The sequence below is a fragment of the Mesorhizobium japonicum MAFF 303099 genome, assembly GCF_000009625.1.
GTDB lineage: Bacteria > Pseudomonadota > Alphaproteobacteria > Rhizobiales > Rhizobiaceae > Mesorhizobium > Mesorhizobium japonicum.
This window is the reverse complement of record NC_002679.1, coordinates 57672-113963: the sequence shown is the minus strand read 5'-3', so window position 1 is coordinate 113963 and position 56292 is coordinate 57672. Positions and strand designations below refer to the sequence as shown.

Sequence of the window (56292 nt, the reverse complement as noted above, 5' to 3'; positions counted from 1 at the left end):
GGTTGACAGACATCGCGCTTGCCATCCCGCCGCTGGTCATGGCGTTGGCCGTTGCCGCAGTACTGTCGCCTGATCTCATCAACTCAATGCTGGCGATCGCCGGTCTCTGGTGGACTTGGCACACCCGGCTGATCTATTCGATCGCACGGCAATTGCGCAGCCAGGAATTTGTCGAAGCGGCGGAAACGCTGGGTGCCTCGAAATTCCACATTCTCTTCCGCGAAATCCTGCCGAACTGCGTCTCGGCGCTCGCGGTCAAGACCTCACTCGATTGCGGCTTCGTCATCCTTGTTGGCGCATCGCTCTCCTTCCTCGGTCTTGGCATCCAGCCGCCGACGCCCGATCTCGGTACCATGGTGTCCCAGGGCTCAGCCTTCCTGCCGGATTACTGGTGGGAATCGGTGTTGCCCGGCTTCGCCATCCTGTTCATAGCCCTCGGCTTCAACCTGCTTGGCGATGGCCTGCGCGACCTCTTCGATGTTCAGGAGGTCAAATGAGCGGGGCTTTGCTTTCCGTCCGGGATATCTCCGTCGAGTTCACGACCTATGGCCGTACGAATCGGGTGCTCAACAACGTCTCGCTCGACGTGCCGGCCCATTCGCAAGTGGCTTTGGTGGGCGAGAGCGGTTCCGGCAAAACAGTGACGATGAAAGCGATCATGGGCCTGCTGCGCGAGCCGCCGGCCCGCATCACCTCCGGCCGTATCCTCTATGGTGGCACCGACTTGATGACCATGCCGGTCAGCGAACGGCTGAAGCTGCGCGGCACGGAGATGTCGATGGTGTTCCAGGACCCTATGAGTTCGCTCAATCCGGTCTTCACCGTCGGCGACCAGATGGGCACGATCCTCAAATATGCCGACAAACGTCTTGGCCGCTCGCGCGGCAACCGCGAGCGTATGGCGCGGGTGCACGACGTGCTCGAACAGGTCAGGATGCGCGATCCGGAGCGTATGACCCGCTCCTATCCCATCCAGCTTTCCGGCGGTATGCGCCAGCGCATCCTGATCGCCATGGCCCTGCTCAGCGAACCCAAGCTCTTGATCGCCGACGAGCCGGGCACGGCCCTGGATGTGACCACGCAGGCTCAGATATTGAAGCTCCTGAAAGATCTTGTCGAGGCGCGCGGGCTGGCTCTCCTCATGATCACCCACAATCTGGGCGTCGTGCGCGAAACCTCCCATCATGTCTATGTCATGAACAAGGGCGTGGTGGTCGAGGAAGGTCCTACTGCCGCGATCTTCGAAGCACCGAAAAGCGATTACACCAGGAGCCTGATCGCCGCCGTGCCTAGGCTGACCGGCGGCATGCGGTTCGGATCGGCCGAGGTTGGAACATGACTGGGCCGATGCTCGAGATCCGCAACCTGTCGCGGTGCTTCCCGATCCACAACGCGCTTGGCCGTCAAACCGGCGAAGTGCGCGCGGTCGACGACGTCAGTTTCTATATCGAGCGCGGCGCCGTCTATGGCCTCGCCGGCGAAAGCGGTTCGGGCAAGTCGACAATCGCACGGCTGATCATGGGGCTGGAGAAGCCAAGTTGTGGCGAAATCCGGATCGACGGCGAGATGATCGCGGCCGGTGCGCATTCGCGCGCCCATGGCAAGAAAGTCCAGATGGTGTTCCAGAACCCGGGCTCATCGCTGAACCCGCGGCGAACAGTGGGCCAGTCGGTCGCTGTCCCGCTCGACGCCCATGGCTTCCCGTCGCTGCAGCGCGCGAAACGGATTTCGGAATTGCTGGAAATGGTGCAATTGCCGGCCAATTTCGCCGAGCGTTTTCCGCATGAGCTTTCCGGCGGTCAGAAACAGCGCGTCGCCATTGCCCGCGCACTCGCTGTGGCGCCGAAACTGCTGGTGCTGGACGAGCCGACTTCGGCGCTCGACGTATCGGTACAGGCCAAGGTCATTGACCTGCTGGTCGATCTCGGCCGGCGGCTCGACCTGACCTATCTTTTCATCTCGCACGATCTCAGCCTGATGCGCAATTTCGCCAGCCGTGTCGGCATCCTCTATCGGGGCAAGCTCGTCGAGACCGGGAAGACCGACGAGGTCTTCTACCGTCCCCAGCATGCCTACACGCAACTGCTTCTCGCCTCGGTGCCGGTGATTTCGGCCGAGGAGGTTGCGATGCGCCCCAAGATTCCGCTGATCGACGGTGAGATTCCGACGGCCGAGAAACTCATCGAACTCAGGGGAGCCTCCGCCGCCGCTCAGGCGTCGAATGCAAACAAGACTCCAATGAGGAACAACCAGGATGATTAGAATTGGGATCGATGTCGGTGGCACCAATACCGATGCCGTCGTGATGGATGGCACGCAAGTGGTGGCCGGCGTCAAGTCCGCAACCACGGCCGATGTCATGAGCGGCGTCGTCAATGCGCTCAAGGATGTGCTGGCCGCATCCAGAATGGCAGCAAGTGCCGTCGATGTGGTGATGATCGGCACCACGCATTTCACCAATGCCGTCGTACAGCGGCGCGATTTGGCGCCGACGGCTGCGGTTCGCCTCGGCCTGCCAGCGACCGCCTCGCTGCCGCCGATGGTCGATTGGCCCGAGGACCTGAAGACGGCGATTGGCAACCATGCCTGGCTTGCCCATGGCGGCAATGAATTCGATGGTCGGGTGATCTCCCCGCTCAACGAAGAAGAGCTCTTGGGCATCGCCGCGGAGATCAAGGTGAGAGGCATCAATTCGATCGCTATCACCTCGGTCCTATCGCCGGTTTCCAACGAATTCGAGAAGCGCGCCGCCGAGATTTTCGCCAAGGCGCTGCCGGGTGCGCATATCACCCTTTCCTCCGATATCGGCCGCATCGGCCTGCTCGAGCGCGAGAATGCCGCGATCATGAATGCTTGCCTGCGCGATCTCTCTGCGCACGTAATCGAAGCCTTCCGCAAGGCCATTGCCGAGACCGGCATCAGGGGCCGCTTCTTCCTGACGCAGAATGACGGCACGCTTATGGACGCGGCCTTTGCCGAGAAATTCCCGGTGCTGACCTTCGCCTCAGGGCCGACCAATTCCATGCGTGGCGCCGCTTTCCTGTCGGGTGTCGATGACGCTATCGTTGTCGATATCGGCGGCACGACGTCGGACGTCGGTTCGCTGCAGAACGGCTTTCCGCGCCAGGCGACAGTCGCCGTCGAAGTGGGTGGGGTGCGCACCAATTTCCGCATGCCGGATGTGTTTTCGATTGGCCTCGGCGGCGGCTCGCTGGTGGTGGACGGCGAACATGGCGTCAAGGTCGGCCCGACCTCGGTCGGTTATCGCATCAACACCGAGGCGCTGATTTTTGGCGGCGAGACGCTGACCACGACCGACATCACCGTTGCTGCCGGCAATGCCGAGCTTGGCGACAAGGCCAGGGTGGCGCAATTGCCGAAAGACCTGCTCGACCGCACCCAGGCGAAAATCCTTTCCATGCTGGAGGATTGCGTGGAGCGCTCGCGCCTTTCGCCGGACCCCCTTCCCGTCATCGTCGTCGGCGGCGGTTCGATCCTGGTCAATGGTCCGATCGGCGGCCTTGAGGTCATCAAGCCCAACTATTTCGGTGTCGCCAATGCGGTCGGGGCTGCGATCGCCCAGGTCTCCGGCGAGATCGATCGTGTCTACGCGCTGGCCGAAATCGGCCGCGATCAGGCGCTCGACGATGCCAAGGCGCGTGCCATCGATGCCGCCGTCGCCGCGGGCGCGTCACGCGACAGCGTCGAGATCGTCGATGTAGAGGATGTGCCGCTCGCCTATCTGCCAGGCAATGCCACGCGCGTGCGCGTCAAAGCCGTGGGTGAATTGCATGTCGCGTGATCTTGGAAGACTCGAGGGAGCAGATCTCGTGCCGCTGGCGCTAGCGCTGCGCTCCTCGGCACCAACGACGGCAATCCATATATCGGCATGCTCCGGACCCGTGAATTGCTGCGGGGGTGCGAAGATCGATGCCCGGGTGGGCAAAGTCGCCGGCATCGGCGCGCTGGTCGCCGATGTCGGCAAGCGTGCCGCCAGCATCGACCTGGCAGTGCACGCCCGATGATGCCGCCGCGGGCGCTGGAAATCGTCGGGCCGAAAGCCTCCGGCTATCCCGAACTCACCTTTTAACAGTTTTGACAGGATCAGGATCATGAAGACACTACGCACCGTCTATGCCGAGGATATGGACGACATCGCCGTCGGCGGCGCGATCTTGGGTACCGGCGGTGGCGGCGATCCCTATGTCGGCAAACTGATGGCGCAGCAGGCGATCCGCAAGCATGGGCCGGTGAAGATCATCGATGTGGACGAACTCCCAGACGAAGCCTTGGTCGTGCCTGTTTGCATGATGGGCGCGCCGACGGTGATGACCGAAAAGCTGCCGCAGGGCGATGAGCTGATGAACGCCTTCCGGCAGCTCGAACAGCGGATGGGCCGCAAGATCGATGCGGTCCTCTGCATCGAAGCAGGGGGCATCAACTCGACGATACCGTTCGTAGTCGCGGCCGCTAGCGGTCTGCCGCTGCTCGATGGCGACGGCATGGGCCGCGCCTATCCCGAACTGCAGATGGTGACTTTCACCATGCACGGCGTCTCGGCGACACCGATGGTGCTTTGCGACGACAAGGGCAACTCGATCGTGCTCGAAACCGTCAGCAACGCCTGGACCGAACGACTAGCGCGCGCGGCCACGATCGAAATGGGCGGCTCGGCGCTGCTTGCCTTCTATCCGATGAGCGGAGCAGTGGCGAAAAGGGCGGTGGTGCGCGGCACGGTGACGCTCTGCGCCAATCTCGGCCTGACGCTGCGCGAAACCCGCGCCGCGCATAAAGACCCGGTTGCGGCCATCGTCGACATGCTCGACGCCAAGATCGTCTTCCATGGAAGACTCAAGGACATCGACCGGCGCACGGTCGGTGGTTTTGCCCGCGGCACGGCCCGTTTCGACGGGCTCGAAGAATGGCGCGGCCACACCTTCAAGCTCGACTTCCAGAACGAATTCCTGATGGCCGAGCGCGATGGTGAAGTTCTGATCACCACACCGGAATTGATCACTCTGCTCGAACCCGACAGCGGCAACCCTGTGACAACAGATTCGCTGAAATACGGGCTGCGGTTGGTGGCCCTGGCCATCCCCTGCAATCCGCAATGGCGGACGCCGGAGGGTATCGCCCTCGTCGGACCTCGCTACTTCGGCTACGACAGGGATTACAAGCCGTTCGATTTCGCATCGTAGGGCATCGGATGGGGGCGGCTTGAAATCTTACAGTAAGTCCGTAAGTCCGCTCGCTTGCATCGCGCCTAAAGGAGACAACAAGTTCCACTTGAAAATGTCGTTCGCGGAGGATCGGTGAGATGAGTTCGCTATCGCCGAGTACTGAATGCATATCATTATTACGATACCGTCTGACCATTGCAACGGTCGGGCGCGTAGCGTGCGTCGGCAGCCGTCTACGCCAACCAGTAGTCGATAATAGACGAGCTACGCCGCGCATCTGATTGCAAGGGTAAGCTGGCTCTGCTCCGGTATGACGCCATAGCTTCTGCAGCAAAAGGCACAAGCCAAACGACCCGTCGCGGAAACCCCCGCGCAATCCATGCCATCCAGCGGACAGGATCCCTGATCCATAGCCTAACCGATCGGATGCGGCGGAGGAGGTGATTTGCCTGCCGCGACATCGTCGCTCCAGGCGTGCGGAATTCGACAATCGGATCGAACAATATCACCGGTATGTCAAGCGCCGCATCCGATCGATGCTAGGCCTCAAGTCGCTAGCGAACGCCGTGGTTATCCTCTCTCCGGCATCGACATGACCCACATGATGCGCAAGCGACAGCCGACGTATGCCTACAAGTCCCAGCCCGCCGACCGCCGAGCAGTGCCGTATCCTCGCTGCCTGACGGACAGGGCTGAAATGGCCGTTGACTACCCCATTTCCAAGTGTGCGGCAGAGCGGGTCTGAGTGGCACGAATTCTGAGTTGCCGAGTATGAAGCAGAGGAAGCTGCTGAATGGCTTCCTGCCGTATCAGATGCAACGGATGAAATGAAGGAACGTAGCCAGCTGTCGTGTTGCCTCACGTAATTTTGTTACCGGCTGCCTCACCAAGGATGTTACCCGCTCGCCAGACGTGCGGAATCTGAAGCGACATACGGCGCTAGGCGGCTGACCTCGCCGATGAGCCGCTGCACGGCTTGTTGTCGCCACGCCCTTACTCGCTTCTGCAACGTGTGAAGCTGGTGCAAGCTGTATCGTCCAGGATAACGGACCTGGAACTCGACGAGAAGTTCAAGTGCGGTCTGATCCGGACGCTCTTCAAGGCATCGTGCCATCTCTTCCCAATGGTCCTTGAAGATGTCGGGACGTCGGCCGCGCGGTTTGTCGTTGAGCCGACGATAAGTCTTTGGCCCAACGACAACACCGCGGGCGCGAGCCGCTTGGCGCCAGAGATTGACCCGTCGAACGAGTGTTTTGTACTGCTTGCGGGTAAATCGACCTGGAAACTGGACACACAGCTCCTCGAAGAGCTGCGTGGCGTTGATGTTGGGGAATTCCTCCAATCGGCGACAAACGATCGGCCACACCATGCGGAGCGCCTGGACGCGGGCTTGGCCAGGCTCGGCGTAGACCGGCTTCGGCTTCTCCTGCATCTTCGCGGCTGTCACGGGAGGAGTGGGTGGGATCACCGGTTTGAGCGTGGCGGTGGGACTCGCAATAAGGGTTTGTGTCGAGACCTTTTGTAGACTTCGCAGGTAACGCGGTTTGGCCTCAATGGAGAAGGTCGGACGTATCTCGCCCGCATGCCAGGCGCTCGATAGGCTGGCTACGAACGCGGCCAGGTTGGGCGGTTCCGATGTCGCCGGTGGCGGTGTTTCGCCGTCAGCCAGCGCCGCCAGATAAGCCTGGACAGCTCGCATCTCCTCCAGCAGCTTCAGCGGATCGAGGTCGCCGGCGATCTCGCGCAGCTTGTTCTTGGCGGTCATCGGGATAGCCTCCGCCTGCAGGAGACGCTCGCAGGGCGTCTGCGGCGGATGATAGCGCTTGGCCACCTTCGCACCGTCACGCTGTTTGGCAGCCAGCTTGAACGAGGGCTGGAAGAAGTTCACGAACAGTCGGGATGCCGCGTAGAGGCGCGTGATCGCTCTGGCCGCCGCCAAGCCCTCGAAGCGCCGATACCCCAGGAGCTTCCGTACCACGGCGCCATTTTTCTGCTCTATCCACGCTTGGTCATTCTTACGGTAAGGCCGCGAGCGAGTGAGTTCGATGCCGTGACCGAGGCAATATTCGATCAGCCTGTTGTTGACGAACTCGCTGCCATTATCCACATCCAGCGCTCTCAGGGCAAAGGGCAAGCCCGTGCGGATCCGGTCGAGTGTCTCGACCACGAGGGTACCTTCTCGGACCACGATGGGCGCGGCCTCCGTCCATCCGCTCGCGATGTCGGTCATAACCAGGCTGTGAACGTAGCTACCGCGGTTGACCTCTCCGCAATGAGCAACCAGGTCCATTTCCATGCTGCCTGGAAGCGGCTCGTTCCAGTCAGCGAAGGTGCGCATTTTGATGCGCCGCCGGGGCTCTGGCACAACCCTTGGCTTCTTTTTCGTACGCATGGTGCGCCTTGGCATCTGGAGCAAGCGGTCGATCGTCGCGGCGCTCATCGACAGGACCTTGTGGCGTATCTCCTCCTCGAGCTTCAAATGCCCATTGCGTTCCAGCGCCGGCAATAGAATGGGCAGCAGTGCCTTAAGGCGCTTGCCGCAAACTCGATCGGAAGTTTCCCACAGCACGATCAAGGCGCCCCGCGCGGCCTCGTCATAGAGCGACAGGCGTTGACGGATCTGGCGATGCTTCGGCTTCGGGTGGCTGTTCAGGACACGGATTGCGGACTTTTCGTGATACCCCGTCGCCGCAATGAACTCCTCCAAGATCCGGCGCTTGTCCTTGGTCGTCGCGGCCGCATAGCGATCCCTGACTGCATTGGCCAGTTCCATACGCATGGCATGTGTCATCTTCGTCTTCATGTTGCCTCCCTGGTGGTGAAGGCACCATGGCGACATGCGCCTTCACGGGTAACATTTTAGATGAGGCAACGAACCCGCGCGGTAACATTTTCCTTGAGGCAATGCGACAGCCAGCATGACAGATCTAATAGGGTTCGGTACGAGCATAGTTCTCGCCTCAACGTTGGCTGGCTTGCAGAGCGAGAGCTCAATCATGGTCGACAGTGCCTCCACATCGACGCCTCCGGCTACGGGAAGGATCTCTTCCTGACCGCAACCGAAACCAAAACCCGCGGCATCGATCCACATCGGAGGCAGGTACTGCCTCACCGCGGCCTTTTCGATAACTCCATGCGCATTCTCGAAAACACCATTTCAGCCGCCGACAACGCGCTCAAGTACGGGTTCCATGGGCGTCAGCGTTACCCCGGACTGGTGAAATAGAAAAGGCGATAGCCACTCTTGATGCGCAATACCGTAACAGACTCGATATAAATACCCGAGGTGTTTCGCGAACGTTGCACGCTAAAATCCGTCGACGTACTCAATAAGAAGGTTTATGTCGTCGGATACTTCCAAAGTTACGTTCCAATGATGTTGGCTAGCGTTATAATGGTTGCTTTCGGCCTCTTTTGCCGATAGAGAAAATCCTGTAAGTCACGCTCACGTGTCGGTCAGAGGCAGATCCGAGAAGTACGGAGGTGAGATCGTTTGCCATGAGAATTTCTGAGAAGAGATCGTCGCGTGCATCGCTGGCCAAGCCTAGGAGGATACTGCCCGCTTCCGTCAGAAAGTCTGGGCCCTCAGAAAGAAAGCGGCGAAGCAATTTATAACCTGGATTGATGGCCCCTCGTTCGAGGCTGTCCCTATACTCGTAGTCTCTTGGCGCAAAGATCGACGGGCAATTCCAAAATATAAAATCAAATTTTTGATCTGACGGGATATTACTGAAGATGTCGCTTTCGATTACTTTTACATTTCGGATGCCGTTTCTTGCGGCGTTTTCTAACGTATTAGCGACGGCCTTGGGGTCAATGTCACAAGCAACCATGGATGTTGCGCCGAGCCTTGCGAGGTACAGTCCTGGGAGACCGAAGCCGCAGCCAATTTCCAGAACGCTTTTGCCAGCGACAGAAGGAAAGTTCTCAGCATACCAGCGCCAACTGTGAAAATCGCGTGGGGAGAAAACGCCCTCGTTTACAACCAAGTCCATTCCAAACGCCTGCATGTGCAGCGGAAAGGTGTGCTGTTGGCTGAGTGCAAGCCTCTGCCTGACCCGATCAAGATCTGACATATCGTTCCTTCTCAAATAGGTTCAAAGCATGAGCCTTTTCAAGTGATTGAATGGATTTGGTGACTTGTGCAGTCGAGCCATTTATAAGTGACGTTCCGTTGCGGCCGCCACGCAGTACCCTTTGGCGAGCCGCCCCATAAGATCTGCTATCCACGCATGGTAGGGGCTCTCAATCGTATCGACGCCGAACGATGGATCCGCGGTTCCGCTGAAAGGATCGATCGCTCCGTGGGCCAACGTTGCTGCGATCCCAGCTTCATCCAAACTACCGGGAAAAGCCGCTGTGGGCGTAGCGGACAATCCTGCAAGCGCGGCACACAATGCAAAGGCTGCGCTATTGGCAGAGCTTCCCACAAGAAGGTTAGCAAAGTCGTTTCTCATGGGTGGATGCTTAACACCAGCGTCGTGAAGACGGCTGGTCCCAACCTCATTGGGATTGTCGACACACGAACCACAAATTAGGCCCTCGGCCATGGCCTGGTCGAATAATGGATGTGTGAGCGCTGTCCCTGGTTCTACAACGTTACCGGTCCCATGATACGGCTTGCCCTCAGCCGAAAAGCCGTAATGCTCAATCGCAATGACCGTCTTCGGTTTGACGTTCTGCAACAGTTCAGCAAAATAGTTCGACAGGTCGCAATCAACATCTAGCCCGACGATCGCAACGCCAAAGAGCCTTTCGTTCCCCTTTGAAAGCCTTTCGAACGCGTCAAAATCGATGATCGTCGCGCCTGCCGATCTAAATGCCGCCGCAACTTGTGCAGCCAAAGGCGCAGGCGCCATCGCAAGGGAGACTGCGCCGGTCGTCATGTGAAGAGCTCGCGCAATGGCCGCTGCCCCAATCGGCCCATCAGCCTCGCCGATTGAAACGTCAATCGAAGACCTAACCGGCCACCCGGTCACGAGAATTGAGACATCCTTTGAGGCGAGAGAGTCCAAGAGAAGTTGTGCAAAAGCGGTTGAACTCGCTTCCCCTGACCCATTCCGTTCCCGCGAATAGAGATACGACGGTCGCCCAGTTAGATTTAAGTCAAGCGTCATTAACTTATCCAGCTCAAGCCCAAACCGTTGGATAAGTTCCTCTCGGGACGGTTGCAGACCTAAGTAGGAGAAGTAGTCGGTCACGGTTCGTCTCCAGTCGATATTGATCGTTGCCGAATTTAGTTGATAGAGATTCGGACGCTCCGTCCTAGGCGAGGTAGATACTCGCCCACGTCGCAAGCGCGACGACGTTCCAGGCGGCTTTGAAGCTCTCTTCCGTAAGTTCGAGATTACGAGGCGGGAGGATTGCTGCCCCTTCGAGCTCTCCGAGGGAATGCGTCCGGAGAAGGGAGCTCGAGCAAATCCACTCAATCCGCTCGGCCAGCCACGAGCACATGCTGTCGTCATAGAGGAGGTGTTGAATCCGCTTGGGACGCATGGTGATTTCGTCAGGCAGAATTTGACGGGCCGCCTCACGAAAGATAATCTTATCATTCTCAGGGCTGAGTTTCTGAAAATCGGGGATTTCAAGCGCCAAGTCTATGAGAATTCGTTCCGCATAGGGCATCCTAAAATTGAGACCATGTCTACCAGCCAAGAGTTCCTGTGCAGCGAGGCGCTCGTCGCGAACAGTTAGATCGTTGCATAGCCGCCGATAGATTGCGTCATCGGTCGAAAGCAAATCCCGATGATACGGCATGCCTGCAAATAACGTGTCAGCGGCATTGCCAGAGAATATGATGTCCACGAATTGTCGCGCTTCCTGATGCAGGGCATAAAGGCATGGGAACTCTTCGTAACCGCCAGGATTGTCCACAGCGACAATAGTGTCGGTCAGTAGCGCTGTGAGGGCGTCGGGCCGAACTATGATTTCATGATGCTGTGTCCCAAGGACGCTCGCTGTCGCGCTCGCACCGATAATCTCCGGGTCGTCGTAACCATAGCCGACAGTGAATGTGTGAATCTCAGAATCCCTGCGAATTCGCCTCAGGGTCGCCGCTATTACTGCGGAGTCGACGCCGCTACTAAGCATCACCCCATATCTCGGTGAAAAATCATTCGCCTGCCAACCGATCGTCTCTCGAACCGTCATTTCTACGTGACGAACTGAAATCGGTCTGAACGGTGGGCGTGTCTTGCACAAATCTTGACGCAGGTGAATCGTCTCAAGATTTCCATTCTGCCATATGAGGATTGATCCCGGCAGCACCATGGAAATGTGCCGCAGAAAGGTTCGCCCCGCTGGCGCCCAGCCGTCGTCAACGAAGCCGCGGGCGGCATCGTGGTCAAGGTTTCGTTCGACCCACGGCAGTGACAACAGTGCCTTATACTCCGTCGAAAAGGCAAAATTTTCATTCGACGACGCCCACGAAAGGCTCTGCACGCCGAACGCATCGCGAACAAGGATCAGCCGGTGACGAGTGTAGCAGTAGACTGCGATTGCGTAGTGACCGCATAGAACCCGGAAGAAATCGGCGCCGAATCTGAGGAATTCCGTCCTGATATCTTCTGCTGAAAGATAACGCGGCGTCCGTGTCTCTTCATCAACGACAAATGGGAAACCGGAATAGACAACGGCGATATCGTCATCGACAGAGATAGGCCAGATCTCAGCGGAGTGACGGGCGCCAAAGGAGAATGTTGGTCCCTCCTCCATGGCCATGTAGCAACCGCGGTGTGTCAGCGCCGCACCCATCTCCACGGTGCCGTGTGTCTTGGCGCCGACGATCCCCCACAGCGCCCCGATTGGGGAAAGCGCAATACCTGTCATAGGTGTGCTCCAACGAGTGACATGGAGGCCGTCGCACTGAAAACAATGATGGCAACGTACATCAGCTCACTTTGATACGACACGGAACACTGGCATGGTAAAGAGATGAACTATAAAGCATCGCCATAATAGCCACAAACTGCTTAGTGGACGAAATATAACACTGCGATCACAGGCACGTCACGAGAAACCGAGCGCTACGACACGTTGTTATATTTCAGCAGCTCGAACATGCGAAAAGATCTGCGTCTCAACGCACCTTTGGCAAAAATGAGTTCCCAGTAAGAAGCGCGCGTGTGGAAACATTGCAAGTCATGATGATGCCTGAACATTAGAATGATCCTACCCATGTATGTCTCACCTCCACTATCTCTTTTGGCAAAACGTCTGTAATGGCTGCCACGGATAGCCGTGTCTTGACAAACCGCTCAGGGTTGCCATTGCCATCTACGTCTAAGATCCGTCGAGCAAGTTGCATGCCGGATTGGGTTACTGGTTGCCTTGCACGACTTTTTCTCCGGCCGCAGCCCGGATTGGGTCGCCATTTTGTCGGACTGCCGACATTCGCGTTCGGCTTCGAACGCAAGAGGCTAGGTTCGGACATCGCTCGTGAAAAGAACTGCCAACTGAAGCGATTTTCTTCGCTGCGCCGCGATGGTGTTGCCTGGTTCCCCTCGATGCTCTGGTGACCATGGCCGACGCCACCCCCTTTTGGCTCATTGATTGGTCTGCAGAGCATTTCTGGCCTGCTCCTTCCAGAATTGGCACGAGTTTTGATGCTCCATGGTCGCGACGGCGGCAGAAGCTGCCCCCGAATATTTCTGTCGCGGGTTGCGTCGCGAAGGCCGAAGCGAAGGAAGGAGAGCAAAATATCAGAGGTCTGCTCGAGAACCTGCATATCGAGGGAGGGCCATTACCCCTCGCGGTCCAAATGCCCTCAATCGGTATGGGGTGGCGATACCCACAATCGCCCAGCACCACCCAGCGAACGTCGTCGGCTTGAACGTGTCAAAGGTAAGTCGTTCGAAACGCCGAGCGACCTCAGTTCTTGTGATAGGGCAGACAACACACGCCCGAGAAGTAAGTCACCCCAAATCACTGTGCGCCTTTGAAGGAGGACGTTATGCTTACAGACCAAATGGTATTAGGTGTCTTTCTGCGCCCCGGCGGCCATCATGAGGCTGGATGGCGTCATATGAACGCGCATTCCGATGCGGGCGCTAATATCGAGCGGTATAAATCCTATACAACAAAAGCGGAGGCTGCCGCACTACATTTTGTATTCGTAGCTGACACAGCCGGTGTGCGCGAGTCGACGGTTGAAGCGATGTCGCGATCCGGACGAGTTGTTGGGTTCGAGCCGACGACCTTGCTGGCAGCCCTGGCCATGACTACCAAAAAAATCGGTTTGGTGGCTACCGCATCTACCACATTCAATGAGCCATATAATCTTGCGCGGGTATTTGCATCGCTCGACCATCTGAGCTGTGGCCGGGTCGGCTGGAACGTTGTTACCTCGGCTAATCCGTTTGAAGCACAAAATTTCAACCTGCGGGAGCTACCACCCCACGACGAACGATACGAGCGCGCAGCCGAATTTGCCGAGGTCGTAGAAGGATTGTGGGACAGTTGGGCAGATGATGCATTCGTCAAACAGCGTGACGATGGAATATTCTTTGATCCGCATAAGGTAAACTTCTTGAACCACGTCGGAAAATATTTTGCAACTCGTGGCCCTTTAAATATTTCTCGCTCGCCTCAAGGATATCCAGTCATTGCTCAGGCAGGTAGCTCGCCCACCGGTACCTGGTTCGCAGGCCGATATGGCGAACTGATTTTTACGGCGCAGCAAAGCATCGAAGATGCGAAAGAGTTTTATAAATCGGTCAAGGGGTTCGCACGGGACTTTGGTCGATGGGATGCCGACCTTCTTGTGATGCCGGGGATTGTTCCAATCGTGGCACCAACGACGCAAGAAGCGGAGGAAAAGCGACAAGCACTCCAATCGCTAATCCACGAAGATATTGCTGTTGAACTGGCCAAGCGACTCCTTGGTTATGTAATGGATGTCGATAAGCTTTCTCTTGATGAGCCGGTTCCCGATGACTTGGGTGAAACAAACAATATGCAGAGTCGTCAAAAGCTGCTGCTCGATACTGCGAGGGAGAAGCGATTAACAGTTCGGCAACTCGCAGCTAGCCTCGCCATCGGAAGAGGACATTTGGTCTGCGTTGGCTCGCCGTCCGAAATCGTCGACCAGATGGAGCAGTTTCATACGGAGGGCGCTGCCGATGGCTTTATTATAATGCCTCCAACGTTTCCTGACGGTCTGGATGACTTCGTTCAACTTATTATTCCCGAGCTTCGGCGAAGGAAGTTATTCCGCTCTGAATATAATGGAGCCACGCTGCGTGAAAATCTTGGATTAAGGCGACCCGGGAATAAACGGACGGACCAGATGGGAAATGAACCTATTGCACCCGTGGTGTAACCGTCGCCATCAATCATTAGACGAGGTGGGTGTAGCGTGACGGCACGCGCACCCTTGACAGTGTCAACCCATCGCCGCTGAGCGAGGACAGTTGCACCCGCGTGGCATCGAGGATGCTGTCGGCATCGGCCGACGCTGGCGCGCGGGCGGCCGGCGACGGCGACCATTTGCGCGAACAGGCCCGGCGGCCGCCTGGCGTTGGCATCGCCCAGCGTAGTCCCGCCAGTGCGTGCCCACCCAAATGATAAAGCCGCTCGGAGTGGCTCATCGGCCCCGGCTCGATCTCGCGCAGGCTCGCTTTCAACAGCGCTAGGAATTGGCTCTTACTGGTCGGCCGCCGCACGCTGCGCCTTGCCTAAAAGCCGGCGAACACCTCCACGGACCGTGCCACATGAAAAAGCGCAATGTAATGCCGCATGCCATGGACATCCTGCTCGTGCCTGGGCCCTTCTGATGGGAGGCTGTCACTTTTTGGTCTTGAGGCTGTTCAATGTTTAGGCAGACCCTCTGCAGGCTCTGCTCGAGCTGGCTCGCTGACCTCGCCAGTTCCCGCGAGAGCGAAGACATCGCCGCCAGATATCCAGGTCTCGTAGCATTCGCTAAAATGCGAGTTTTCACCCGGTTAGCGAAACGCCAGCAGGGCGGATGAGAGGACGCAGTACGCCGTCACCACCCCGTACATTGCTCCCCTTGTCGGTGGCACTCGTAGAGGGCTGACATGGAAAAGGGCGACGGTGAGCAGACTGATCCCCAGTGCATGAACAAAAAGGCTGCCGGGGAACCATGGCTTGAGCATGAAAATCGCTGCAACAACTGGCAGCACATAGGTCGTGGGAACACCTATGAAATTGCCGCCCTGAAGGCCGACCGAACCGAAATAGCTGAGGCGGAGCGCACTTGCCAAGCCTAGCACGCCGGCGATGACAATTGCCCATGGCGCGCGGTCACTAAGAGTGGTCAGGAGGATGCCTGGAAAAATCCCGGCGCTAACGAGGTCCGCTAACGAATCTAGGCTCTTTCCCACATTCTTCGTCGTGTCGCTGCGGTTAGCGGTCCATTTGGCCACGACGCCGTCGAGATGATCCGCTAGGAGAGCCCAAAGAGCAGTCGCGACCGCCAAATCTGAACGTCCCTCGATCGCCAAATTGATGCTAAGAACGGAAATTAGCAGACCGGCGACCGTAACTCCATTGGCCGGGTCTTTCAGCTCTTTCAGCATGCTATCTCCCCCTCTGGTGTCCGATAGAGATGCCCGACCCCACCGCAGCAGCCGGAGTGAATATCTCTTCAGCGATCCGCAAGTCAGCCACACAGTCGATTTCGTACCACCGAACGTGATCACATCGTGCTGCGGCGAGCTTCATTCCCCGCTTCGTGATCAAGTACGCAAGGAGTTGTTCCGTGTAGATCGTCGTATTGCCAGCTTCGATCAGTTCATTCAGCGTCGGAACGAGGGTCTTCGACAGAGTGCCAATCGAGAAACGAAACAGATTCATCGTCTTGAAAAGCTGTCCTCCAGCCGAATGGAGATCGCCACCGGTCTGCCGCATCCGGACCTCTACTATGTCGTCGTCATCATTCAATAGGGCTGCCGAACCCTCCATTGCTTCCGTGAATGGTGCGACTGCGGCTACATCCGGGCGCCTGGCCATGGTCAATGATCTGATGGCCTCAAGGTCAAAGAAGACGTCGCCCTCCAATAGGTAAACGTCTCCGCTCAGGAGCGCGTCACGGGCGAGCCATAATGAATATGCGCTTCCAGTGCGATCAAAGACGGTGGATTCAACATAGGTGATGTCGATGCCAGCGAACTGCTCGCCGCAAGCATACTCAATTGCGTCTTTACGATATCCCACGACAATCGTGACGGAGCCGACGCCAACGGAGCTAAGGTTCGCCAAAGCGTTGTGAATTATCGGAATGCCGTGGATCTCGACAAGGGGCTTCGGCCGCGTATTGGTAAAGGGACGAAGCCGAGACCCCATGCCGGCCGCGAGTATGATTGCCGATTGAGGTAAGTCCGAGTTCAGCATCGTACTCTCTCCTCAGACTTTGCGCTCTCAGTTCCAGGAATTGAGAAGCCTCGTGAGGCGGGCGAGTCCGCTCACCAATTGGTCGGTTGGGATGCCATAGGACAGACGAAGGCCCGCTGGGTCGCCGAAAACGGATCCCGAGACCACCCCCACACCAGCGTCCGTAAGCAATGCGCTCACGATCTCGTCGGGTGCGCGGGTGACGTTCTCCCGCCGCGCGGACCAAACAAGCTTGGATATGTCGAGATAGAAATAAAATCCGCCTTGTGCCCTTGGGATCGGAACCTGTGTGAGCGAGGAAAGCATACTGAGGCCTACCTGCCTTGCGCTTGCAAGTTGTGCTCGAAGCCCAGCTTCGTAGGAGCCGTCACTGCGTTGCAGATGCGCAAGCACGGCGTGCTGGGCTACGACGTTCGGGTTTGACGTCGTGTGCGACTGCAACGCCTTCACGGCGTCGATGACTTCTTTGGGGCCTGCCAGATAACCGATCCGCCATCCCGTGAGCGCCAGAGACTTACTGAATGCGTTGACGATGAGGGTGCGCGACCGAACTTCCGGTACGAGGAAGACGATCGGCCGATGCGCTTCATCTCCATGAACGAAATCGGCGTAGCACTCATCGAAAATGATCCAGAGATCCCGTGCTATTGCGAGCTGGGCAATCCCTGTCAGCGTCTGGGTGTCATAGACCGAGCCCGTCGGATTATTCGGAGTGTTGATTACGATCGCTCGCGATCGCTCGGTGATGGCGGCTTCGATGTCTTCGATGCGCGGCACGTAGCCATTGGAGCGGGTATCGACGAAAATCGGTTTGCCGCCGGCGATCAGCACCTGGGCCGGAAATGTTGTCCAATACGGCACCGGGATGATGACTTCGTCGCCTGGGTCAAGAAGCACCATTGCGGCATTGAACAAAGCCTGCTTCGCTCCGCAAGTAACGGCAATTTCCTCAGCCTTCCAGATTTGCCGCGTTTCGAGGGAGACCTTCCGCGCCAGCGCCTCGCGAAGCTCCGTCGTGCCAACAGGGTCGGTGTAGCGGTTTACGCCCTTGTTGATCGCCTCAATAGCGCCCTGACGAATCATTCGAGCAAGCTCGCTCCAGATTTCGCCGGCCGTGAGGTCAACGATCTCCATCCCGGCATCGGCCGCAGCCTTCGCCGCGGCGCGGGCCGCCGCAGTCCCCGACGATTTCAACAAGGTTGTCCGTTGCGCCAACATGCGCATCTCCATCTACCTTCTTTCGAACGAACCACCTGCCACAGCTTATCCTGGGCCATCCACTGCCCGCGGAAAGCTCGCCGCAGTGCCCTAGTTCGAATAATAGCTCCTGGAGCATCGCGACCTCGCTCTCGATCCCGGCAATGCTCTCTTCCCGGATGATCCGATCGCAAACCCGGGGCATGGCCGATATCGTCGCGCATGCGCCCAGATCACTGTGGAGATTCGAGCCTTGCGACACTCGGAGAAGAGCGTACGGGTTGACTTCTTTAGGAGCGTACCATGCGTTGTCATCTCTCCGTCACAATAGCAATAGAGGTATTTTCGGGTTCGGCGTCAATACGGAGAACCTATAGGTAGCGTTATTTCGCAGTATAGTAACCATTTCGACGCAGACCTGTAACATTTCTTTAACAGACGGGAGCCTTGCGATGGCCATGTACATCTCGTAATGCTAGGTGTTTTGGCTAGCGGTGGCCCTAAAAAGGATGACGAGAGCTCGACGGTGATCCCTTATTTTCGGGTGCAAGCTCTTTAGTGATGTTTTTTCCTTTACTTATCCACCGAGACCATGCGCATTCGTCGCGTCGGCTGGCGATCTCTGCGGCCCCTGATTCCATCGCCGTATCTCCTTCGGCAAATAGGGAATCACGACCTCCAAACGCCTCCGGGTCTGTCTTCCGATGCTCCGACCCGCGCCTTGTGGGAAGAGGTGACCAGAAGCCACGGCTCGTAGCGAATCGACCAAGGCACCTCTCTCTTTTCTAGCTTGTGGCCTGCCGGATATCTGTCTCACTCACGCCCATTTCACGCGCGGTGTTCACTATTGCGGCCCAGGTATCATCGAGCAACGGGATGCCATCCTTGGTTCGTTCGGCGCGGATCCTGCGTTCTGGATCGCCCGGGAGCTGCACCTGCTCGATGCCGGGGACCGGCTTCGTGGCGCGGATGAAATCGGTATAGCGGGTGACTTCACCGTCGAAAAAATTGGCGGGATCGACCACCTTTGGATCGATATAGAACGCCAGCATGCCGTTGGCGAACCGTTGATTAGCGGCGGTCGCACCCGTACCCGTCAGCGCTCCGCCCATCAGCTCGCAGATCAGGGCAAGGCCAGAGCCCTTGTGCTCGCCAAAGGCGCGGATGGCTCCTATACCCTGGGTATGATCGCGCGTGCTATCGGAGGTGTATGGACCGTAGAGCAACCGCGGATCGTCGCTAAGGGTGCCGTCGGAATCGATCAGCGCGCCCTTGGGCAATTTCTTGCCGCCCAGGCTTGCGACCAGGCACTTACCCTCCGCGACAACAGAGGTTGCGAAATCGAGCACGATTGGATCATGGCCTTGCCGCGGGATTCCCACGCAATAGGGCGCGGTCGACATGCGCCTCTCGACACCGCCGAAAGGTGCGACCAAAAGCGAATCGGTGGCATTGACAAAGTGCACGGAGACGAGGCCATCGGCCGCCGCCATCTCCGCCCAGTCGCCGATGCGGCCAATATGGCCGGCATTGCGCAGCGCCACCGCCGCCAAGCCCGCCTTCTTGCACTTCTCGATGCCGAGCTTCACTGCAACTGGCGCCACCGTCTGACCGTAGCCGAACTTGCCGTCGAGCACTGCGAGCGAGGGCGTGTCGACCAAGACCTCGACCGTCTGGTTTGGCACCACCGAACCTATTTTTTTCCAGCGAATATAGCCCGGCACCCGGATCACGCCATGACTGTCATGGCCGGTGAGATTGGCTGTCGTCAGATAGGTTGCTATGCGACGTGCCTCTTCCGGCGAGGAGTCGGCGTGACCGAAGACTTCTGCGATGAAATCGATGAGATTTTCAACCTTGATGATAACCATGGTCGCTTGTCCTCTCTCCGCTTGAGCGTGACCGTCGAAGCACCGATGCTCACTTTTCCGGATCATGCGCCTTGGTCACCCGACCTTTTGAAGGCTGCCTAGTCTTCAGGCTGTTTAGGGTCTCGACGACGCGTTTCAGTCCCAGCTCCAGCAAGTCTTGTGGAACGCCGAAGGAAAGACGCAATCCATTCATGTCGCCAAAAAACCCGCCGGCAACGGTTGCCACATCAGTTTCGTCCAGGAGTAATCGTGCAATATCGTCCGCGGATCGAACGGGACCTTCAGCCGATAGCTCGGAAATAAGCCGCTTCAGATCGAGATAGAAGAAGAATGTGCCATCGGCGCGGGGCACCGTGACGCCCTCCAAACCAGCCAGGATGCGAAGACCCGTGTGGCGGGCCTTCGATAGCCGCTGATGCATCTTTCGTTCAAAGCTGCAGTCTCCGACCTCCAGGTGATGCAAAACCGCATGCTGCGCGATCACATTAGCATTCGAGGTCATATCGCTCTGCAGCTTCTTCGCTGCGGCAACGATCTCAGGGGGGCCTGCGAGATAGCCCAGCCGCCACCCGGTAATCGCCAGTTCCTTGGAGAAAGTGTTGACCAGGATCGTGCGTGAACGGACGCCCGGATGCGCGGTGACGATCGACTCATGGCGCCCAGCGAATACAAAGCAGGAATAACATTCGTCGGAAACAATCCAGAGGTGGTGGTCGATTGCGAGATCGCCGATAGCTCGCAACGTAGTTGGATCATAGATAATTCCCGTCGGATTGTTGGGCGAGTTGACGATAATGGCTTTTGTGCGCTGTGTAAGAGCGTCGCGGACCGCGCCAATGTTGGGAATATACGTCGACGGGCGAGAATCAACGAACACGGGCTTTGCGCCAGCCAGAAGAATCTGGGACGCGAAAGTCGGCCAGCTGGGGCGAATGATGATTACCTCGTCACCCGGATCGAGCACGGCTAGGGCAGCATTGAGCAGTGCTTGCTTTGCACCAGCAGTGATAACGATGTCTTCCAAATTCCAGCCGACGTGCGTTTGCGCCGCCAGCTTTTCGGCGACCGCCTTGCGAAGCAAGGTCAAACCGATGGCGTCGGTATAGCGGTTCGTTCCGGCATTGATCGCGGCAATCGCTCCCTCGCGCACCGACAATGGTGTCTCAATGATGATTTCGCCGGCTGCAAGGTCGATGATCTGACGGCCGGCTGCGGCAGCCAGCTGAGCTAGCTCAGCTGGCTCTTGGGCGGCGACAGTGCCCGGACCTGAAAGCAAAGACATCCGTTGCGACAGCATGCATGGCCCCCTGAAATAGTTGTCAGCTTTTTTGAAACTGGTCCAAGGCGCCCGGACGCCGCTCTGCTGACTGCTTCGGTAGATAACGTTCTTCCGCTTCAGCTAGTTCGTCGTAGCCCATCAGTCTGAACAGCTCGTCGAGACCGGCAACCTGGTCCTCGATCCCGGCGATGCTTTCTTCCGACCGAATTCGGCCGCAGACGTCACGCATGCCAGCGATCGCCGCCCGCATCGAATGGTTGGCCCAGATGACGGTCGAAATGCCGGCATCACGATAGACCGAAGCCGGCGTTTTGTAGTATTTGGTGGGGACGATGACGACCGGCAGCTTGTTGTTCCATTCCTTGGTGAAGGTCAGGATCTCGTCTGCGACGGCCTCGCGGGAGTGGATGAGGATTGCGTCGGCGCCGGTCTCTGAATAAGCGTCGGCCCGGCATAGCGCCTCATCGAGACTGTGACCGGCGATCAGCGCCTCGATGCGCGCGACGACCACGAAATCCGGTCCCGTCGTGTCTTTCACGGCCTTGAGACGGCCGCAGAACTCGTCAATGTCAGGGAGCAGATGCCGATCGCCGACGAAGGAGTTCATTTTCGGGAAGCTCTTGTCTTCAAGGCAGATGCCGCTGGCGCCGCGTTGCTCAAGCTTGCGCGCGACCAAGCGAGCATTGTTGAAATTTCCGAAGCCGCTGTCACCGTCGACAAGAACAGGAATGTTCGTCGCATCGACCATGCGCTCGACGACGTCGACGACTTGCGTCCAACTCGCTTCGTTGGCGTCCCGATAGCCAAGCGCCGAGGCGATGGAAAGACCAGAGGCCCAAAGTCCGCGAAAGCCGGCACGCTCGGCAATTGCGGCCGAAAGCCCATCATGCGCTTCCATCAAGAATGTTAGGTCGTTGGAAAGAATGAGCTCGCGCAGGGTCGTCGATGACGCCGTCGCTGGCAAGAGTTCCGCCCCGAACGAAATCGCCTTGTTCATTGTATGACCTCCTCCACAATCTCAGGTCCAATGAACTCGGTGAAACAGGACGACTACTCAACGTCGCCCTGACCTGGCTGTAGAAGAGTCCTTTGGCCTACATGCGCAATGATCGTGAGATCCGCTGGAAACGGCTCAGAGCCGAAGCGCACGTTACAGTTCAAGCAGCAAGCGCCATGCCAGCTAAAAAGCTGTTGTTATTGCAATTGGTTGGCTTTGCGCGGCTGGTTCCGTTTGTTAGCCGCGATACAAATCTGTCGGGATCGCGACAGTGGGCAAGCCATATCGCGGTGCGAGGTTGGCAGGTCGCCACCTATTCGCGATGTCCTTGGCCACGCTAGAGTGCGTCGTGTTGAATCCGATTCATATCTGCAGTCTTGAGGTAGTTTTGCGCACTCGGCGGAGTGAATTAGTCGAGGACCGAGGCGACGGCGTCCCACGGGGCCCTGATGGTCCGCTCTGCTTTGGCGCGCAGTAGCGCCTTGAGCTTGAGGTTCCGTCGCAGTTGGTCGAGGTGGGCGATTGTTTGTGACAGTCTTATGACGCAATGTCCGGTGGTTCCTCCGATTACCTGAAGCGGTGCCGCGCCGAGGACATCATGCAGGAAACGGAACTGAAGCTCGAGCTTTCGCAATCGGGTGCTGGATCGCTCCTGAGGAAAAATCCGTTCGGATCCTCGCCCACCATTCTTCAGCAGAGATCCATCTATTTCGACACCCCCGGATGGGATTTGTCCAAGCGCAGCCTGTCGCTTCGCATTCGGCAATCGGGAAATGAAAAGATCCAAACCCTCAAAGCCGCCGATGGCACGGCGGCCGGATCGTTCACACGCCAGGAATGGGAGCGACCGGTCGCCGGCGATACACCGATAGTTGACGATCCGCAGATCCGAGACCTGCGTGCAGGAGCTGGCCCAGAGCTCGCGCCCTTGTTCGAGGTTCATGTCAAACGGCATCGTTGGAATGTTGTGGATGGCGACGCCACACTCGAAGTCACTTTGGATCTTGGCAAGGTCGTTGCAGCCGATCGCGAGGCGCCGCTGTGCGAGATCGAGTTGGAAAAGAAGGCTGGCTCACCGACGGCGCTGTTTGCACTCGCCCGGAAAGTCGACCTGATCACGCCGGCGCATCTCGGGGTGCTGAGCAAAGCGGAACGGGGCTATCGTCTGCTTGGCTCGGCGCCCGGTGCTGCGAAGACGGCTTCGATCCCGCTCACGTGCGAGATGAGCGCGGCAACGGCCTTCGTGCGCATCGCCACGGCGTGTCTCAGACAGTTTCGCCTCAATGAAATGGTGCTGAGTTGGTCCCGCGATGCCGAGGCCCTGCACCAGGCTCGCGTGTCGCTGCGACGGCTACGCTCGCTATGCTCGATCTGCAAGTCGTTGTTCGACGACAGCCGTTTCGACCACATGCGCGAAGAATTGACATGGCTCGCCTCGGAATTTGGCGATGCGCGCAATATCGACGTGATGATCGACCGCGCTTCAAGCGAGGCTCTTTCAAGCCGTCTTCAAGACGCGCGCGAGGACGCCTATGCCGCGGTCGAAGCATCGCTCTCCTCGGCGCGCGCCCGCGCGCTGATGATCGATGCCGCTGAGTGGATTTCCATCAGGAGTTGGCGAGCCGACCAGGCGGACGAAACGCTTCACGAGCACTCGTCACGGGGTTTCGCCTCCGGTGTATTTGATAAACTTTGGAAAAAGGTGGCGAAGGGCGGCAGCGATCTCATCGACGCCGATGACGAGACCCGCCACGAAGTGCGCATCGTCGCAAAGAAACTGCGCTATGCGGCGGAGTTCTTCCAGCCGCTTTACAAGAGCAAGGCCGAAGCCAAACGCCATCGACGGTTCATTAGGGCGATGGAGGACCTGCAGGATAACCTCGGCCGCCTCAACGATCTCGCCACCGCCCCTGGTATGCTGGCGGCGCTGGAGCTTTCGGACATGGCTGGCGCGAAGGATCTCTTCAGCGCCGAAGACAAGTCCAAGCTTCTTGAGGACGCCGCGGAGGCGCACGACGCTTTGGTCAACACGAGGCGCTTCTGGCGATGAGCACCCAGTGCTCGAGACCGAGCGAGCCGGCACGGTCACGACACCCATTTCATCCAAGCGCGCTCGATGACCGAGCATGGCTACCAGGGGCGCACTCCATTGTTTCCGAATGTTTGACCTCAGGGAAAACGCGTTCCAGACGGCGCTGAACAAGAAGCCCCTCGAACAAAAAAGGCCGGGCTCGAACACGGCCCGGCCAAAAGAAGGGTCAAAACCTTCAGAGGGGAACACCGTTCGACGCAATGGGAGGAAACCGCCGAACGATTTTGCCTGTTTGATCTTATTTCGACCCCTTGGCGACGAATGACATTCCAAAGAAAGCGCGAAACGGCAAAATTCGTGCTCCCTATTGCCGTAAGCCTCACGGGCGCGCTGCTCCGGACTCAAGAAGATTGGCATTGTAGCGGCATGCCACGTCGGGATGTGAATGCAGTCGGCATTTCAGGACATTGGTGCCGATATCGCGCAATAACGGGTTGTCGGGATCGCTTGCCGGCCCGCGTGGCTCGGCGGCCAATGCCTCAGGCAAATTCAGCAGCGTTGTTCGTCGCATCCAGCCGTGCGCTGAAGAAGAGAACGGAAATCCGCTCATAAGCGGAACTGCCCTCCTTCGGCCAACTCATATTTCATCACCGGATGGGTGGGGACTTCTCCCCACCCTGTCACCCGAGACGCGCACTCAGTACAAAGCGCGGGGTGAAGATGCGGGCTGGTAGTAAAGAAATGGTTAGCCTCATCGCACCTTGCTGCTACCCCCACGCCGGCTCCGCAATCGCGGAGCGGCTTAGTCGAAAATATCTCATCTTACGGCACCGCCACAACGTCTCGCCCGACAGGGTCGAGAATGAAGTTGTTGCGATATTTTGCAAACAAACTCTCAACTTGATCGACCCGGAAATAGCGCTCGGCAGCCGTCTTGCTGGTTGGTTTATCCCTACGCGCGAGGGCGTCGGAAACGTCTCTCGGGATCAGGTAAATTGCCCTGCCATTTGTTACGTCCGGCAGCAGGATAACGATTGCAAGCCAATCGAACTGATCGAAGTCGTCGTAGGTGACGTAGGATGGCCCTTGTTTGAACGTTCGAGATTTTACAGACACCCTTTGCGGGGAATGCCCGACTGGCTGAGCGATGACATCGTAGCCAGGCCAGTTGTCAGGAACTTTGAGAGCCGGCACTCCGGCAAGGGTCAGTTCAGCGGCGACCACCATCTCGCAAGCGTCACCCATCTGCTTTGACGTGTACAGTCTCGTTTGCAAGATGATGGGGCCTTCAATCTGAGAGATGTTCCGGATTTCCGGTCGCCCAACCCAACCGAAGGCGTCGGCCACTTTTCAAAACGATGATGATTGGTTGGTCTGGTCGAGCCGACATGCCGAAAAGGCTGGCAAACCGCTCGAAGTCAGTGAACCACATCCGGGAGACGGAGAAGGAATGTACGATCATCGCCGCTTCGTCCGTCTTGAACCGCTTCGCCTCCAACAATGCTGATGAGGTTCGATGCAGCAGTTGGTAGCGCACATCCGATGGGGGTACGGCGTCTAAACCCAGCAGATCGCGGATTTGAAGCATGCGAAGTCGCTTGCCAACTGAGGGTTCTGCAAACCACTCGCCGACTGTTGGCCCGAATGGTTCCTTGACCTTGCCTTCAATGGTAGCCGCGCATGTCTCGTCGCCAAATCGGATCAAAGCGAAGACATCGCTTTGGCTATCACGGCCCCCACCGGCCAATGGCACCTTGTGCTCGGGAAACGCACCCAACAGTTCAGCTGGTTTGTCGAACATTGCGGCGATTTCGGACGGCAGCCCCTTCGCTTTTTCCCAGCTGTGCGCGAGAGTTCGAGCCGAATAGCCCATTCGCCAATGCTTGGCGGGATCAGCCAAGAACGCCTGCCAGCTATCCGGCCCTGAGCTGGGAACATAAATTTGCGACATGCCGACAAGCCTCTCGAACCATGCGAGCCATGGCTATCATAATCAGATCATAACTCAGTTCATGTGATTGTCAGAATTGGAAGGTTTGCCTGCAAGAAGACGAAGGTTGGAACAATCAAGCTCTTGCGAGCCTGCGGGTGAGCAGGCGAATGCGAGAGCCATATCAATGGCGTGCTGACCTTCTGCCTGAAGGCGTAGTCGGTGGCGGTGACGACGAGCTGGTTGATCAATGTAGGATCCGTCGACATTCATAGATTGACCACTTGTCAGCAACCAACACAAGCATTGGCGCGCGCCCTATAGATTCGCGAAATGATGATCGCTCGTCGGCCTCGGCCTCGGCGTCAAGTACAGCATGTGCGGGTACGAACGGAACCATTCACCTTGCGAAACAGCAGCAGTTGGGCAATGCTCGCCACCAGAGCATACCGTGGGGGCAGTAGATGGGCGAAGGGGCTTACCCAGGCGAAGGCGCCGACACAGCGCAGATCATTCGGCTGGCAAGTGAATATCGGGAGGCGGCGCACAGTCTCCTCGCCCGTAAACTGAATGGGCTATCCCTGGCGCCGTGCCGGCTTGTCGCTGTTCATGCCATTGAACTCTATTTAAACGTTTTTCTTCGGGAAGCCGGCGTTCATGCTGCCGAAATACGTGGCTTCCAGCACGACCTTTCCAAGCGGGTGGAACGTGCGAAGAAGTCCGGTCTGGTTCTGCGCAAGCGCACGCAACAGCATCTCGAGCAGATGACATCCGCACGGGAGTATGTAGTCACCCGGTACGGTCCGGAGATGACGAACACGTTGTCCCAAGTCAATCGTCTGATGGCGACTTTGGATGAACTGGACAAGAGGATTTCGTCCCTTGTCAGGTCAAAACCCGGCGATGGCTCGACCTCGAAGAATTAGCAGCGTTCGCCCGCGCCTTATGCCTGGATCTTTGTCGGTGCCTTGGCGGACGCGGGGATTGGAAATTGCTTATGGCAGAAGCTCATCCGATCTGGTGATCGCGGTAAGCGCAATCGGCTCATCCGCCGGCTGCAACATCAAGAGCAACATCAAATGGCATCGCGACCGGTCATGATCTGGTGCCTGCCAGCATTCTGCCAGTTCCTTTAGCGATTACTAATATGCTATATGCAAAAATGTGAGGGGTTAATTCGATGGGGCAGCCGCAAAGGCATATTGCACTGGTGTGGCTCATCCTGGCGGGCGATGCGGAGGCCCACGATTGGTACACAGGCAAGACTGATCCCGTTCTTCATTATAACTGCTGCGGCAACAAAGACTGTCACCCCATCGATTCCAGCGACGTCAGGGCGACCAAAGACGGCTATTACGTCAGGCTAACTCGTCCCACCTACATGAATGAGCCACAAGGAGGGGAGTGGTTTATCCCCAGAGAGCGCGTCCAGGCGGCGCCGGATGATCGATACCATATCTGCGAGCGTTTGATGACGTTCTATCGGACGGTCACTCCACATATGAAGTACGAGACCTTTCACAGGTTCAGATGGACGTGCTTCTTCGCACCAATGGGCACAAGTTCGATCGACGGGATGTAACCGAGCCTACATCGCGTTTGCAGGTGCGAAGAAGCAGTTTTCGTGCTCCTCGGTCGGATGCAGGCAGATGTGGAAATTGTCGTCGCCGGACGGAATGACCACGTCGTATGGCACGAAGTAGCGATTCTGATGAGTGACTTTCCGATGGTCGCCTGGTCGCAAGATGATCTCATAGCCATCGGGTCGCGGTGTTACTGTTTTGCTGGGAATTTTACCGCACTCTCCGCTCACCCGGTCGCCGTGACAGCAGGCCGGTGGATAGGTCCAGCTATCAGCGCTATGCGCAAATGCAGAGACATCCTTGAGCGCTGCAGCCGCGACGATCACGCCTGCCAAGCCCGCTATGCGTCGTGTTCCGACCGCGTCCACCAATGGTCCCCTAAGCGGCGACTAAGGTCTTCACAGCCTTTATACATCATAAGTCGGCGCTAATGTAGGCCGGAAGCGTCTATGACAAGACCGGCAAGGACCGGGTGCGTGACACTCAAATGCCAAGCCAACGGCATAGTTCACATTACTGGGAAAAATCCAAATGCGAAGCCGCTGGACCATTCTTGCTGCTTTGTCTGTCGCTCGTACCGCCTTCGCCCTTTCAGTTTGAGAGCATAGCGGCCGTTGCGCCACAGCCTAGCCAAAGTCTCGGTGCGAGCTTGGCCGATATCGGCATCTTAATCGGGCTCAATTTTTACCAGGCGAGGCGAATGCTCCGGACTTCCAAGCCCTTCTTGCCTTGCCCGCATGCGACAAACACCTTCTGTCCCTCCACCAGCGCACTGAGCCCTGAACGGGTTAGGGTGCTGGCATGAACGAAGACGTCCTTCTCACCGTTGTCAGGAGCTATGAAGCCGAAGCCCTTTTCGGGTTTGTACCACTTGACCGTGCCCCCGCTCTCTGGCTGCGCGCCCGTCTCGACGCTCGTCTCTCCAGCGACGCGCGTATGCGAGGGAGTTTTCGCGATCGGATCGCCGATCTCCAGCACCTGGGCGACTTGATGACCTTTCGGACTTTTTTCGACCGTGACCTTGAGAGGCGTTCCCTCGGCAACCTCCCGGCATCCGGCCGCCTCTAGCACCCGGACGTGCAGATAGGCCTCCCTGCCGTCCGACAGTTTGACGAAGCCAAATCCCTTGTTGCCTGTGAACCACAATACTTCGGCGTCGACAGGGTGTGCGGTCACCGTCGCCGGGCGCTGAAAGTAGCTTGGCTCGGAGGTCCGTTCCGAAAAGGAAACGGGGTCGTCGTCATGGCGATGCCCGCGTGGCTCGCGATGGTCTCGATATTTGCCCATGATCATCTCGACTGGCATGGATGGCGAACGACGCTACCGTCAAGACAATCTCGATCGGGCGACGCGTTTATGTCAATGGCCGTGATGGCCGCAGCTGTGCTCGGCCTGTCGGTCGAACCCTTAGAAACCAGATTCATTTCACCCGAAACAATAGGGCCGGCGAGTCGATTTGTTGACTCGTACAGGTTGTGCTCGAGTGCATTGATGGCGGCGCGGGCGAACTGGTGAAGAATGTCGCAATGTCGATCGACGAGCTTTGCAATCGGCGTGGCATGGGCGGTCAGCAGACGAGCGTCGTCCCACCTTTTCGAACGTACATCCGGCGATGTGATCGCCTTGGAGTTGGCAACCTGCACGCGAGGACGCCCCTTCCCCAACGTTACCACCCCTGGCTGTCGCATTTGGCCCATTTTTGTGGTGGTATTAAGAGCTAAACCGCCACCGCGCTTGGCGTTGACCCGCCGACCGTAAGCAGAGAAAACCAGATCAAATCGGTTCAGCCGCCTACGCGGCAGACCTCCGCCCAACCACTTCGGGGGACCATGGACGATCGCGCAAAAAGCGTCAGGAAAGGCAAGGCCGCGGTCAAGGCCAACGACGTCAAAGCCGACCTGATCGCCGTCGTTGTGGCAATGAACGGTGGTGGACCTTGCGTTCTCACCGTTGGACAGGAAGCCGCGCTGCCCTCGGGGCCATTCGAGCTTGCTCATCGTTCGCTGCAGTCGGGTCTCAGGGGATGGGTGGAACAACAGACCGGCCAGCCGCTCGGCTATATCGAACAGCTCTACACCTTCGCCGATCGCGACCGGATCGGCGGTGAACAGCGCGTGATTTCGATCAGCTACCTCGCGCTCACCCATCCAGACAAAGCTGGCGGCTCGGCCGGGCGCCACTGGGGAAGCTGGTACGACTACTTTCCATGGGAGGATCACCGTTCCGGCACGCCGGCGGCAGTGCTGGAAGATTTGCGGCCGCGCCTGCGGGAATGGGTGGATAGCGCTGACGACACCGCCATCCGGCTCGATCGCCGACGGCGTGCGGCTGTCGCCTTCGGCTTCGACGACCGATCATGGAACGAAGAGTTCGCGCTGCAGCGCTATGAACTTCTCTACGAAGCAGCCCTGGTGGACGAAGCCGTACGCGGCGGACATTTGGCCGCGCCCACGTCGGTGCCGGGCAAATCCATGATCGCCGATCATCGCCGCATCCTCGCAACGGCCATGGCGCGGCTGCGCTCCAAAATAAAATACCGGCCGGTCGTGTTCGAACTGATGCCGCGGCTCTTTACACTTCTGCAGCTGCAGCGAACCGTGGAAGCGCTCTCCGGCAGGCTCATCAACAAGCCAAACTTCCGCCGGCTCATCGAGCAGCAGGACCTCGTTGAGAAGACCGGGGAGGCAACCGTCGAAACCCGCGGTCGGCCCGCGCAGCTCTACCGCTTTCGCCACGACATTCTCGACGAGAGGCCGGTGGCTGGGACAAAATTGCCGCTGACGCGGGGTTGACATCTCTTATAGTCACAAAGATTATAAAGCCATTATAATCGTATAGACTATAATTGGAGGCTCGATGAGCACCATCCAGCCTTCGGCCGCTTTCCTGTATGACCGCGTCCAGCGCCTGATCCCGCCGATCGAATGGCCAGCCTTCGCCGGCGACATCGATGCCATCCTTGATCTGAAGCGGCAGCGCAACGCCGTCATCCTGGCGCACAACTACCAGACACCGGAGATTTTTCACTGTGTCGCCGATATCGTCGGCGACAGCCTGGCGCTGGCCCGCAAGGCGATGTCGACCGAAGCCGACGTCATTGTGCTGGCCGGCGTCCACTTCATGGCCGAGACGGCAAAGCTGCTCAATCCGCAAAAGACGGTGCTCATTCCCGATCTGCGCGCAGGCTGTTCGCTGGCCGACTCGATTACTGCCGAGGACATTCGCCTGCTGCGACAACGCTATCCCGGCGTACCTGTCGTGACCTACGTCAACACGTCGGCCGAGGTCAAAGCCGAGTCTGACATCTGCTGTACCTCCGGCAATGCCAAAGCCATCGTCGAATCCCTTGGCGTCCCCAGGGTGATCATGCTGCCGGATGAGTATCTGGCTGAGAATATCGCCGCCCAGACCGACGTCGAGATCATCGCCTGGAAAGGGCATTGCGAGGTGCATGAGCGCTTTACGCCGGCCGACATCCGCCAGCTGCGCGAGAACCATCCCGGTGTGATCGTGCTCGCGCATCCCGAATGTCCGCCCGACGTGGTCGCGGAGGCCGATTTTTCCGGTTCGACCGCGGCAATGTCGGACTATGTCGAAAGGCAAAAGCCGCCACGCGTCGTGCTGCTGACGGAATGCTCGATGAGCGACAATGTCGCGCTCCAGCATCCCGAGCTCGAGTTCATCCGGCCCTGCAATTTGTGCCCGCACATGAAGCGGATAACGCTCGCCAACATCCGTTCGGCCCTGGAGCAGAACCGCCACGTCGTGACCATCGAGCCCGGGATCGCCGGGCGCGCGCGACTTGCCGTCGAGCGGATGCTCGCCGTATGAGCGCCGATGTCCGCAGCTTTTTTGGTCGACCCATCATCATTGGCGGTGGCATTGCCGGATTGTTGACCGCGCTTCATCTGGCGCCAGAACCCGTGCTTGTTTTGTCCAGGACGCCACTCGGATCTGAAGCATCGAGCGCGTGGGCACAGGGCGGGCTGGCTGCCAGTCTTGGCATTGACGATAATCCGGCGCTGCACCTCGCCGATACGCTCGCCGCCGGCGATGGCCTGTGCGACGCAGACATCGCCAGCCGTATCCTCCATGCGGCCCCTAACGCGATTGAGGCCCTGGCAAACCTTGGGGTCTGCTTCGATCGGACGCCAGAAGGAGCCCTGCGGCTTGGCTTGGAGGCCGCGCATGGCCGCCGGCGCATCGTTCATGCCGGCGGCGACGGCAGCGGACAGGAAATCATGCGCGCGCTTGTCGAAACCGTGCGTTCCACGCCGTCGATTGTGGTCGTCGAGGGTGTGGAGGCGCGGCGGCTGGCAGTGGAGGACAATACGGTCCGCGGCGTCTGGGCAAGCTGTTCGATGAGCCCTGTGTTCCTGGGTACGGGACGGGTGATCCTTGCCACCGGCGGCATTGGCGGACTGTTCTTCGACAGCACCAACCCTTCGGGGAGTTGCGGACAGGGCCTGGGGCTTGCGGCCCGTGCCGGTGCTGTCCTTGCTGATCTCGAATTCGTCCAGTTCCACCCGACCGCGCTTGATGGGCCGGCTCGCCCGATGCCGCTGATCAGCGAAGCGGTTCGCGGCGAAGGTGCTGTGATCGTCGACGAGACAGGCCGACGTTTTCTCGAAGGCCTGGATGGGGCGGAACTCGCGCCGCGCGACGTGGTGGCGGGCGCCATCTGGACCCATCTTGCAAACGGCCACCTCGTCTTTCTCGATGGCCGAGAAAAGCCCGGTCCGACATTCGCGCGGCAGTTTCCGACGATTGCATCAGCCTGCAGGCGCGCAGGTATCGACCCCGCGCGCGATCTCATCCCCGTCCGGCCGGCCCAGCACTATCACATGGGCGGCGTCGCGGTGGACCAGGATGGACGGACTTCCGTTGCCGGACTGTGGGCTTGCGGCGAAGTTGCCTCCACCGGACTGCACGGCGCCAACAGGCTCGCCAGCAACTCGCTGACCGAGGCTGTGGTGTGCGCGCGCTGGGTCGCCGAAAGCGTGGCGGGATCTGCTATCGGCGTCAGGACACGATCGACGGCACGCGAAATTCCGGCGCCCGATCCAGTTTCCTTGCGCCCTCTCTTGACACGCACCCTTGGCGTGAGCCGTGATGGCGCGATGTTGCGCGAGGCCATTCGGACATTGCTGCCGCTGGCCAAACGCCCCGATGCCACGTCCGATCCCGCAGCAGTGGGACTGATGATCGCGGTTGCCGCCTTGCTGCGCCAGGAAAGCCGCGGCGCTCACTACCGCACGGACTTTCCCGATCGTGCTGCCATCGCCCGCCGCTCCAGGCTCAGGCTTGATGAAGCCTTAGCGGCAGCCGACGAACTGGCATGTTCGCCAACGCTTGAAGAGGTCGAGCCATGAACCTCGCGCCCCTGCCCGCAATCATGCTCGAGCCCCTGGTCCGGGCAGCCCTTCTGGAAGATCTCGGCCGGGCGGGTGATCTGACCACCGACGCCATCGTGCCGAAGGACCTTCGGGCAACGACCGTGCTTTCGGCGCGGCAGACTGGGGTTGTCGCCGGGCTCGATCTGGCGATACTCGCTTTCAGGCTGATCGATGAGAGGATCGAGACTACGCCGGTGTGCCCGGACGGCAGCGAGGTGACGCCAGGACAGACCATAGCGTTGGTGAGCGGGCCAGCCCGAGCCATTCTCACCGCCGAACGCACCGCGCTTAATTTTCTCAGCCATCTGAGCGGCATCGCCACGGCGACGGCATCGATCGTCAATGCAATCCGCGACCACAAGGCGAAGATCGTCTGCACGCGCAAGACGACACCCGGCTTGCGGGCCGTCGAAAAATACGCCGTGCGCGCCGGTGGCGGCGGCAATCACCGTTTCGGCCTCGACGATGCCATCCTGATCAAGGACAACCATATCGCCATGGCCGGCGGAATCCGCCCGGCCATCGAGCGAACGCGTGCGAGTGTAGGCCATCTCATCAAAATCGAAGTCGAGGTCGATACGCTGGCCCAGCTGGAAGAGGCCCTGGCTCTCGCCCCGGACGCCGTGCTGCTCGACAACATGTCGCTCGACGAATTGCGCCATGCGGTATCGATGGTCGCCGGTCGATGCATCACCGAAGCATCGGGCAGGATCACCACCTCAACAGTGCCGGCGGTCGCCGCGACCGGCGTCGATCTGATCTCCATCGGCTGGCTGACCCACAGCGCGCCGATCCTCGATATTGGCCTTGATTATCGGGACACATGATCGCCTGACGAACGCACGGCAGCGCGTCGACACCTTTCCAGTCGCCGTGAACCCGCTAGAAAAGAAGCCGTAACGCCGGAACCCCAGGGAACAGGACAGGGATGCACGTATCGAATTCGACGAAGACAATGCCACAGGCGCAATGCGACGATGGTGTGATGTGGACCCTGGATAAGGCTCAGGCGCTTCACGACGCTCCCTTCAACAATCTGCTGTTCCTGGCGCACACCGTGCACCGCCAGAATTTCGATCCCAACAAGGTCCAGCTCAGCCGGCTCTTGAGCATCAAGACAGGCGGATGTCCGGAGGATTGCGGCTATTGCAGCCAGTCGGCGCATCACGAAACCGGCCTGAAGGCGTCGAAGCTGATGGAGGTCAGGCGCGTCATCGCCGAGGCAACCAAGGCGCGCGATGCCGGCGCCACCCGCTATTGCATGGGTGCTGCCTGGCGAAATCCCAAGCCGCGCGACATGGATGCGGTCGTGGCGATGGTCGAAGGCGTCAAGGCGCTGGGCATGGAAACCTGCATGACACTCGGCATGCTCGATCTCGGCCAGGCGCAGCAACTGAAACAGGCTGGTCTCGATTATTACAACCACAACATCGATACGTCGGAACGCTACTATAGCGAGATCATCAGCACGCGCAGCTTTGCCGACCGGCTCGATACGCTCGAACAGGTTCGCCAATCCGGCATCAAGGTCTGTTGCGGCGGCATTGTCGGCATGGGCGAAGAGCCGGTGGACCGGATCGACATGCTGGTGACACTGGCCAATCTGCCGGAGCATCCGCAAAGCGTTCCGATCAACATGCTGATCCCGATCGAAGGCACCCCGCTTGCCGAAACCAGGCCGATCGAGCCGATCGAATTCGTGCGCGTGATCGCGCTGGCACGCATCATGATGCCGAAATCGCATGTGCGCCTTTCGGCCGGCCGCACCGCCATGACCGACGAGATGCAGGCGCTGTGCTTCTTTGCCGGCGCCAACTCGATCTTCGTCGGCGACACGCTGCTGACGGCGGACAATCCCGGCGAGGACGAAGATACCGCGCTGTTCCGGCGTCTCGGCATCCAGCGCATGGAACGTGAAACATAATGAGCGCAAGGCCCCTCGCCCGCTATGACGCGACCTTGCGCGGACTGGCGCGCAACGACCGGCTGCGGACGCTGTCGCCGCGCGCCGGCCTCGACTTCTCGTCGAACGACTATCTCGGGCTTGCCAGATCACAGAGGCTAGCCAATGCCATCAGCGCAGCGCTTGCTCGTGGCACGCCAGTCGGAGCAAGCGGTTCGCGACTGCTCCGAGGCAATGCGCCCGAACATGAGGCGCTTGAGGCAAACGCAGCGGCGTTCTTCCGTGCCGAGCGCGCCCTGTTTTTCGGCGGCGGTTATATCGCCAATTTCGCTCTTCTCACAACACTGCCGCAGAAAGGCGATCTTCTCGTCCTCGACGAACTTGTGCATGCCAGCGCCCATGAAGGCGCCCGTGCTGGCCGGGCGCAAATTGCCGTCGCGGCTCACAATGATGCGGACGCTTTTGCAAGCGTCATCGAGGAGTGGCGCCAATCCGGCGGTGTTGGGCACGTGTGGATCGGTGTCGAAAGCCTGTACAGTATGGATGGCGACCGCGCACCGCTCAAAGACCTCATGGTGCTGGCCGATCGCCATGACGGGTTCTTGCTCATCGATGAAGCGCATGCCACCGGCGTCTACGGGCCGAATGGGCGCGGCCTTGCCGCCGCGTTCGAGGGACGCGAGAATGTGGTGACGCTGCATACATGCGGCAAGGCTCTTGGAGCGTCCGGCGCGCTCGTAACCGGACCGCGAACGCTGTGCGACTATCTTGTCAACCGATGCCGGCCATTTATCTATGCAACGGCGCCATCGCCGTTAATGGCCGTCGCGGCCCAGGAAGCGCTCGCTGTCCTGCAGGAGGAGCCTGATCGCCGCGACCGTCTGGCCGACCTGGTGAGCTTTGCCGCCCAGGAACTGATGAAACGCTGCGGCGTTGCGGCCAGCGGTTCGCAGATTCTCCCGGTCATCGTTGGCGACAACAGGCGCACCATGGCGCTGGCGGCCGCACTGCAGGCGCGCGGCTTCGACATACGCGGCATTCGTCCGCCGACCGTGCCGGAAGGCTCCTCGCGCCTGCGCATCTCGCTGACGCTCAACGTCGACGAAGCCGCCATTTCGGCCATGATCGAGGCGCTCGTCGAAGTGTTGGCCCAAACATGACCGGAGGCGACATGACCAAGCGCGTTGTCGTCGCCGGAACCGATACCGGCATCGGCAAAACGGTGTTTTCGGCGGGATTGGCCGGCCTGCTCGACGGCTTCTACTGGAAGCCGGTGCAATCGGGCCTCGACGAGGAAACCGACAGCGAGGTCGTTGCCCGGCTTTCCGGCTTGCCCGCCGGGCGCGTGCTGCCGGAAGCCTACCGCTTGCAGAGCCCGCTTTCGCCGCATCGTTCGGCCGAGATCGACGGTGTTGCGATCAAAGCTGCCGATCTTTCTTTTCCCCTCCTGCCAACACCACTCGTCATCGAAGGCGCGGGCGGCCTGATGGTGCCGCTCAATCGAAAGACAAGGTTCATCGACATCTTCGCTGAGTGGCAGCTGCCGGTCATTCTGTGCGCCCGCACCACCCTCGGCACAATCAACCACACCCTGCTGTCGATCGAGGCCCTGCGCGCTCGCTCCATCCCCCTGGCAGGAATCGCTTTCATCGGTGATGAGATGGTCGATACGCAACGGACAATCGTGGAAATGGGTGGGGTACCGCAGCTTGGCAGGTTGCCCTATCTCGATCCGCTGACGGACAAAACGTTAAGAGCGGCAATGATTGCCGGATTTGCCTTCGCCTCGTGTCCGGGAGATCACTGATGTCCCCCGTCTGGCATCCCTTCACCCAGCACGCGCTCGAGCTCGCCATCCCTGAAATCGCCCGGACGGAAGGCGCCTACCTCCACAAGGCCGACGGCACGCGCATCCTGGATGCCATCTCCTCCTGGTGGGTCGTTACCCACTGCCACCGCCATCCCCGCATCATCAAGGCCATCGAGACGACCGCGGCGAGCCTCGACCAGATCATCTTCGCCGGCTTCACGCACGAGCCGGCGGAACGTCTGGCCAGGGCACTTGTCGGCCTTGCTCCCGCCGGCCTTGACTGGGTGTTCTATTCAGACAGCGGCTCGACCTCCGTCGAGGTCGCGCTGAAGATGGCGCTCGGCTATTTCCGCAACATCGGCGCGCCGCGCTCGCGCATCGTCGTCATGGAGCACAGCTATCATGGCGACACCATCGGCACGATGAGCGTCGGCGCCCGCGGTGTGTTCAACGCCGCCTACGAACCCTTGCTGTTCGAGGTCGACACCATCCCCTTCCCTGCCGCCGGGCAAGAGCAGGAGACGCTGGATCGGTTCGAGGCAGTCTCCCGCGACCGGCGTGCCGCCGCGCTGATCGTCGAGCCGCTCGTGCTTGGCGCCGGAGGCATGCAGATGTATCCGGCCTGGGTTCTGGCCGAATTGAAGAAAATCACTGAGGCCTCTGGCACGTTGCTGATCACCGACGAGGTGATGACCGGCTGGGGGCGCACCGGAACCATGTTCGCCTGCGAGCAGGCATCGATTTCTCCAGATATCCTGTGCACCTCGAAAGGCTTGACCGGCGGCACCATCCCGCTGGCCGCAACGCTTGCCACCGATGCGATCTTCCAGGCTCATTATTCCGAGGACCGGAAGAAGACATTTTTCCACTCGAGTTCCTACACCGCCAATCCGATTGCCTGCGGGGCAGCACTTGCCAATGTCGAGATCTGGCGGGACGAGCCGGTGGCCGAGCGGATCGCGGCGTTGAGTGCGATGCAGGCCGCCGGGCTTCGGCGCTTTGGCGACAACCCTCGCTTCACCGACAGCCGGGTTACCGGCACGATCGCAGCCCTCGATCTGCGCACGAGCTCCGCCGGCTATCTGGCCGACATCGGGCCGAAGCTGCGCGCTTTTTTCCTTGAGCGCGGACTGCTCGTGCGTCCGCTCGGCAACGTGCTCGATCTCATGCCGCCCTATTGCATCACCGGCGACGAACTCGACGGACTCTATGACGCCATCGAGGAGGCCGCCGAACGCTTCGGGTCTAGGCCATGAGCAAGTCGTCGCGCATTCTCGGGTTCGGCCATCATGCGCCCGGGCGCAAAGTGGAGAATGCCGAGATCGAGAACAATCTCGGCCTCGAGCCGGGCTGGATCGAGCGGCGTACCGGAATTCGTTCGCGCTTCTGGGCAACGGACGAAGACACGCTGTCGGGCCTTGCCGCGCAAGCCGGCGACATGGCGCTGGCGAACGCCGGTATTGACCAAAGCGACATCGGTCTGCTGTTGCTTGCCACCTCGACACCCGACCACCTTCTGCCGCCCAGTGCACCCCTGGTCGCGCACAATCTCGGCGTTGGTCGCGCAGGGGCGGTCGATCTGACCGCCGCCTGCGCTGGCTTCATCTATGCGCTGATGTTTGCCGACGGGTTCACCCGCCTGCACGGCAAACCAGCGTTGGTCATTGCCGCCAACATCCTCAGCCGCCGCATCAACCCGGCCGAGCGAGCCAGCGCGGTTCTGTTTGCCGACGCTGCCGGCGCCCTGGTGATTGGTCCTTGCGAGGATCCCGAGCGGGGCATCCTCGGCGCATCGGTGGATTCCGACGGCTCGCGCTACGGGCTTATCCAGATACCCGCTGGAGGAAGCAACACGCCGTTTCATAGCGACCTCGACCTCGCGCAGACCAGGATGACGATCACTGACGGCCGCGAAGTGTTCAGCAAGGCTGTTGAGATGATGACCGCCTGCTCGCAGGACGCGCTCGCCGCAGCGCGAATGCGGCCGCAAGACATCGATCGGTTCGTGCCGCATCAGGCGAATAGCCGCATTTTCGATGCGGTCGGCAGGAGCCTGGGCATAGCGGATCAGGCAATCGTCAAGACGATCGCCAACTATGGCAACTCTTCCGCCGCGACGATCCCGCTGTCGCTCTCGCTGGCCAACCAGACGGAACCGTTCCGGTCTGGCGAGAAGATTCTTCTGGCAGCCGCGGGTGCCGGTCTCAGCGGCGGCGCTCTCGTCGTCGGAATCTAGCGGGGGCGACCCGCTGCCAAGATTAACCTTGCATGATGAATAGGGACAACAAAACCAATGCGCAAAATAGTCGCCGGCAAGCTGCACGGCATCCACGTCACCGAAGCAAACCTCGATTACCATGGTTCGATAACGCTCGACCCAGACCACTGCGAAGAAGCAGGGATCCTGCCCATGGAATTCGTGGAGATTTGGAACAAGAATTCCGGTGCGCGGATTTCGACCTATGTCATCCTCGGCGAGCGCGGCTCACGATGCTGTATTCTAAACGGAGCAGCTGCCCGCACCTGCCAGCCCGGCGACCAGATCATTGTCTGCAACTCCATCTATCTGGACGAAGCGCACATTACCTCGCTGAAGCCGCGGATCGTCACGTTCGACCAGGATAACAACATACTCGACCGCCTGAGCTACTCGGTCGATCTCGACCCAGATGGCCGATACTGTTTCTCCATCCTTGATGAGGCGGATGAGGCTTTGGCCATTCCCGCCCTGGTCTCTGGCGCGTGACTTGCGCTCCGCATATGTGTGACGGCCTCTCCCCCGTTGCAACTTGTTCGGCGCTGAAGAGGGGATCTAAAACCTGCCGTAGCCGCTGACACTCCGGCTTCGAAAGGAGTCCGGTAGCCTTTCGGCACGGCGGGCTTTCATGAGATGGCGCAATGTCTCGCATCTCCATGATGCTCGAACAGCGACGCGACTCAATGTATTTTGCGTGTTCGACCCCTGTTTCAGGTTACCTGCGGTGGCGGCTTGCAAATTCTTGCTGCTTTTTCCAGCGCTGCGGCCGGGTCCTTGACGACCTGGCTCTTCATGATTTTTGCCGCCGGGTCGATCAAGCAGGCCACATAGTCGTCTTCCGCGTCGGCAGCGGTGCCAACCATCATCGCAAATATGGCCGGCCAAACGGCCGCAAGCAGCATTGAAATGGCCCTTCGGCGATGTGTTTCTCCCGCCGGCGCCAAAGGCTCACTAGCCATCCGACGTCTCCCTAAATCCGATGAAGATATCAGCGTTCGTCAATCGGTGGCCTGCTAGCGAGGCCGAGCCTGGCTCGTTGCTCATCGGCGAAATTCTCGGCGGGAGGCTGTGTCTTGAACCGAAGAACTGTCAGTTTGCCGTCCTCAACAATATGGACGGCCCATCCCCCACCGCAACACTTGACGCGCACGTCGTTTGGTTCGCCAGCCACCATTGCTGCCCCTCATTTTCGTCGCCCGGACCGAGACTGGAAGTCGTTCCCCGCACAGCGAAAAACACGACAGCTTACGTAACGTCAAGCGCGGATTTTCTGTTAGTTGACGCTTTATGGATTGGACGGGAACAGCGATTTCGGCTCGGAACCTCCGAGCCCGCAGCAACTTGGCATTCGGATCGATTTAGATGCCCGAATTTTGCATGTTAATGCGGCCTTAATTATCCGCAGCTAATGTGAATGGGAACGCGTATTCAGTTCGAGTAGCTCTGCAAAAAGCCCGCCGCTCTTGCCCTCAGGAGCGGCGGGTTTTTCGTCTGTGAAACGCTGGCGCAGAGGGGCTGCAGATGGATGCGGCCGGACGACAGTGGCGGTCCTTCAGTCAATCTAATCGCGGCGGCGCAAACAGATCGCGACCAGTGGGCAACAAGACATCGTCGGCAACCCGCGTTTTTTCAGCAGCGCGTCACGATCGCCCCGCTCGTCTTGTCAAGCCGTCATGCAGAGCAATGGTTCAAGCCGGACTGGATCCGGCGAGCATCGTTTCGATATCCTGCCATCCTTCTGCAAAGTCTCAAGAATGGCGATATCAATCGTGTCGAGCGGCAGTTTTCGTGAATCCTGCGAATTGCTTACTCGTTCGCGCAACGATTATCGAAACAAGCCTGTCCGCGCAAGCGCATTCGCAAACACCTGCGCACCGATTCGTGGTTCACTCCGACCATACAGGGAGTGAGCCCAAAAGGGCCCGGATCAGGAGAAGACAATGCGTGTCGGTTGCCCCAAAGAAATCAAGAACCACGAATATCGCGTCGGCCTCACGCCCGGCTCGGTCCGCGAATATGTGGCGCATGGCCACGAAGTGCTGGTCGAGACCGGTGCCGGCGCCGGCATCGGCGCCGATGACAACGCCTATCGCGCTGCCGGCGCCACCATCGCCAAGACCGCCGCCGACGTGTTCGCCAAGTCGGACATGATCGTCAAGGTCAAGGAGCCGCAGCCCAATGAGTGGGTGCAGCTGCGTGACGGCCAAATCCTGTACACCTATCTTCACCTGGCTCCGGATCCGGAACAGACCAAGGGGCTGCTCGCTTCGGGCGTTACGGCGATCGCCTACGAGACCGTGACCGACGATCGCGGCGGCCTGCCGCTGCTCGCGCCGATGTCGGAAGTCGCCGGCCGCCTGTCGATCCAGGCCGGTGCGACGGCGCTGCAGAAGGCCAATGGCGGCCGCGGCGTGCTGCTCGGCGGCGTGCCCGGCGTGCTGCCCGGCAAGGTCACCGTGCTCGGTGGTGGCGTCGTTGGTCTCCACGCGGCCCGCATGGCCGCCGGTCTTGGCGCCGACGTCACCATCATCGACCGCTCGATCCCGCGTCTGCGCCAGCTCGACGACCTCTTCGCCGGCCGCGTCCACACCCGCTATTCGACCGTCGAGGCGCTCGAGGAAGAATGCTTCTCGGCCGACATCGTCGTCGGCGCCGTGTTGATCCCGGGTGCTGCCGCACCCAAGCTCGTCACCCGCGAAATGCTGTCCGGCATGAAGAAGGGCTCGGTGCTGGTCGACGTCGCCATCGACCAGGGCGGTTGCTTCGAGACCTCGCATGCGACGACTCACGCCGAGCCCACCTACGAGGTCGACGGCGTCATCCACTATTGCGTCGCCAACATGCCAGGCGCTGTGCCGGTCACCTCGGCCCATGCGCTGAACAATGCGACGCTGCACTACGGCCTGCAGCTTGCCGACAAAGGCCTCAAGGCGCTGGTCGACGACCATCATTTGCGCAACGGCCTCAATGTCCACAAGGGCAAGATCACGAATCGTGCGGTGGCCGAAGCGCTGGGCTACGAACTGGTCGAGCCGAAAGCTGTTCTGGCCGCCTGATACACCCAGAAAAAGTCAACTTGCTGTTGTTGCCCGCCGGTTCGTTTCCGGCGGGCTTTTTTTGGCGACGATTGGCCAGAGGCGTCTTCCCCCTCCCCTTTCCGTCAATGTCGCGGTGCAGGTCGTCGGGGCGAAGCCTGGTCGAGGATGAAGCTGAACGCGCCAGCCGCCGGCTCTTCCAGATGCTGGGCACCGGGCCTCTCCCCGTGAGCACGCGCCTTGGCGCCCGACATGCTTGTTCAATCGTCTCGACCAGATCCCAGATCATTGTGAGTTCGATCCTGCTGCTTTACAGGCGGCCAGCTCTGCTCTCGGGGCAGCCATTGTCGAGCGCGCCGGACATGAATTCTCCCGAATGAACTATTCCGATCTTCAGCATAGAAGAGATCCTAGAACGGGCTTGGCAGCGTTTCAGGATCGCCTCCTCATCACATCGAGCATGGATGCTCCAACCGCGGTCGGATCAGCACGAGCAAGACGGCGGGATGCGTCGCTATTGACCACGGTGCAGGACGAGCATGGCAAACGTCTTGCCGGGGCTTTATTGCTTTCAACAGCAACCGCCACTATGTAGCGACACTTCGCCAGCTGTCTTTCAAGCCACCCGGAGAGTTCCATGACAGAAGAAGCCGACAACAACATCGACGTTCTCATCGAGCTCACCGCCGATGTCGTCTCAGCCTATGTCTCCAACAATCCGGTCCCGATAGGTGAACTCCCTGCCCTGATCGGCCAAGTGCACACAGCACTGAAAGGCACGGCCGGCAGCGTCTCCGCAAAAGAGCCGGTGGTCCTTAACCCTGCAGTCCCGATCAAGAAGTCGGTGACCCCGGACTACATCATCTGCCTTGAGGACGGAAAGAAATTCAAATCGCTAAAGCGCCATCTGTCGACCGATTTTGGGCTGACGCCGGACGAATATCGCGCCAAATGGGGTCTATCGGGAGATTATCCGATGGTCGCGCCGAATTACGCCGCAGAGCGCTCGGCGTTGGCCAAGACGATGGGGCTCGGCCGCAAACCGAAAGAGCCGGAAACGGAGCTGGCCAAGCGGACCCGCAAGAAAGCCGCAGCCTGACTTTATCTCTCGAGGTTCGTTGTGGCGCGCGCAACAGACAAAGTCTGCGCGGAATATGAAAAGGCGGGGAACCAACCCCGCCTTCCCTTTCAAACAGCTTGGTTTCCCCCAGGGTTCGCGCCGGCTTGCAGCAATCTGCTTACTCCAGCGTTCCGGTTGAGCCTTGTTCTCGCCCGCTCCTATCGAGCGGCCATCAGTCAGTCCTTCCTCGAGTGACCGTAAACCTTTGCAATTAGGACGCGCCAGGGTCTCAGGTCACGGCAGGTTTCTTACCTCCTTCGCAATCTGCATGGGCGCCAAGCTCGGCTTCCGGATCGACCGAGTCGGCGATCGGTTGCCGGGCCGCAACCCATCCGTGACTTCCGGCCGCCCGACAGTTGATCAATATGATCGAGCGGCAGCTCGAAGGGTGGCCGATCGGCCGCTGTGGCCGCCATGCTGACGCTCTAGTCCATCAGCAGCATGAATCGGTCGCCCGTCACCGATTCCAAAAATGTGTTGGACGCATCTGACATACTCGGGAACATGGGAGTATGGACCAGGGTGGTGACCATCTTCATTGTATTCTGCATATTTTGCGACTTCGCGATGGGCCCAATAAAGGCGGCTGCGTGGGCGATATGATCGTCATGGCGGTCATGCTGACAGCAGGACAAGAGATCGGGAGCTTGGGCCCAGGCGCCGGCGGTGAGCCACTTCAGTCGTGGCTTGGACGACAGCAACGTCTTCGAAAACCGTTGGAGAACGCGCTGGGGCGGGTGGGCGAAGGCCTGCGTCCAGCCTAGACGACGTTCGCAACTTCCCTGAAACCCGCCGAGAACACTATGAGGCAGCAGCGGCCCTTTGTCGTCGAGATCAAACAGAAGCGTGGGCTCGTGAAGCGGCCACAGTCGATCTGGGGCGGCATCGACCTGGTCGCCATCACGAGCGATATTGCGAAAGCGAAGGCGGACGGTGTGATCTCTGAGGCGACGCGCCGGCCGATTTTCCTTGAAGATGTTCGTTCTCCGCCTGTGCTCATCACCGGTGACGCTGGTTCCGACCCCGAGTATATGAACATGTTGGACGCGTCGCTTCCGCAGCCGCCGACGGCTGAGGAAGAGCCGGTGCCGGATGGATCGAAGGCACCGTCTTGAAGCCCGACTACTCACGCACCGAAGACCGATGCTGCTCTGCGAGCAGCAAGCCCGGGTCGCGGGGGCCGAAGGTGATGCCAGGGTGGTTCGGATCGATCCCGCCGGAGCCAGTCGCGCCCGCGTTCACCGTGAGCAGTTTGAGGACGGCGACGAAGCCGGGTCTCACTGCCGAGAGGCTGCTGCTGGCGGCCGTTCGCGCGCCTGCTGCCTCATCGCCGCCGCGCCATCTGCTTAGAGTGTTTTCGATAGCCGGTGAAATTGACGAGTTGGACGCCAGGCACACTTGCACCCGGACATTGTCTCGCCGCTGCTTTGCCCGCAAGGTAGGAAGCGGCGCTTAGCCGGTTAGAGAACGGCGAAGTGACCTGAGCTTCGAAGCTTCGCTAGCAGGATGATGGCCGTTCCGCAGGGGTCAATCTTCGCTCGCTCACGCAGCGGAGACGCATCCCAGGCAGCCAACTCTGCCACCAAAAGAGCGGTGTCGCCGTTTACCGATGCGCATCTAAGTTGTCCATTCTTCTCCATTACGATTATTGCCGTGCCGGTGACGCCATATCCAATCGCAGCCATGCGCTGAACGCAGATATCGCCGTCGACACGGACATCGAAAAGAACCGAGCCGGCGGTTTTCTCGGCAGCGTCAGCCACACGATCACAGAACGGTCGATGCAGGCCTTCGATATTGCCGAGTGACTGCTCAAACAGCGCCAATTCAACATGCTCCGCCACCATGGCTGCGAAAATGCGCGCCGGTTGGCTCAATGGACAATAGGCCAGGGCTGACTATCCACACACCAACCCCGCTCCCGATGCCTACATCGCAACTGCGCTTGATCGGCGCTACTTCGCTTGTCCGCGGGATGCCCAAAGCCGTTGCATCGCTCCTCAAACAGATTGCGCGGACATCAGAGCCGAAGATGGCAGATAGGACGGACGTCCTTCTGATATCACTTCGTTCGTCGTCCCAAGCGCCGCCGCCCTTTTCCCAAGAACCTCTTTGTCTTCGCTAAAATAGCCAAAGTTAAATTACGAGCGTTTCGGCTTGCCGGAAATTAGGGTCTCGATGGATAAACCCGCATGGCTTTTTTGGGTGGGTGCTGGCAGGAAGATTGATGCGCGGGCGGGATTGGATCAAGGCGTTGCGTCAGGACGACGCTCGGCAGGTGCGTGCGCGCATTGCGGAACTGGAGCGCGACCTCATGGCGACCACACCACAAGGGCGCCATCGACGTTTCGAAGCCGGACATGAACTCCGCAATGCGAAGTTCCGCCTCGAATGCCTGGAGGAATGCATCGCCAGAATATCGGAGAAAGGCGCGCGTTAGCGGAAGCTTCGCCGCTCTCAATCTGCCCTGGTGCGACTGGGTCGGAGGGGAAGCCAAATGCAGCCTGCAACCATATTCTGTCTGCTCGTCATCGGCACTCTGGCCTATGTCGTCTACCGCTGTACCAAGAAGTTGGTCGAGGACGTGCCCGGATACTATCGACCCGCAGCTGCCCGTCTCGGGCCGCTCAGCAGAGCGCCGGTTGCACCGCGGCCTCACTCGCTCCCTCTGTAATCGCATAGCGCGGACCTCCAGAGAAGATAGGGTTCCACCTGCCAGCCGCGATCAGAGAACCCAATCTCCCCCTTACGCCCCAAACAGCCGCCGGTCCCAGTAGACGGGCTGGTGCAGACTTGTCTGGATCCTTGAAAACTCCGGATGCGCTGGATTGATCAGCACATTGCAATCGAGACGCGCCACGACACTCGGCACCAGCAGGATGACGCTGCGCCGTTCTGAACACCAAGCCTCGCCAAATCCCTTGCTCACCGTCGGCGGCATCGTGTCCCAGCCGGGCAGTGACGGCTGGGAAAAGACCTCGTAGCTCAGTCCGCGCGGGATTGAGATTTCGATGTAGTGCTGGTTGGGCGGCAGTCGGCCGCTGCCATGCGCCAGCTTTTCCAACAGGGCCGTCGAATAGTGCTCGCTGGTGTAGATGACAGGACTTCCAGGCGTATTCCATCGCCCTGGCGCAATTGTCGAGCCGGTCGCATCGAAGATCGGGTAGGTGCCGGCCGGATCGCCGATGCGAAAGGACGATAGCGTGCGATCAAGAGTCTGCGCCGTCACGCAGCACTGCCATACTTCAGACTTCCGAGGATATCGACCGCTATTTCGGCGCCGAACTCGCTCAGGATAACGACGTCGATCGGTCGCTTGTCCTCAATCATCGGGTGCGGCCGAAACAAGAAATCGCGTGCTTCCTCTTCGTTCTGCCAGACATCGACAGCAAGCCCCCAGACGCGCGCCACGCGGGCCAATCGTGTGCCTTCGTCCGAGGAGAGGCGATGTGCCATCTTGCGCCGCTCATAGGTCGCCTTAGGGATCAGCCGGTACTTGAACTGGGCATCGCCAGGCGCCAGAAGATGCGCAACGCGCTCTAGCGCCCCAATGGGAAGTCCATCCTCGATCCGCGAGATCAGCCCGAAAGGCGACCGCGCCGCCACCTCTTTAACGGGCAACCCCAACACGTCTGCGACATTGCCGAACGCTAGCATATCACTCTCCATCCCATGTGAGGCACGATATAGCCTCACATGGTGCGCCGTGCAAGCCCTGCTCCGACGCGAACCGATCGCCAACGGCTACCCTGTCATTTTTGCTGTCACGCCGTGCGCTCAGTCGCCATCAGCAATCGGCCAAGCCGAAAACACGACAATGACAATCATGTCGAAATTGCCGCTGACGAGTGCAGTGTCCTGGCCAGCGCAGCACCTACAAGCCCACTCCTGTCGGCGAGCTTCGGCGTTGACGGCGGCACATGCGACTTAAGCAACCCTTGCTTATTGTCTGGAGGGAGCCTGACGCCGGTATCAATGCAAGAGTTCAAGCCCCGGTTTTCGATTGGATACACTCGAAATGGGGCATGTCGGCGTTCGCTGTCGCGGCGAAGACCGCGAGATGTTCAAAGCGATCATGAAACGCATCATCCGCGAATGGCGGTAAGGGCGTGAGCGCTGACGCTGGTGCCACTGATCCATCAAGATGATGAATCCGTGGCGACGGACCGATTCATGAAAGTCGTTGGACGCCGCTTCCGAAGGAAGCGAGAATCCGGCCATGGAGAAAGAGGAGACAGGCTCGGTTCATCTTCGCCGCATCGATCCGGCGCAGAACATGCGTCGCTTCTATACGCTCGCGATCCAGCCTACCCTGTTTGGCGGTGCCTCCATGATCCGCAACTGGGGCCGGATCGGCAAGAATGGCCAATCGATGATGGAGACATTCGACAGCCGCGACGACGCCGATTCCGCGTCGAAGCGACTTGAACGCTCGAAGCGCCGACGTGGATATCGCGATAACGGCGCCGCTTGAGGGCGCATCTTGCTCGCGCATGAACTTTGCGGGGGCGCCGTTATCGGTCCCTCTCCGACGAGACGACGAGATCATGTCGGAAGAACGCGATTACAACCGACACGCAGCAAGCTCCGCCACTATGCGGATCCGAAGTTCAGGGCGTTCGATGCGGTTTGAGCGGGGTTTTGACCATGGCTGCCAACCAGATCCTGCGAATCCGCTCGAAGGGGGAAACACCGGCTGCTCGCCTCAAGCAAGTCGACCTCATGGCCGGGATCCGGCAACCTGCATAGCGATAATCTGCCAATCATCTTTGATCCATCTAACCGAAATCAGCTGCCTTGCCAGGAGCGGCGTTCTTCAGGTAATCGGCCCACTTGTAGAACGAGGAGCTTTTGATCGAGACATGGGAAAGAACGCGATGGGGCGCGGCATGGCCCGGCAGTTCGAGCTCGCCCCCTGCCCTCCTCCACATTTTGGGACTTTTCATTGGAATCCGATCCGAAATGAGGGATGAATCCGAGGAAATATCGAACACCCTCGCGTGGACTTGCCGCATGATCCTGGAAAGCGGTCCCGAGGATCGGCAGCGTATCGCGCTCGCCTATCAAGAAGCGCAAACCCTGGTTGCCAGCATCCCGAAGGATAGTGGCGATGCCCGCCCGCGCATCGCGGCCTGCATCAAGCGGTCTGATACCTATATGGCGGTGGACGATATTGCCTGCGTCGGTTGGACGCTGACGGCCATTGAGGAGCGGGTGGACGAACGAAACCTCTCCACTTGGCGGCAGCTCCGCAAGATCATCAACAAGATCCTCAGGGAGCTGCCCTTGTCCAAGCCGGCAGTGCATTGATGGGCAACACGATCCCCTCATCTGCCCGATCGGAGTCGCCCTACGTTCAAGTGATCTTGGCTTCGTCGCTGCGACCGATGTCGGTCGCTAGCGCTGCCTCCACCTCGGCGCTGACGACCGCAAGCGCTCCCCTCACCTCGAGATCGTCGAGAGGCGTGTCGAGGCGGGGAGACGGCTCCAAGCGGCGTCACGGTCATGCGGAGCTCGATCTCGTTATCCGCGCCGGTCCGCATCCGGATAGTGCTGTAGCGACAACTCAAGCGATGACCGAAATATTCGAGATCGAAAAAGCCGATCGAGCGATGATGGTTCACCCTGTTGTTAGAGCTGGACGAGCGCCTATGTAGACAAATCTTGCGAGCGGCACGAGGCAAAGCCTCCCTGCCGGGATCACGCTTTTCAGGTAACCTCCGCATTGCACCGGGCACGCACACAGGGGACCAGCACGAACATTCCAGGCGAAAATTTGGGGGAAGGAGGGAGCCTCTCCGTTCTTGCATAGCTGCACTGCACAAAATGTGTTTGCGCATTGCGCAACTTTTAGCCATTAAGCCTGCAGCTGATGCACGCGATGGTTTCCTCCCATTCCATCGTATCAGCTGTTCCCCTCCGAAGGTTTTGACCTTCACACCTAAAGGGCTTCGGTTTTCCGATGGCCCTGTTTTTTGGCGGTACCATTACCTTCGTCACTGTGCGCAACGCCGGGCGACCGCCGCTTCAGCCATCAGGCTTTTGGGGTCATTTCGCCCTGGCTGAGTCGACCCCTCCCGACAGAAGCCTGACCTTTGCCAGTCTTCTACGGGCAAGCGTTCGCGCCAAAAGTTCAAAGCCGCGTCCGTAACATTCACCAATGAACGCCAGCGTCATCAGATCGAGCAGAAAGTCGTCGATCGCATGTGTGAGCGCATCAGACCTTTGTTCGAATTGAAGCAGCAGGACGCGCGTCTCTTCGATCGCGGCCCCGAAATCTTCTGCGTCAATCAGCGAGTCAATCCTGTCGAAGATCTGCAAGCGTCGTCACTCTCCCCAAGACATCCTCAGCGCATCCAACGCCGCTGGTGAGTGAGTTTCCAACGAAAGAACATGGCCGCGTCTCGCGAAAGGCATCGCTCAGCAAAGTGCCCTTTGATGAAGCATAATGAGTGAAACGACAAGCGAGAATCCGGGCTCCCAAAACTATGCACCTCGGATGATGTGGTTGAAGCAAGATGAACCGGCCCGGTCTGTTTAAGGCGGCTCTCGGCCGCTAAACTCTGGTTAGAGTCCATCTTGCTTCTTTGGCGGATCCTAATGCTTCCCGCCGGCTGGCGAGATGGGTTCCGTTGCAAACTTTTCGCTTACGGCCGGCGTGTCATAGGTGACCGGCATTTTGCCGGAGAGTTGTTCATGTTCAAGGGCCGCCATTTCGACCAGTCCGTAATCCTGCTGTGCGTGCGCTGGTATCTGGCCTATGGCCTGAGCCTGCGCGACCTGAAGGAAATGATGGCGGAGCGTGGCATCGGCGTCGACCATTCGACGATCCACCGCTGGGTCGTTCACTTCTCGCCTCGGCTGCTGGAGCGTTTCAATCGACGCAAGCGCGCGGTGACCAGAAAATGGCATGTCGAGGAGACCTATATCAAGGTTCGCGGAAAGTGGATGTATCTCTATCGCGCGATCGACAGCGCCGGCGACACCGTCGAGTTCTGGTTCAGCGAACACCGGGACCTGCTGGCGGCCAAACGGTTTTTCCGAAAAGCGCTTGAACGCCATGGGCGGCCCGCGCGTGTGGTCATCGACGGCAGCCAGACCAACCGCGAGGCGCTCGTCTCGTGCGATGCCGAAAACCGACTGCGCCGTCCCTCCCGGCGCGCTCCCAAACGGATTGGCATCCGCCAGAGCCGATATCTCAACAACCGCATCGAGCAGGACCATCGGCGTATCAAGCGCCGGGTGCGGCCGATGCTCGGTTTCAAGTCATTCGCAAGCGCGACTGCAACACTGGCTGGAGTCGAGATGATCCACATGATGCGCAAACGGCAGGCGAGGTACGCCTACAATCCAAATCCGTCGATTGCTGAACAGTTTGAAATCATCGCCGCAGCGTGAAGCTCTTGCCGCCCCCTCAGTTTCTGTGCCGGTATGAAAATTTGCAACGGAACCTCTATACGGCCTTGTTTGCCGGCAACAGATACGTCGCCAGAAATGGCCCCTTGTTTGCGATTGGATCCGCGGGAACCGCACAGTTGCTGAGGCGAATTCTGGGAGGTGATTTTGTGGCTCTGAACGCCTCCCAGAAATTCAGCTGCTCGATCGAACTGTTCGTCTACCTGATCGAAACGGGTGCCAGTGCCCTCTAAAGGCTGGCCTCCCCGCGTCCATAAGTCGCCGGATCATAGTTGACGAGCGTGTCGGTCCTGGCTGTATCCAGCAGCTGATTGGTGATCTGTGTCGGAGTTGCGGACGTGAACTTGCTGCCAAGGATGGCGGCATAACCTGCAACTACAGGCGCCGCAAAAGACGTGCCGGTTAGCCCAGTCTTGTCACTCTCGACCCCCACCGTGAGGAACTGGTTCCGCACTTCGGGATTTGAGCCGGGATAATTGGAGTATCGGGCCAGCCGTGTCTTGTTCCCGGGAGTGCCATTATGGTCGAGCGCACCCACAAAGATTGCCGATGGCGCCCCGATCAGCCCGAGGGTTAGCTCATCGAAATCCCCTTCGTGCGGCCTACCTACCTCGTTGCTGCGGTTGTCGGCACTCTTTGTGACGATGGCAGTGCCCGCCCAGGCGGCATCGACGATCGCCTGCTCGCGCGGATGCTGGCTCAGTGGCTATATAATGCGGTAGCTCGCATTGATGATATTGAGGCCGTCCTGCAGCCCGATCGAAGACCCCTCGAGATAGTCATACTTGAATATGTTTGCGCCAGGGGCGACCATGCCGGCAATTTCAGCGACCCAATCTCCATGTCGCTGCGTCTGCCTACCGCGACCGAGGTCTGCATCAAATGGCTGTTCCTTGAAGTCATCTATGACATTTATCGATACGCCGGAACCGATAAAGCCTGATGTCCATGCTTCACCAATATCCGGGCTCATCCAGCAGAATGTGCCGTCGGCATTTTGTGGACAGCCCGAGCTACTGCTTTCCGCGGCTGGAGTAACGGTCGTTCCTTTGCCGCTGACGCCGGCATCGAGATCATCCGCGAAACCGGGGGCCGCCAACAGGCACGCTACAAGACCGGCAACGAAACCGGTCGGGAACAATTGTGTTTTGTGCATAATAAACTTCCCTATCTGATTGTTCTTCATCAACGAAATCTACGGCCTTCCTTGCACCATCGCTAGAATTCACCCCTGAACCGAAGGTCGAATTTCCATCGGCTTGGCTCGAGGTTTGTCAGATATTTCAAACTGTCCGAGGGCCGCAGTTGCGACGCGGCCAGCCGGCAATTCACCATCTGCACACCGCCGATGGCGCCATAGTCAGCTGTGCAAGGTCGTTCCGTCAGGTTCCCGCCCAAAATTGAACTGATGGTGAGAGAAAGCGTCGTGGATGCTGTCGGTCGCTTTTGCAAAATAAAGCCGACTTTCACACCCGGCTCGATTCGGACCTTTTCGGCACGCTGACCGGTGCTCGCGCCCCACAGGATACCGAAATCGTCCGATAGCTGAGTCAACATTTCAAATCGCATATCGACCCAGCTGCTATGGTACCACTTGTCGAAAGACACTTGGGTTCCATCCGACAGCTCGTATCCGCCTCGTCCCAGATGGTTGGCGGCGGCGGTTAGCTCCGAACCCTGGTAAATGCCGACAAGGCTGGTCTCCTGTCCGTTCGCAGTCATCGCGCTGACGAAGAATGCCATCACGAACAGGACGAAACCCGCCGTCGTGCCAATGCGCATCTGCAACGTCCATTCTTTGACCCGCCAGCAAATCATTTGCGGTCGAATTGAGTACTGCAGTCCCTCGCCGCATCTTCAAATCCTCTGGGGGCCCTCGCCGCAGACGCATGGCACCCGACGGGCAACGTGTTCATTCGCAACAAATCAGTGATCCTCAATTTTGCCGAGCCAGCTTCGCTATTCCCTGGCGAGCAGCTCCGGCTCTCTCAACGGAACAAAACAAAATTCATGCCAATCTAGATACGGCGCCGGGGAAAGCCATTGTATGTTTGCTTTCAGCGGCTTAGAAAAAAACGTCCAAGACACCGGCCAACCAAGCCGTGTCGTAAAGCCGACAAAGTCGACACAATTGTCGGATGTCGTCGAGCAAGCTGAGCGTGAAACCATTTGCGCACAGGAACGCTCCCAGCGCGCTCCCGCCAGGTGCCATCGGAGAGCTCTCGAAACGGGCTTCATATTCCATTCGCAATCCTCTGCAGCCGGACATTACGGCGCCTAATTTGAAGTTCCGGCCGCGAGTATGTCTGAAAGGCATGCCCGGCAGGGAGACTGAGCTCGCTGCCGGGCCGGGGTACGCCTTGGGAGGTGGCGTATGTCAGCGACTTTCGTGGCCGTGGGACCACTCAGTCCGTGCGTTTTGCGCAATAGCTTGCATGTCCCGTGCCAAGCCAAAAACAACCGAGGGTCGCCTTGCTCTACGTCGCGTACTTGACATTGTCGGCCATAGGACAATGCCGACCGTGCCTCCCGGCATCGAGCGCAAACTGGTGGTGACCGGATTTGGCTCCGGACCGTTCGCCGGCTGACGTGCAGAGCGGCCTGTCACTAAAGAAGGAAATCTTTGTAGCCTCCATTCATGAGGGCGCGGCCACGAGAGACGGCGCGGCGAATGCGGTCGCGCAGATGATCGCGAGGATCCCCCCAGTCGGCATTGACGCGCCGTTGACCAACCAGAGCATCGGCGAGCTCGCGATGTGACGCCCCAGCAAGTGCGCCGTCGAGCGCACGAAGAACGAAGGTTAGACGGGGACCGCGTTTTTCCGGCGGAAACAAGCGGGCGGGCAGATGTTGACCCAGACTTAGAGCATTAGGGCACTCGAGCGCCCTCAGGCGGTGCTTGGAAAGCGTGGCGGGCCAGATCGCCTCGGTACGGAGGTAAACAGGGTGCAAGATATCGGCGCCAGAGACGGCGAGCTGGAGAGTATGCTCCGCATTGTGAAGAAGAACATGTCGGGCGCCGACAGGACCGTCGCACGACATGGCAATCCCGAGAGTTCGAACGGCAATGTCCCCCATGATGCAGACAGTTGTTCTGCAATGATTGGCAACACATGGGCGCACCAGCGCGGAGACCAGAATACGACCGAATTTCGCCCATGGGACTCCGCGAAATAGGACACCCCAGCGTGACAGGTCATCGGCCGGCGCGACCACGTCAAGAAAAGGTTGGTGAGAAGGAGTGTAAGCCTGCTGGGGAGCATGAGGAACTGTGGGGCGGTTATGCGGCGAGAGCTGTTTCGTCTGGTTCGTGATTGTCGTTCGCCATTCCGGGATACCATTGCTGGAAGGTCGAGCGCAGGGAGCCGTCGAGGGTCTGCGTCCGGGTTTGCAGCAGAAGATGCGCACCGATCCTGCTCCACTGCATCTGCTGCTTTTTCGCGAACCGCTTGCTGATGACGGCATTGACGGTTGCCTCGACGAAGGCCGAGGATACGCCACACCATCGGGCTCACGTCGTGCAGCCAGATGCGGAATTGCAGGATGAAAATCTCATCCTCCGAGGCTGCCGCCTCTCCGGCAGTTTTCGTCGCTGCCCGTTTTGCCCTTTTCAAATCCGCCGGTCCCGTCGAAATTCAATGGTGACGACATACGTCGTTCCAGCCCGCCCCACAAATCCTCATGCTCCCCTCCAAGCGGCGTCACGGTCACCCGAGATGATATCTGCGCCGACCGTCTCGGGCATATTGCCGAGATCCACTGATACAGGAAGTTGGTGCCACGAGTGCTCATGACGCCATAGGATGCTGACAGACTTTAGGTTCCGTTGAGAGCTCACGACTAGTCGTCCAGCAGCCCATGCAGCGTAGCGTGGCGCAGCTTGTTCTCGCCACGCAGATAGCGCACCCGCGCTTTGATAGCAGGCTTGAGCTATTCCACCTCTGGCCCCGTGATCGCCTCCGGAAGACCCTCTGGTGGTCTACCCTTGCGAACGCGCTCCATCAGCCGTTCACGCATCTGTTTGGTCAGCGCAATGGTAGCGGGACCGGCATATTTGCCCTCCCGTGGCATGAGCCCAACGGTCTGCTGCCCGGTCTCCCGTTTCAGACCAACTAATTCGAAATCGCTGATCTCCCAGCATTTGGTCTTGACCCAGATGTCGGACGGCCGCTGCGATAGGGACTGTTCCGACGCTTCGAGACCAAGCCCTCTAGGCCCTACTTCTCGACGCCAGTGTAGAAGTCGACGCCGCCACACTCAACGTGCTCACTGTATTGGATGATGCCCTTGGCCGGCTTGACCAGGAGCAGCGGCCGACACACCGATACCGGACGCGGGTCGGTTTTCAATCGAAACTCGGCAGCGGACCGGGCTTCCACTCTGTTGATCGAAGGTGTTGCGGAACCTCAACGGAACGCCCATCGATCACCATCGCCGTGATGCCAAGCTCCCGATCAAACCCACAGGCAGCTATCGATCTGACGGTTGCTCCGTAAGGGTTCTGGGCGTCGAATTCGACTAGGGCCTTCTGGGTGTTCCAATCTTCCTCGGCTTCGAGTTGCATATATGAGGATGGGGCAGCTATGACTTCCCGGATCGCGTTCTCGCAGAATATCACCATTGGCTGCACCGGCTTGCTTTCCGAGCAGGCCGACAAGAGCACGAGGCCGATCGCAGCGCGCGCGAGCTTCACACCTTCACTAGCTCAGCGCGTACGAAATGCCAGGAAGCTGTGTTAAGGATCATGTCGGGGTTGTATGGGTTGGTGAGTTTCACCAGGGTCGCGTCAACTGCCGCCACGGTCCAAGTGCTGGTTTCATCGCTCCAGGCGCCCGGAACCGCGACGATCATGGTGATCCGGTAGTCTCTTCCGACTTCGAACATTCTCCCCTCCTATTGATAGGCGCCACCGCAAGGCGGCCAGTTCGGCCATCCTAGGCCGACCAACCTGGCCATGTGCTGTCGATCAGGGGCTCGCCGTTGCAGTAGTAGTCGTCGACGAACCGCCCTGTGGCCTTGTCGCGGCACCGCCATATTAGGACGTAGACTCATTACCGCGTAGCCAGATGCGGATTGCGACGAGTTTGAGGGCGGCAAGATAGTTCTCAGCCAGCTTGTCGTATCGGGTTGCGATACGACGGAATTGCTTGGCCTTGTTGAAGAAGCGTTCGACGAGGTTGCGCGCCTTGTAGAGGAAGGGACTGAAGCAGATCGCGTCCTTGCGGTTGGCCTTGGGCGGAATGTTGGCCCATGCCTTTCGCTCGGTGACAGCATTGCGCAAGGCGTTGGCATCATAGCCCTTGTCGGCGAGTAGCATGGCACCCTCCGGCAATTCCTTGATCAAGTCCGCTGCGGAGGCGATGTCGCTCTTCTGGCCTGCCGTGAGCGTCAGCTTAATCGGCCTGCCTTGGGCGTCGACAAGAGCATGGATTTTGGTTGTCAGCCCGCCTCGGGAACGACCGAGACAATGATCTCGATCCCCCTTTTTGCCGTCGCGCCCTGCTGATGGACGCGAACAATGGAGGTGTCGATCATCTGCACCGTGCCGTCATGGGCTTTGGTGATGGCATCCATGAGGCGGTCCCACACACCTGCTTTCCGCCATCGGACGAAGCGATTGTAGCAGGTGGTGCGCGGGCCGTATCGCTCCGGCAGATCGCGCCATGGCGCACCCGATCGCAGCACCCAGAAGATGCCGTTCAGCACCCTGCGGTCGTCAACGCGCGGCACTCCTCGCGGCTTGTTGGGCAACAGCGGCTCGATCGCGCGCCATTCGAAGTCAGTCAGGTCATATCGGCTCATGTGGAGCCTGAATCAGAAAACGGCGTGGTATGGAAGCCTAAATTGCGGGCGGTCAACGACTCTTACAGCCGGACCTCTTCGACGGGATCGCCGCGCTCGAATTCCCACGCCCTAGCCATGTTCAACACATCC

At 59.2% G+C, this 56292-nt stretch carries 58 protein-coding genes and 4 pseudogenes (2 of these 62 running past the window's edge); 29 read left to right on the top strand and 33 right to left on the bottom strand.

The features are described 5' to 3' along the window. From MAFF_RS35400 to MAFF_RS35380, 6 genes are all read left to right on the top strand, one after another. Window positions 1-497 carry the 3' portion of an ABC transporter permease gene (locus tag MAFF_RS35400; RefSeq protein ID WP_044552329.1) on the top strand. 391 nt of this gene lie to the left of the window's left edge, so the window shows 497 of its 888 coding nt (coding positions 392-888); its start codon lies beyond the left edge, outside the window; the stop codon is at window positions 495-497. Further along, the gene (locus MAFF_RS35395; RefSeq protein WP_010916019.1) at window positions 494-1339 is read left to right on the top strand and encodes an ABC transporter ATP-binding protein; all 846 of its coding nucleotides are present in this window, start codon (window positions 494-496) and stop codon (window positions 1337-1339) included. Before MAFF_RS35400 ends, MAFF_RS35395 begins: the two co-directional genes overlap by 4 nt. Then, window positions 1336-2262: an ATP-binding cassette domain-containing protein gene (locus tag MAFF_RS35390; protein WP_010916020.1), complete on the top strand. Its 927-nt coding sequence runs from the start codon at window positions 1336-1338 to the stop codon at window positions 2260-2262. The genes MAFF_RS35395 and MAFF_RS35390 overlap by 4 nt, the downstream gene beginning before the upstream one ends. Then, on the top strand, window positions 2255-3802 hold the full coding sequence (locus MAFF_RS35385; protein WP_010916021.1) for a hydantoinase/oxoprolinase N-terminal domain-containing protein: 1548 nt from the start codon (window positions 2255-2257) through the stop codon (window positions 3800-3802). The genes MAFF_RS35390 and MAFF_RS35385 overlap by 8 nt, the downstream gene beginning before the upstream one ends. Further along, window positions 3792-4025 carry a hypothetical protein gene (locus tag MAFF_RS39660; protein ID WP_157866229.1) on the top strand — a complete coding sequence of 78 codons (234 nt, stop codon included), beginning with the start codon at window positions 3792-3794 and terminating at the stop codon, window positions 4023-4025. The genes MAFF_RS35385 and MAFF_RS39660 overlap by 11 nt, the downstream gene beginning before the upstream one ends. Window positions 4026-4112: 87 nt before the next feature. Next, on the top strand, window positions 4113-5198 hold the full coding sequence (locus MAFF_RS35380) for a DUF917 domain-containing protein (RefSeq protein WP_010916022.1): 1086 nt from the start codon (window positions 4113-4115) through the stop codon (window positions 5196-5198). Between the two features lie 877 nt (window positions 5199-6075). On the opposite strand, the gene MAFF_RS35375 is transcribed toward MAFF_RS35380, so the two are convergent. The 4 genes from MAFF_RS35375 to MAFF_RS35355 all read right to left on the bottom strand — a co-directional run bounded on the left by MAFF_RS35375 (window position 6076) and on the right by MAFF_RS35355 (window position 12008). Continuing rightward, window positions 6076-7983 (bottom strand): DDE-type integrase/transposase/recombinase, encoded by a 1908-nt coding sequence (locus MAFF_RS35375; RefSeq protein WP_010915878.1) that lies wholly within the window; start codon window positions 7981-7983, stop codon window positions 6076-6078. Between the two features lie 586 nt (window positions 7984-8569). Beyond that, the gene (locus MAFF_RS35365) at window positions 8570-9256 is read right to left on the bottom strand and encodes a methyltransferase (RefSeq protein WP_044552142.1); all 687 of its coding nucleotides are present in this window, start codon (window positions 9254-9256) and stop codon (window positions 8570-8572) included. An 81-nt stretch (window positions 9257-9337) separates the two neighbouring features. Beyond that, window positions 9338-10381 (bottom strand): glutamate cyclase domain-containing protein, encoded by a 1044-nt coding sequence (locus tag MAFF_RS35360; protein WP_010915879.1) that lies wholly within the window; start codon window positions 10379-10381, stop codon window positions 9338-9340. 64 nt (window positions 10382-10445) lie between these two features. Then, complete coding sequence (locus tag MAFF_RS35355; RefSeq protein WP_010915880.1) at window positions 10446-12008, bottom strand: asparagine synthetase B family protein; 1563 nt, start codon at window positions 12006-12008, stop codon at window positions 10446-10448. Between the two features lie 1195 nt (window positions 12009-13203). On the opposite strand from MAFF_RS35355, the gene MAFF_RS35350 reads away from it, so the two are divergent. Continuing rightward, complete coding sequence (locus tag MAFF_RS35350; RefSeq protein ID WP_244420876.1) at window positions 13204-14499, top strand: LLM class flavin-dependent oxidoreductase; 1296 nt, start codon at window positions 13204-13206, stop codon at window positions 14497-14499. Between the two features lie 16 nt (window positions 14500-14515). Here the strand turns inward: MAFF_RS35350 and MAFF_RS39655 are convergent, their stop codons facing one another. The 7 genes from MAFF_RS39655 to aepX form a co-directional block, all read right to left on the bottom strand. Continuing rightward, complete coding sequence (locus tag MAFF_RS39655; protein ID WP_044552140.1) at window positions 14516-14704, bottom strand: hypothetical protein; 189 nt, start codon at window positions 14702-14704, stop codon at window positions 14516-14518. 417 nt (window positions 14705-15121) lie between these two features. Beyond that, a complete protein-coding gene (locus MAFF_RS35340) occupies window positions 15122-15718 on the bottom strand; it encodes a CDP-alcohol phosphatidyltransferase family protein (RefSeq protein WP_044552137.1) in 597 nt (198 codons plus the stop codon). 1 nt (window position 15719) lies between these two features. After that, window positions 15720-16532 (bottom strand): phosphocholine cytidylyltransferase family protein, encoded by an 813-nt coding sequence (locus tag MAFF_RS35335; RefSeq protein WP_010915882.1) that lies wholly within the window; start codon window positions 16530-16532, stop codon window positions 15720-15722. 27 nt (window positions 16533-16559) lie between these two features. Next, the gene (locus tag MAFF_RS35330; RefSeq protein WP_044552321.1) at window positions 16560-17750 is read right to left on the bottom strand and encodes a pyridoxal phosphate-dependent aminotransferase; all 1191 of its coding nucleotides are present in this window, start codon (window positions 17748-17750) and stop codon (window positions 16560-16562) included. Between the two features lie 764 nt (window positions 17751-18514). Then, window positions 18515-19600, bottom strand: coding sequence for a malate/lactate/ureidoglycolate dehydrogenase (locus tag MAFF_RS35325; protein WP_044552135.1), 1086 nt, complete (start codon window positions 19598-19600; stop codon window positions 18515-18517). Window positions 19601-19649: 49 nt separating this feature from the next. Next, window positions 19650-20897 (bottom strand): aminotransferase class I/II-fold pyridoxal phosphate-dependent enzyme, encoded by a 1248-nt coding sequence (locus tag MAFF_RS35320; protein WP_010915885.1) that lies wholly within the window; start codon window positions 20895-20897, stop codon window positions 19650-19652. Between the two features lie 22 nt (window positions 20898-20919). Then, complete coding sequence (gene aepX / locus MAFF_RS35315; RefSeq protein ID WP_010915886.1) at window positions 20920-21876, bottom strand: phosphoenolpyruvate mutase; 957 nt, start codon at window positions 21874-21876, stop codon at window positions 20920-20922. A 598-nt stretch (window positions 21877-22474) separates the two neighbouring features. On the opposite strand from aepX, the gene MAFF_RS35310 reads away from it, so the two are divergent. After that, window positions 22475-23926 (top strand): inorganic triphosphatase, encoded by a 1452-nt coding sequence (locus MAFF_RS35310; protein WP_044552319.1) that lies wholly within the window; start codon window positions 22475-22477, stop codon window positions 23924-23926. A gap of 361 nt (window positions 23927-24287) precedes the next feature. Here MAFF_RS35310 and MAFF_RS38720 read toward each other — a convergent pair. The 4 genes and pseudogenes from MAFF_RS38720 to MAFF_RS35295 all read right to left on the bottom strand — a co-directional run. Then, window positions 24288-24516: pseudogene (locus tag MAFF_RS38720) on the bottom strand (isopenicillin N synthase family oxygenase); the annotation flags it as partial. Between the two features lie 214 nt (window positions 24517-24730). Further along, window positions 24731-25135: a hypothetical protein gene (locus MAFF_RS35305; protein WP_244420875.1), complete on the bottom strand. Its 405-nt coding sequence runs from the start codon at window positions 25133-25135 to the stop codon at window positions 24731-24733. A gap of 61 nt (window positions 25136-25196) precedes the next feature. Continuing rightward, a complete protein-coding gene (locus MAFF_RS35300) occupies window positions 25197-25859 on the bottom strand; it encodes a DUF6946 family protein (protein WP_044552132.1) in 663 nt (220 codons plus the stop codon). A gap of 59 nt (window positions 25860-25918) precedes the next feature. Then, window positions 25919-26089 (bottom strand): hypothetical protein, encoded by a 171-nt coding sequence (locus tag MAFF_RS35295; RefSeq protein ID WP_157866228.1) that lies wholly within the window; start codon window positions 26087-26089, stop codon window positions 25919-25921. Between the two features lie 213 nt (window positions 26090-26302). Between MAFF_RS35295 and MAFF_RS35290 the strand changes: the two genes are divergently transcribed. Beyond that, window positions 26303-26764 (top strand): hypothetical protein, encoded by a 462-nt coding sequence (locus MAFF_RS35290; protein ID WP_010916025.1) that lies wholly within the window; start codon window positions 26303-26305, stop codon window positions 26762-26764. Between the two features lie 662 nt (window positions 26765-27426). On the opposite strand, the gene MAFF_RS35280 is transcribed toward MAFF_RS35290, so the two are convergent. From MAFF_RS35280 to MAFF_RS39650, 3 genes are all read right to left on the bottom strand, one after another. Beyond that, window positions 27427-27747, bottom strand: coding sequence for a hypothetical protein (locus MAFF_RS35280; protein ID WP_244420880.1), 321 nt, complete (start codon window positions 27745-27747; stop codon window positions 27427-27429). Between the two features lie 358 nt (window positions 27748-28105). Then, entirely contained in the window at window positions 28106-28708 is a 603-nt protein-coding gene (locus tag MAFF_RS41235) for a cold-shock protein (protein ID WP_167316212.1), read from the bottom strand. 2 nt (window positions 28709-28710) lie between these two features. Then, window positions 28711-29064: a hypothetical protein gene (locus MAFF_RS39650; protein WP_157866227.1), complete on the bottom strand. Its 354-nt coding sequence runs from the start codon at window positions 29062-29064 to the stop codon at window positions 28711-28713. 186 nt (window positions 29065-29250) lie between these two features. On the opposite strand from MAFF_RS39650, the gene MAFF_RS35270 reads away from it, so the two are divergent. From MAFF_RS35270 to panD, 10 genes are all read left to right on the top strand, one after another. Further along, window positions 29251-30213: an NUDIX hydrolase gene (locus tag MAFF_RS35270; RefSeq protein ID WP_010916026.1), complete on the top strand. Its 963-nt coding sequence runs from the start codon at window positions 29251-29253 to the stop codon at window positions 30211-30213. A gap of 64 nt (window positions 30214-30277) precedes the next feature. Beyond that, window positions 30278-31252 (top strand): quinolinate synthase NadA, encoded by a 975-nt coding sequence (gene nadA / locus MAFF_RS35265; RefSeq protein ID WP_010916027.1) that lies wholly within the window; start codon window positions 30278-30280, stop codon window positions 31250-31252. Continuing rightward, on the top strand, window positions 31249-32793 hold the full coding sequence (locus MAFF_RS35260; RefSeq protein WP_010916028.1) for an L-aspartate oxidase: 1545 nt from the start codon (window positions 31249-31251) through the stop codon (window positions 32791-32793). Before nadA ends, MAFF_RS35260 begins: the two co-directional genes overlap by 4 nt. Then, window positions 32790-33644, top strand: coding sequence for a carboxylating nicotinate-nucleotide diphosphorylase (gene nadC, locus MAFF_RS35255; RefSeq protein WP_010916029.1), 855 nt, complete (start codon window positions 32790-32792; stop codon window positions 33642-33644). The genes MAFF_RS35260 and nadC overlap by 4 nt, the downstream gene beginning before the upstream one ends. A 158-nt stretch (window positions 33645-33802) precedes the next feature. Next, window positions 33803-34741 (top strand): biotin synthase BioB, encoded by a 939-nt coding sequence (gene bioB, locus MAFF_RS35250; RefSeq protein ID WP_010916030.1) that lies wholly within the window; start codon window positions 33803-33805, stop codon window positions 34739-34741. Further along, window positions 34741-35880 (top strand): 8-amino-7-oxononanoate synthase, encoded by a 1140-nt coding sequence (locus tag MAFF_RS35245; RefSeq protein WP_010916031.1) that lies wholly within the window; start codon window positions 34741-34743, stop codon window positions 35878-35880. The genes bioB and MAFF_RS35245 overlap by 1 nt, the downstream gene beginning before the upstream one ends. Before the next feature lie 11 nt (window positions 35881-35891). Continuing rightward, a complete protein-coding gene (gene bioD, locus MAFF_RS35240) occupies window positions 35892-36527 on the top strand; it encodes a dethiobiotin synthase (RefSeq protein ID WP_010916032.1) in 636 nt (211 codons plus the stop codon). Then, window positions 36527-37786 (top strand): adenosylmethionine--8-amino-7-oxononanoate transaminase, encoded by a 1260-nt coding sequence (locus tag MAFF_RS35235; protein WP_044552119.1) that lies wholly within the window; start codon window positions 36527-36529, stop codon window positions 37784-37786. Before bioD ends, MAFF_RS35235 begins: the two co-directional genes overlap by 1 nt. Next, on the top strand, window positions 37783-38766 hold the full coding sequence (locus MAFF_RS35230) for a beta-ketoacyl-ACP synthase III (protein WP_010916034.1): 984 nt from the start codon (window positions 37783-37785) through the stop codon (window positions 38764-38766). The genes MAFF_RS35235 and MAFF_RS35230 overlap by 4 nt, the downstream gene beginning before the upstream one ends. Before the next feature lie 57 nt (window positions 38767-38823). Next, window positions 38824-39276 (top strand): aspartate 1-decarboxylase, encoded by a 453-nt coding sequence (panD, locus tag MAFF_RS35225; protein ID WP_010916035.1) that lies wholly within the window; start codon window positions 38824-38826, stop codon window positions 39274-39276. Window positions 39277-39497: 221 nt separating this feature from the next. Here the strand turns inward: panD and MAFF_RS35220 are convergent, their stop codons facing one another. Then, window positions 39498-39746: a hypothetical protein gene (locus tag MAFF_RS35220; RefSeq protein WP_010915753.1), complete on the bottom strand. Its 249-nt coding sequence runs from the start codon at window positions 39744-39746 to the stop codon at window positions 39498-39500. Between the two features lie 566 nt (window positions 39747-40312). On the opposite strand from MAFF_RS35220, the gene MAFF_RS38705 reads away from it, so the two are divergent. From MAFF_RS38705 to MAFF_RS39640, 5 genes are all read left to right on the top strand, one after another. Next, a complete protein-coding gene (locus MAFF_RS38705; protein WP_010915773.1) occupies window positions 40313-40579 on the top strand; it encodes a hypothetical protein in 267 nt (88 codons plus the stop codon). Between the two features lie 148 nt (window positions 40580-40727). Continuing rightward, window positions 40728-41843 (top strand): alanine dehydrogenase, encoded by a 1116-nt coding sequence (gene ald / locus MAFF_RS35215; protein ID WP_010916036.1) that lies wholly within the window; start codon window positions 40728-40730, stop codon window positions 41841-41843. 235 nt (window positions 41844-42078) lie between these two features. Beyond that, window positions 42079-42417 carry a hypothetical protein gene (locus MAFF_RS39645; protein WP_157866226.1) on the top strand — a complete coding sequence of 113 codons (339 nt, stop codon included), beginning with the start codon at window positions 42079-42081 and terminating at the stop codon, window positions 42415-42417. A 42-nt stretch (window positions 42418-42459) separates the two neighbouring features. Next, window positions 42460-42921: a MucR family transcriptional regulator gene (locus MAFF_RS35210; RefSeq protein ID WP_010916037.1), complete on the top strand. Its 462-nt coding sequence runs from the start codon at window positions 42460-42462 to the stop codon at window positions 42919-42921. 824 nt (window positions 42922-43745) lie between these two features. Continuing rightward, complete coding sequence (locus tag MAFF_RS39640; protein WP_044552106.1) at window positions 43746-44057, top strand: hypothetical protein; 312 nt, start codon at window positions 43746-43748, stop codon at window positions 44055-44057. 345 nt (window positions 44058-44402) lie between these two features. Here MAFF_RS39640 and MAFF_RS38695 read toward each other — a convergent pair whose 3' ends face one another. Beyond that, complete coding sequence (locus tag MAFF_RS38695) at window positions 44403-44789, bottom strand: hypothetical protein (protein WP_010915890.1); 387 nt, start codon at window positions 44787-44789, stop codon at window positions 44403-44405. Window positions 44790-45169: 380 nt separating this feature from the next. Between MAFF_RS38695 and MAFF_RS35190 the strand changes: the two genes are divergently transcribed. Beyond that, window positions 45170-45382 carry a hypothetical protein gene (locus MAFF_RS35190; RefSeq protein ID WP_044552102.1) on the top strand — a complete coding sequence of 71 codons (213 nt, stop codon included), beginning with the start codon at window positions 45170-45172 and terminating at the stop codon, window positions 45380-45382. A 306-nt stretch (window positions 45383-45688) separates the two neighbouring features. On the opposite strand, the gene MAFF_RS35185 is transcribed toward MAFF_RS35190, so the two are convergent. After that, window positions 45689-46171 (bottom strand): RES family NAD+ phosphorylase, encoded by a 483-nt coding sequence (locus MAFF_RS35185; protein WP_010915891.1) that lies wholly within the window; start codon window positions 46169-46171, stop codon window positions 45689-45691. Then, a complete protein-coding gene (locus tag MAFF_RS35180; RefSeq protein WP_044552317.1) occupies window positions 46168-46599 on the bottom strand; it encodes an antitoxin Xre-like helix-turn-helix domain-containing protein in 432 nt (143 codons plus the stop codon). The genes MAFF_RS35185 and MAFF_RS35180 overlap by 4 nt, the downstream gene beginning before the upstream one ends. 562 nt (window positions 46600-47161) lie before the next feature. On the opposite strand from MAFF_RS35180, the gene MAFF_RS35175 reads away from it, so the two are divergent. Further along, complete coding sequence (locus MAFF_RS35175) at window positions 47162-47416, top strand: WGR domain-containing protein (RefSeq protein ID WP_010915775.1); 255 nt, start codon at window positions 47162-47164, stop codon at window positions 47414-47416. 539 nt (window positions 47417-47955) lie between these two features. Further along, window positions 47956-48252 (top strand): hypothetical protein, encoded by a 297-nt coding sequence (locus MAFF_RS35170; protein ID WP_010915776.1) that lies wholly within the window; start codon window positions 47956-47958, stop codon window positions 48250-48252. Between the two features lie 46 nt (window positions 48253-48298). Here the strand turns inward: MAFF_RS35170 and MAFF_RS41230 are convergent, their stop codons facing one another. Together MAFF_RS41230 and MAFF_RS39635 are read right to left on the bottom strand one after the other, a co-directional pair. Then, window positions 48299-48433, bottom strand: a complete 135-nt coding sequence (locus MAFF_RS41230) for a hypothetical protein (protein ID WP_274609375.1) — start codon at window positions 48431-48433, stop codon at window positions 48299-48301. A gap of 557 nt (window positions 48434-48990) precedes the next feature. Beyond that, the gene (locus tag MAFF_RS39635) at window positions 48991-49263 is read right to left on the bottom strand and encodes a hypothetical protein (RefSeq protein ID WP_048894850.1); all 273 of its coding nucleotides are present in this window, start codon (window positions 49261-49263) and stop codon (window positions 48991-48993) included. Window positions 49264-49638: 375 nt separating this feature from the next. Between MAFF_RS39635 and MAFF_RS35160 the strand changes: the two genes are divergently transcribed. Continuing rightward, window positions 49639-50340, top strand: a complete 702-nt coding sequence (locus MAFF_RS35160; RefSeq protein WP_010916038.1) for an IS6 family transposase — start codon at window positions 49639-49641, stop codon at window positions 50338-50340. A 247-nt stretch (window positions 50341-50587) separates the two neighbouring features. Here the strand turns inward: MAFF_RS35160 and MAFF_RS41050 are convergent, their stop codons facing one another. The 3 genes from MAFF_RS41050 to MAFF_RS35145 all read right to left on the bottom strand — a co-directional run bounded on the left by MAFF_RS41050 (window position 50588) and on the right by MAFF_RS35145 (window position 52140). Further along, window positions 50588-50896, bottom strand: a complete 309-nt coding sequence (locus MAFF_RS41050) for a S8 family serine peptidase (protein ID WP_341872734.1) — start codon at window positions 50894-50896, stop codon at window positions 50588-50590. 168 nt (window positions 50897-51064) lie between these two features. Next, the gene (locus MAFF_RS41045) at window positions 51065-51544 is read right to left on the bottom strand and encodes a hypothetical protein (protein ID WP_010915755.1); all 480 of its coding nucleotides are present in this window, start codon (window positions 51542-51544) and stop codon (window positions 51065-51067) included. A gap of 32 nt (window positions 51545-51576) precedes the next feature. Then, window positions 51577-52140: a hypothetical protein gene (locus MAFF_RS35145; RefSeq protein WP_044552315.1), complete on the bottom strand. Its 564-nt coding sequence runs from the start codon at window positions 52138-52140 to the stop codon at window positions 51577-51579. A gap of 780 nt (window positions 52141-52920) precedes the next feature. On the opposite strand from MAFF_RS35145, the gene MAFF_RS41040 reads away from it, so the two are divergent. Next, on the top strand, window positions 52921-53118 hold the full coding sequence (locus tag MAFF_RS41040) for a hypothetical protein (protein ID WP_244420873.1): 198 nt from the start codon (window positions 52921-52923) through the stop codon (window positions 53116-53118). On the opposite strand, the pseudogene MAFF_RS41035 reads toward MAFF_RS41040, so the two are convergent. The 6 genes and pseudogenes from MAFF_RS41035 to MAFF_RS35105 form a co-directional block, all read right to left on the bottom strand. Beyond that, window positions 53032-53400 (bottom strand): annotated as a pseudogene (locus MAFF_RS41035) (DNA -binding domain-containing protein); the annotation flags it as partial. The gene MAFF_RS41040 and the pseudogene MAFF_RS41035 sit on opposite strands and share 87 nt — an antisense overlap. Window positions 53401-53638: 238 nt before the next feature. Further along, window positions 53639-53854, bottom strand: a pseudogene (locus MAFF_RS35135) (ISKra4 family transposase); the annotation flags it as partial. An 849-nt stretch (window positions 53855-54703) separates the two neighbouring features. Continuing rightward, on the bottom strand, window positions 54704-55051 hold the full coding sequence (locus MAFF_RS35125) for a hypothetical protein (RefSeq protein ID WP_010915894.1): 348 nt from the start codon (window positions 55049-55051) through the stop codon (window positions 54704-54706). Continuing rightward, window positions 55048-55242 (bottom strand): hypothetical protein, encoded by a 195-nt coding sequence (locus tag MAFF_RS35120; protein WP_010915757.1) that lies wholly within the window; start codon window positions 55240-55242, stop codon window positions 55048-55050. Before MAFF_RS35120 ends, MAFF_RS35125 begins: the two co-directional genes overlap by 4 nt. 151 nt (window positions 55243-55393) lie before the next feature. Then, window positions 55394-56160, bottom strand: a pseudogene (locus MAFF_RS38670) (IS5 family transposase). A 62-nt stretch (window positions 56161-56222) separates the two neighbouring features. Continuing rightward, window positions 56223-56292: the end of a hypothetical protein gene (locus MAFF_RS35105; RefSeq protein WP_010913642.1), read on the bottom strand. It continues 269 nt past the right edge of the window; 70 of the gene's 339 nt are visible here — the last part of the coding sequence; its start codon lies off the right edge, out of view; it ends in the stop codon at window positions 56223-56225.

Coding starts and splice junctions, on each gene's coding strand:
- MAFF_RS35395 (WP_010916019.1), top strand. CDS start 494: ATGAGCGGGGCTTTGCTTTCCGTCCGGGATATCTCCGTCGAGTTCACG.
- MAFF_RS35390 (WP_010916020.1), top strand. CDS start 1,336: ATGACTGGGCCGATGCTCGAGATCCGCAACCTGTCGCGGTGCTTCCCG.
- MAFF_RS35385 (WP_010916021.1), top strand. CDS start 2,255: ATGATTAGAATTGGGATCGATGTCGGTGGCACCAATACCGATGCCGTC.
- MAFF_RS39660 (WP_157866229.1), top strand. CDS start 3,792: ATGTCGCGTGATCTTGGAAGACTCGAGGGAGCAGATCTCGTGCCGCTG.
- MAFF_RS35380 (WP_010916022.1), top strand. CDS start 4,113: ATGAAGACACTACGCACCGTCTATGCCGAGGATATGGACGACATCGCC.
- MAFF_RS35375 (WP_010915878.1), bottom strand. CDS start 7,983: ATGAAGACGAAGATGACACATGCCATGCGTATGGAACTGGCCAATGCA.
- MAFF_RS35365 (WP_044552142.1), bottom strand. CDS start 9,256: ATGTCAGATCTTGATCGGGTCAGGCAGAGGCTTGCACTCAGCCAACAG.
- MAFF_RS35355 (WP_010915880.1), bottom strand. CDS start 12,008: ATGACAGGTATTGCGCTTTCCCCAATCGGGGCGCTGTGGGGGATCGTC.
- MAFF_RS35350 (WP_244420876.1), top strand. CDS start 13,204: ATGAACGCGCATTCCGATGCGGGCGCTAATATCGAGCGGTATAAATCC.
- MAFF_RS39655 (WP_044552140.1), bottom strand. CDS start 14,704: ATGCCAACGCCAGGCGGCCGCCGGGCCTGTTCGCGCAAATGGTCGCCG.
- MAFF_RS35340 (WP_044552137.1), bottom strand. CDS start 15,718: ATGCTGAAAGAGCTGAAAGACCCGGCCAATGGAGTTACGGTCGCCGGT.
- MAFF_RS35335 (WP_010915882.1), bottom strand. CDS start 16,532: ATGCTGAACTCGGACTTACCTCAATCGGCAATCATACTCGCGGCCGGC.
- MAFF_RS35330 (WP_044552321.1), bottom strand. CDS start 17,750: ATGTTGGCGCAACGGACAACCTTGTTGAAATCGTCGGGGACTGCGGCG.
- MAFF_RS35325 (WP_044552135.1), bottom strand. CDS start 19,600: ATGGTTATCATCAAGGTTGAAAATCTCATCGATTTCATCGCAGAAGTC.
- MAFF_RS35320 (WP_010915885.1), bottom strand. CDS start 20,897: ATGCTGTCGCAACGGATGTCTTTGCTTTCAGGTCCGGGCACTGTCGCC.
- aepX (WP_010915886.1), bottom strand. CDS start 21,876: ATGAACAAGGCGATTTCGTTCGGGGCGGAACTCTTGCCAGCGACGGCG.
- MAFF_RS35310 (WP_044552319.1), top strand. CDS start 22,475: ATGCAGGAAACGGAACTGAAGCTCGAGCTTTCGCAATCGGGTGCTGGA.
- MAFF_RS35305 (WP_244420875.1), bottom strand. CDS start 25,135: ATGGTGGTCGCCGCTGAACTGACCCTTGCCGGAGTGCCGGCTCTCAAA.
- MAFF_RS35300 (WP_044552132.1), bottom strand. CDS start 25,859: ATGTCGCAAATTTATGTTCCCAGCTCAGGGCCGGATAGCTGGCAGGCG.
- MAFF_RS35290 (WP_010916025.1), top strand. CDS start 26,303: ATGGGCGAAGGGGCTTACCCAGGCGAAGGCGCCGACACAGCGCAGATC.
- MAFF_RS41235 (WP_167316212.1), bottom strand. CDS start 28,708: ATGGGCAAATATCGAGACCATCGCGAGCCACGCGGGCATCGCCATGAC.
- MAFF_RS35270 (WP_010916026.1), top strand. CDS start 29,251: ATGGACGATCGCGCAAAAAGCGTCAGGAAAGGCAAGGCCGCGGTCAAG.
- nadA (WP_010916027.1), top strand. CDS start 30,278: ATGAGCACCATCCAGCCTTCGGCCGCTTTCCTGTATGACCGCGTCCAG.
- MAFF_RS35260 (WP_010916028.1), top strand. CDS start 31,249: ATGAGCGCCGATGTCCGCAGCTTTTTTGGTCGACCCATCATCATTGGC.
- nadC (WP_010916029.1), top strand. CDS start 32,790: ATGAACCTCGCGCCCCTGCCCGCAATCATGCTCGAGCCCCTGGTCCGG.
- bioB (WP_010916030.1), top strand. CDS start 33,803: ATGTGGACCCTGGATAAGGCTCAGGCGCTTCACGACGCTCCCTTCAAC.
- MAFF_RS35245 (WP_010916031.1), top strand. CDS start 34,741: ATGAGCGCAAGGCCCCTCGCCCGCTATGACGCGACCTTGCGCGGACTG.
- bioD (WP_010916032.1), top strand. CDS start 35,892: ATGACCAAGCGCGTTGTCGTCGCCGGAACCGATACCGGCATCGGCAAA.
- MAFF_RS35235 (WP_044552119.1), top strand. CDS start 36,527: ATGTCCCCCGTCTGGCATCCCTTCACCCAGCACGCGCTCGAGCTCGCC.
- MAFF_RS35230 (WP_010916034.1), top strand. CDS start 37,783: ATGAGCAAGTCGTCGCGCATTCTCGGGTTCGGCCATCATGCGCCCGGG.
- panD (WP_010916035.1), top strand. CDS start 38,824: ATGCGCAAAATAGTCGCCGGCAAGCTGCACGGCATCCACGTCACCGAA.
- MAFF_RS35220 (WP_010915753.1), bottom strand. CDS start 39,746: ATGGCTAGTGAGCCTTTGGCGCCGGCGGGAGAAACACATCGCCGAAGG.
- MAFF_RS38705 (WP_010915773.1), top strand. CDS start 40,313: ATGCGGCCGGACGACAGTGGCGGTCCTTCAGTCAATCTAATCGCGGCG.
- ald (WP_010916036.1), top strand. CDS start 40,728: ATGCGTGTCGGTTGCCCCAAAGAAATCAAGAACCACGAATATCGCGTC.
- MAFF_RS35210 (WP_010916037.1), top strand. CDS start 42,460: ATGACAGAAGAAGCCGACAACAACATCGACGTTCTCATCGAGCTCACC.
- MAFF_RS39640 (WP_044552106.1), top strand. CDS start 43,746: ATGAGGCAGCAGCGGCCCTTTGTCGTCGAGATCAAACAGAAGCGTGGG.
- MAFF_RS38695 (WP_010915890.1), bottom strand. CDS start 44,789: ATGGTGGCGGAGCATGTTGAATTGGCGCTGTTTGAGCAGTCACTCGGC.
- MAFF_RS35190 (WP_044552102.1), top strand. CDS start 45,170: ATGCGCGGGCGGGATTGGATCAAGGCGTTGCGTCAGGACGACGCTCGG.
- MAFF_RS35180 (WP_044552317.1), bottom strand. CDS start 46,599: ATGCTAGCGTTCGGCAATGTCGCAGACGTGTTGGGGTTGCCCGTTAAA.
- MAFF_RS35175 (WP_010915775.1), top strand. CDS start 47,162: ATGGAGAAAGAGGAGACAGGCTCGGTTCATCTTCGCCGCATCGATCCG.
- MAFF_RS35170 (WP_010915776.1), top strand. CDS start 47,956: ATGATCCTGGAAAGCGGTCCCGAGGATCGGCAGCGTATCGCGCTCGCC.
- MAFF_RS35160 (WP_010916038.1), top strand. CDS start 49,639: ATGTTCAAGGGCCGCCATTTCGACCAGTCCGTAATCCTGCTGTGCGTG.
- MAFF_RS41045 (WP_010915755.1), bottom strand. CDS start 51,544: ATGAAGAACAATCAGATAGGGAAGTTTATTATGCACAAAACACAATTG.
- MAFF_RS35145 (WP_044552315.1), bottom strand. CDS start 52,140: ATGCGCATTGGCACGACGGCGGGTTTCGTCCTGTTCGTGATGGCATTC.
- MAFF_RS35120 (WP_010915757.1), bottom strand. CDS start 55,242: ATGTTCGAAGTCGGAAGAGACTACCGGATCACCATGATCGTCGCGGTT.